The 57147-nt window shown below is 70.9% G+C and carries 51 protein-coding genes (2 of these 51 running past the window's edge); 25 read left to right on the top strand and 26 right to left on the bottom strand.

Features of this window, described 5'->3' with window-relative positions; genetic code table 11:
* Positions 1–89 carry the final stretch of a 30S ribosomal protein S4 gene (gene rpsD, locus AW273_RS14530; RefSeq protein ID WP_062348835.1) on the top strand. The gene continues 526 nt to the left of window position 1, outside the view, so 89 of the gene's 615 nt are visible here — the last part of the coding sequence; its start codon lies off the left edge, out of view; the stop codon is at positions 87–89.
* 104 nt (positions 90–193) lie between these two features.
* The gene (locus AW273_RS14525; RefSeq protein ID WP_083949767.1) at positions 194–952 is read left to right on the top strand and encodes an ion transporter; all 759 of its coding nucleotides are present in this window, start codon (positions 194–196) and stop codon (positions 950–952) included.
* A gap of 178 nt (positions 953–1130) precedes the next feature.
* Here AW273_RS14525 and AW273_RS14520 read toward each other — a convergent pair whose 3' ends face one another.
* The 5 genes from AW273_RS14520 to AW273_RS14500 all read right to left on the bottom strand — a co-directional run bounded on the left by AW273_RS14520 (position 1131) and on the right by AW273_RS14500 (position 6335).
* Positions 1131–1688 carry a P-loop nucleotide/nucleoside kinase family protein gene (locus tag AW273_RS14520; RefSeq protein ID WP_062348833.1) on the bottom strand — a complete coding sequence of 186 codons (558 nt, stop codon included), beginning with the start codon at positions 1686–1688 and terminating at the stop codon, positions 1131–1133.
* A complete protein-coding gene (locus AW273_RS14515; protein ID WP_439648629.1) occupies positions 1685–1936 on the bottom strand; it encodes a hypothetical protein in 252 nt (83 codons plus the stop codon). The genes AW273_RS14520 and AW273_RS14515 overlap by 4 nt, the downstream gene beginning before the upstream one ends.
* Positions 1937–1965: 29 nt before the next feature.
* Entirely contained in the window at positions 1966–3354 is a 1389-nt protein-coding gene (locus tag AW273_RS14510) for a S8 family serine peptidase (protein WP_062348831.1), read from the bottom strand.
* 128 nt (positions 3355–3482) lie between these two features.
* Complete coding sequence (locus AW273_RS14505) at positions 3483–4916, bottom strand: DUF2079 domain-containing protein (protein ID WP_062348830.1); 1434 nt, start codon at positions 4914–4916, stop codon at positions 3483–3485.
* A gap of 135 nt (positions 4917–5051) precedes the next feature.
* Positions 5052–6335 (bottom strand): ROK family transcriptional regulator, encoded by a 1284-nt coding sequence (locus tag AW273_RS14500; protein ID WP_198168144.1) that lies wholly within the window; start codon positions 6333–6335, stop codon positions 5052–5054.
* A gap of 374 nt (positions 6336–6709) precedes the next feature.
* Here AW273_RS14500 and AW273_RS14495 point away from each other — a divergent pair, with 374 nt between their 5' ends.
* Positions 6710–9925, top strand: a complete 3216-nt coding sequence (locus AW273_RS14495; RefSeq protein ID WP_062348829.1) for a carbohydrate-binding protein — start codon at positions 6710–6712, stop codon at positions 9923–9925.
* Between the two features lie 8 nt (positions 9926–9933).
* Positions 9934–12024: a ThuA domain-containing protein gene (locus AW273_RS36230; RefSeq protein WP_083949766.1), complete on the top strand. Its 2091-nt coding sequence runs from the start codon at positions 9934–9936 to the stop codon at positions 12022–12024.
* A gap of 110 nt (positions 12025–12134) precedes the next feature.
* On the opposite strand, the gene AW273_RS14485 is transcribed toward AW273_RS36230, so the two are convergent.
* A complete protein-coding gene (locus AW273_RS14485) occupies positions 12135–13952 on the bottom strand; it encodes an LCP family protein (protein ID WP_232327411.1) in 1818 nt (605 codons plus the stop codon).
* Positions 13953–14171: 219 nt separating this feature from the next.
* Positions 14172–15173, bottom strand: a complete 1002-nt coding sequence (locus AW273_RS14480) for a neutral zinc metallopeptidase (protein ID WP_062348827.1) — start codon at positions 15171–15173, stop codon at positions 14172–14174.
* Between the two features lie 537 nt (positions 15174–15710).
* On the opposite strand from AW273_RS14480, the gene AW273_RS14475 reads away from it, so the two are divergent.
* Positions 15711–16580 carry a LysR family transcriptional regulator gene (locus tag AW273_RS14475; RefSeq protein WP_062348826.1) on the top strand — a complete coding sequence of 290 codons (870 nt, stop codon included), beginning with the start codon at positions 15711–15713 and terminating at the stop codon, positions 16578–16580.
* A 134-nt stretch (positions 16581–16714) separates the two neighbouring features.
* Entirely contained in the window at positions 16715–17542 is an 828-nt protein-coding gene (gene folP, locus AW273_RS14470; RefSeq protein WP_062348825.1) for a dihydropteroate synthase, read from the top strand.
* Positions 17543–17614: 72 nt separating this feature from the next.
* On the opposite strand, the gene AW273_RS14465 is transcribed toward folP, so the two are convergent.
* Positions 17615–19036: a pyridoxal phosphate-dependent decarboxylase family protein gene (locus AW273_RS14465; protein WP_232327409.1), complete on the bottom strand. Its 1422-nt coding sequence runs from the start codon at positions 19034–19036 to the stop codon at positions 17615–17617.
* Between the two features lie 99 nt (positions 19037–19135).
* On the opposite strand from AW273_RS14465, the gene AW273_RS14460 reads away from it, so the two are divergent.
* Genes AW273_RS14460 through AW273_RS14450 form a run of 3 tightly spaced genes read left to right on the top strand, consistent with a single transcriptional unit; the run spans position 19136 to position 21850 of the window.
* On the top strand, positions 19136–20047 hold the full coding sequence (locus AW273_RS14460; RefSeq protein WP_062348823.1) for an SMP-30/gluconolactonase/LRE family protein: 912 nt from the start codon (positions 19136–19138) through the stop codon (positions 20045–20047).
* Between the two features lie 4 nt (positions 20048–20051).
* Positions 20052–21218, top strand: a complete 1167-nt coding sequence (locus tag AW273_RS14455; RefSeq protein WP_062348822.1) for a sensor histidine kinase — start codon at positions 20052–20054, stop codon at positions 21216–21218.
* The gene (locus AW273_RS14450; protein WP_157555809.1) at positions 21215–21850 is read left to right on the top strand and encodes a response regulator transcription factor; all 636 of its coding nucleotides are present in this window, start codon (positions 21215–21217) and stop codon (positions 21848–21850) included. The genes AW273_RS14455 and AW273_RS14450 overlap by 4 nt, the downstream gene beginning before the upstream one ends.
* A 14-nt stretch (positions 21851–21864) precedes the next feature.
* On the opposite strand, the gene AW273_RS37185 is transcribed toward AW273_RS14450, so the two are convergent.
* Complete coding sequence (locus AW273_RS37185) at positions 21865–22056, bottom strand: hypothetical protein (RefSeq protein ID WP_157555807.1); 192 nt, start codon at positions 22054–22056, stop codon at positions 21865–21867.
* 124 nt (positions 22057–22180) lie between these two features.
* Between AW273_RS37185 and AW273_RS14440 the strand changes: the two genes are divergently transcribed.
* Positions 22181–23728, top strand: coding sequence for a NaeI family type II restriction endonuclease (locus tag AW273_RS14440; RefSeq protein ID WP_157555805.1), 1548 nt, complete (start codon positions 22181–22183; stop codon positions 23726–23728).
* A 52-nt stretch (positions 23729–23780) separates the two neighbouring features.
* Here the strand turns inward: AW273_RS14440 and AW273_RS14435 are convergent, their stop codons facing one another.
* Positions 23781–25124 (bottom strand): sensor histidine kinase, encoded by a 1344-nt coding sequence (locus AW273_RS14435; RefSeq protein WP_062348818.1) that lies wholly within the window; start codon positions 25122–25124, stop codon positions 23781–23783.
* Entirely contained in the window at positions 25114–25788 is a 675-nt protein-coding gene (locus AW273_RS14430; RefSeq protein ID WP_030453225.1) for a response regulator transcription factor, read from the bottom strand. Before AW273_RS14430 ends, AW273_RS14435 begins: the two co-directional genes overlap by 11 nt.
* Positions 25789–25908: 120 nt before the next feature.
* On the opposite strand from AW273_RS14430, the gene AW273_RS14425 reads away from it, so the two are divergent.
* The 3 genes from AW273_RS14425 to AW273_RS14415 are packed head-to-tail and all read left to right on the top strand — an operon-like array spanning position 25909 to position 28872.
* The gene (locus AW273_RS14425; protein ID WP_063909958.1) at positions 25909–26952 is read left to right on the top strand and encodes a LolA family protein; all 1044 of its coding nucleotides are present in this window, start codon (positions 25909–25911) and stop codon (positions 26950–26952) included.
* On the top strand, positions 26949–27872 hold the full coding sequence (locus tag AW273_RS14420; RefSeq protein WP_062348816.1) for an ABC transporter ATP-binding protein: 924 nt from the start codon (positions 26949–26951) through the stop codon (positions 27870–27872). The genes AW273_RS14425 and AW273_RS14420 overlap by 4 nt, the downstream gene beginning before the upstream one ends.
* A 34-nt stretch (positions 27873–27906) precedes the next feature.
* Positions 27907–28872, top strand: a complete 966-nt coding sequence (locus tag AW273_RS14415) for an ABC transporter permease (protein WP_232327407.1) — start codon at positions 27907–27909, stop codon at positions 28870–28872.
* Here AW273_RS14415 and AW273_RS14410 read toward each other — a convergent pair.
* Together AW273_RS14410 and AW273_RS14405 are read right to left on the bottom strand one after the other, a co-directional pair.
* Positions 28869–29606, bottom strand: coding sequence for a YcnI family copper-binding membrane protein (locus tag AW273_RS14410; RefSeq protein ID WP_062348815.1), 738 nt, complete (start codon positions 29604–29606; stop codon positions 28869–28871). The two genes, AW273_RS14415 and AW273_RS14410, sit on opposite strands and share 4 nt — an antisense overlap.
* Before the next feature lie 44 nt (positions 29607–29650).
* Positions 29651–30013, bottom strand: coding sequence for a hypothetical protein (locus tag AW273_RS14405; RefSeq protein WP_232327405.1), 363 nt, complete (start codon positions 30011–30013; stop codon positions 29651–29653).
* On the opposite strand from AW273_RS14405, the gene AW273_RS38605 reads away from it, so the two are divergent.
* Both AW273_RS38605 and AW273_RS14400 read left to right on the top strand, forming a co-directional pair.
* Positions 29984–30373, top strand: a complete 390-nt coding sequence (locus AW273_RS38605; protein WP_232327404.1) for a hypothetical protein — start codon at positions 29984–29986, stop codon at positions 30371–30373. The genes AW273_RS14405 and AW273_RS38605 overlap by 30 nt on opposite strands.
* 233 nt (positions 30374–30606) lie before the next feature.
* Complete coding sequence (locus AW273_RS14400) at positions 30607–31080, top strand: hypothetical protein (protein ID WP_062348957.1); 474 nt, start codon at positions 30607–30609, stop codon at positions 31078–31080.
* On the opposite strand, the gene AW273_RS14395 is transcribed toward AW273_RS14400, so the two are convergent.
* From AW273_RS14395 to AW273_RS14385, 3 genes are read right to left on the bottom strand one after another with little or no spacing between them, the layout of a single operon-like run.
* Entirely contained in the window at positions 31007–31810 is an 804-nt protein-coding gene (locus AW273_RS14395; protein ID WP_062348813.1) for an ABC transporter ATP-binding protein, read from the bottom strand. The two genes, AW273_RS14400 and AW273_RS14395, sit on opposite strands and share 74 nt — an antisense overlap.
* Positions 31810–32589 (bottom strand): ABC transporter permease, encoded by a 780-nt coding sequence (locus tag AW273_RS14390; RefSeq protein ID WP_062348812.1) that lies wholly within the window; start codon positions 32587–32589, stop codon positions 31810–31812. The genes AW273_RS14395 and AW273_RS14390 overlap by 1 nt, the downstream gene beginning before the upstream one ends.
* Positions 32582–33364 (bottom strand): ABC transporter permease, encoded by a 783-nt coding sequence (locus AW273_RS14385; protein ID WP_232327402.1) that lies wholly within the window; start codon positions 33362–33364, stop codon positions 32582–32584. Before AW273_RS14385 ends, AW273_RS14390 begins: the two co-directional genes overlap by 8 nt.
* Before the next feature lie 117 nt (positions 33365–33481).
* On the opposite strand from AW273_RS14385, the gene AW273_RS14380 reads away from it, so the two are divergent.
* A complete protein-coding gene (locus AW273_RS14380; protein ID WP_062348811.1) occupies positions 33482–34486 on the top strand; it encodes an alpha/beta hydrolase in 1005 nt (334 codons plus the stop codon).
* Positions 34487–34647: 161 nt separating this feature from the next.
* The gene (locus AW273_RS14375; protein ID WP_083949762.1) at positions 34648–36162 is read left to right on the top strand and encodes a serine/threonine-protein kinase; all 1515 of its coding nucleotides are present in this window, start codon (positions 34648–34650) and stop codon (positions 36160–36162) included.
* Here AW273_RS14375 and AW273_RS14370 read toward each other — a convergent pair whose 3' ends face one another.
* Entirely contained in the window at positions 36163–36888 is a 726-nt protein-coding gene (locus tag AW273_RS14370) for a S1 family peptidase (protein WP_157555803.1), read from the bottom strand. It lies immediately after the preceding gene.
* Between the two features lie 98 nt (positions 36889–36986).
* A complete protein-coding gene (gene aceA / locus AW273_RS14365) occupies positions 36987–38270 on the bottom strand; it encodes an isocitrate lyase (RefSeq protein WP_083949778.1) in 1284 nt (427 codons plus the stop codon).
* Positions 38271–38518: 248 nt separating this feature from the next.
* On the opposite strand from aceA, the gene AW273_RS14360 reads away from it, so the two are divergent.
* From AW273_RS14360 to AW273_RS14350, 3 genes are read left to right on the top strand one after another with little or no spacing between them, the layout of a single operon-like run.
* Positions 38519–39988, top strand: coding sequence for a helix-turn-helix domain-containing protein (locus AW273_RS14360; RefSeq protein ID WP_062348808.1), 1470 nt, complete (start codon positions 38519–38521; stop codon positions 39986–39988).
* 55 nt (positions 39989–40043) lie between these two features.
* On the top strand, positions 40044–40958 hold the full coding sequence (locus tag AW273_RS14355) for a glucosyl-3-phosphoglycerate synthase (protein WP_062348807.1): 915 nt from the start codon (positions 40044–40046) through the stop codon (positions 40956–40958).
* A gap of 4 nt (positions 40959–40962) precedes the next feature.
* A complete protein-coding gene (locus tag AW273_RS14350) occupies positions 40963–41562 on the top strand; it encodes a Uma2 family endonuclease (RefSeq protein WP_062348806.1) in 600 nt (199 codons plus the stop codon).
* Here the strand turns inward: AW273_RS14350 and AW273_RS14345 are convergent.
* On the bottom strand, positions 41534–42553 hold the full coding sequence (locus AW273_RS14345) for an ion channel (RefSeq protein ID WP_062348805.1): 1020 nt from the start codon (positions 42551–42553) through the stop codon (positions 41534–41536). The two genes, AW273_RS14350 and AW273_RS14345, sit on opposite strands and share 29 nt — an antisense overlap.
* Before the next feature lie 135 nt (positions 42554–42688).
* Positions 42689–45262: a discoidin domain-containing protein gene (locus tag AW273_RS14340; protein ID WP_062348804.1), complete on the bottom strand. Its 2574-nt coding sequence runs from the start codon at positions 45260–45262 to the stop codon at positions 42689–42691.
* A gap of 108 nt (positions 45263–45370) precedes the next feature.
* Here AW273_RS14340 and AW273_RS14335 point away from each other — a divergent pair, with 108 nt between their 5' ends.
* Both AW273_RS14335 and AW273_RS14330 read left to right on the top strand, forming a co-directional pair.
* On the top strand, positions 45371–46582 hold the full coding sequence (locus AW273_RS14335) for an acyl-CoA dehydrogenase family protein (RefSeq protein ID WP_083949777.1): 1212 nt from the start codon (positions 45371–45373) through the stop codon (positions 46580–46582).
* Between the two features lie 130 nt (positions 46583–46712).
* The gene (locus AW273_RS14330) at positions 46713–47975 is read left to right on the top strand and encodes a hypothetical protein (RefSeq protein WP_062348802.1); all 1263 of its coding nucleotides are present in this window, start codon (positions 46713–46715) and stop codon (positions 47973–47975) included.
* Here the strand turns inward: AW273_RS14330 and AW273_RS14325 are convergent.
* Positions 47968–48336: a DNA-binding protein gene (locus AW273_RS14325; protein ID WP_439648631.1), complete on the bottom strand. Its 369-nt coding sequence runs from the start codon at positions 48334–48336 to the stop codon at positions 47968–47970. The two genes, AW273_RS14330 and AW273_RS14325, sit on opposite strands and share 8 nt — an antisense overlap.
* A 170-nt stretch (positions 48337–48506) precedes the next feature.
* On the opposite strand from AW273_RS14325, the gene AW273_RS14320 reads away from it, so the two are divergent.
* Positions 48507–48692, top strand: coding sequence for a hypothetical protein (locus tag AW273_RS14320; protein WP_062348800.1), 186 nt, complete (start codon positions 48507–48509; stop codon positions 48690–48692).
* Between the two features lie 3 nt (positions 48693–48695).
* Here the strand turns inward: AW273_RS14320 and AW273_RS14315 are convergent, their stop codons facing one another.
* The 3 genes from AW273_RS14315 to AW273_RS14305 are packed head-to-tail and all read right to left on the bottom strand — an operon-like array spanning position 48696 to position 52579.
* A complete protein-coding gene (locus tag AW273_RS14315) occupies positions 48696–49511 on the bottom strand; it encodes a maleylpyruvate isomerase family mycothiol-dependent enzyme (protein ID WP_062348799.1) in 816 nt (271 codons plus the stop codon).
* Positions 49508–51070 (bottom strand): CocE/NonD family hydrolase, encoded by a 1563-nt coding sequence (locus AW273_RS14310; protein WP_062348798.1) that lies wholly within the window; start codon positions 51068–51070, stop codon positions 49508–49510. Before AW273_RS14310 ends, AW273_RS14315 begins: the two co-directional genes overlap by 4 nt.
* A gap of 30 nt (positions 51071–51100) precedes the next feature.
* Positions 51101–52579: a carboxylesterase/lipase family protein gene (locus AW273_RS14305; RefSeq protein ID WP_062348797.1), complete on the bottom strand. Its 1479-nt coding sequence runs from the start codon at positions 52577–52579 to the stop codon at positions 51101–51103.
* A gap of 290 nt (positions 52580–52869) precedes the next feature.
* Between AW273_RS14305 and AW273_RS14300 the strand changes: the two genes are divergently transcribed.
* Positions 52870–53286 (top strand): cellulose binding domain-containing protein, encoded by a 417-nt coding sequence (locus tag AW273_RS14300; protein ID WP_062348796.1) that lies wholly within the window; start codon positions 52870–52872, stop codon positions 53284–53286.
* Positions 53287–53340: 54 nt separating this feature from the next.
* On the opposite strand, the gene AW273_RS14295 is transcribed toward AW273_RS14300, so the two are convergent.
* On the bottom strand, positions 53341–54072 hold the full coding sequence (locus tag AW273_RS14295; protein ID WP_062348795.1) for a hypothetical protein: 732 nt from the start codon (positions 54070–54072) through the stop codon (positions 53341–53343).
* Between AW273_RS14295 and AW273_RS14290 the strand changes: the two genes are divergently transcribed.
* A complete protein-coding gene (locus AW273_RS14290; protein WP_062348794.1) occupies positions 54071–54286 on the top strand; it encodes a hypothetical protein in 216 nt (71 codons plus the stop codon). The two genes, AW273_RS14295 and AW273_RS14290, sit on opposite strands and share 2 nt — an antisense overlap.
* A 276-nt stretch (positions 54287–54562) precedes the next feature.
* Here the strand turns inward: AW273_RS14290 and AW273_RS14285 are convergent, their stop codons facing one another.
* Positions 54563–57147: the 3' portion of a TIM-barrel domain-containing protein gene (locus tag AW273_RS14285; protein ID WP_062348793.1), read on the bottom strand. 244 nt of this gene lie beyond the right edge of the window; only the last 2585 of its 2829 coding nucleotides appear in the window; its start codon lies off the right edge, out of view; its stop codon occupies positions 54563–54565.

Below are 57147 nucleotides of genomic sequence, written 5' to 3'. Positions count from 1 at the left end.
TCACGGTCACCCTGCTGCAGAAGCCGGTCCGCGAGCAGATCGCCATCCCGGTCGACGAGCAGCTCGTGGTGGAACACTACTCTCGGTAGTCTTTGGCCGGGGATCGCCGTATTTCCCGGGGTCCCCGGGCATTCGTTCGACCCCGATTACGCTCGCCTGCTGTTCCTGTTCGCTTCCCCCGGGGGCAAAAACGGTGCGCGAGCGTGTCCGGCACATCATCGAGTCCAAGCGGTTCCAGCAGGCGATCATCGCCATCATCCTGATCAACTCAGCCGCCCTCGGCGTGGAGACCTCCGCCGACGCGACGGCCCGCTACGGCGACCTCCTCCACATGATCGACCGGGTCTCCCTGGCCATCTTCGCCGTGGAACTGGCCGCGCGGCTCTACGTCCAGCGCGGCCGGTTCCTCCGCGACCCGTGGAACGTCTTCGACTCCATCGTCGTCGTGGTCTCGCTCATGCCGGCCGCCGGCGGCCTGACCGTCCTGCGCTCGCTGCGGGTGCTGCGGGCGCTCCGGCTCGTCTCGGCGGTGCCGAGCCTGCGCCGGGTGGTGTCCGCGCTGCTCACCGCCGTTCCCGGCGTCGCCTCGATCGCGGCCCTGCTCGGTCTGGTCCTGTACGTCGCCGCGGTGATGGGCACCCGCATGTACGGCCACGTCGCCCCCGACTACTTCGGGAACCTGCAGACGTCGCTGTTCACCCTGTTCCAGATCATGACCGGCGACGGCTGGTCCGACATCACCCGCCAGGTCATGACGGTCTACCCGTCGGCCTGGATCTTCTTCGTCTGCTTCGTCCTCATCTGCACGTTCGTGGTGGTCAACCTCTTCATCGCGGTCGTGGTGAGCGCCATGGACGAGGAGGAGGTCGAGGTCAGCGAGCGCATCCTGGCCGAACTGGCCGAGCTCAGAGAAGAGGTCAGGTCGCTCCGCGAGCCCGCGGGGGCCCCGTGAACCCGGGGAAGGCGCCCTGCCGTCCGGCGACGGCGGGCGGCGTCCACCCGAGCGGCCGGCCGATCCCGGCCTTCGAGGCGGCCGCGATGATTCCCGACGTGAGGAAGTAGACGATCGTCCCGCCGCAGAGGGTCCACCTCGCCGCCTCCTCCAGGTGGCCCTCCGGGCGGGCGACGGTTCACGCGATTCCCAGCCGCGCCAGCTGCCGTTCCATCGGTTCGGCCCCCGGGCGGTTGTCGATCTCCATGTGGTCCACGACGGGCGGCTCGTCGACCTTGATCGCCTTCAGGTAGGCCGTGAAGGCGGCCAGCTTGCCGCGGTCGCGCTCCAGGCCCCGGGCGACGATGCGCTCACGCAGGGTCGCCGCGTCGGACCGGACCCAGAACAACCGGATGTCGCCGCCCCCGAGTTCCTCGGCCCATTCGTCCCAGCGGGACTTCGAGTGGACCTGGCCCGTGAAGGGGCCGCTCAGCAGGACGGGAGCGCCATGGCGCCGGATCTCCCGGGCGGTGGCGGTCATGCCCGCGTACTCGTACCTCTTGATGTGCTCGTCGTACCAGGGACCCTCGCGCTCGCCCTCGTCTCGCCCGGCGGCGGCCAGGATCGCGCTGACCATGCCGCCGTACATGGTGTCCTTGTCGAGCAGGGCGGGCGCCGGGTCGAGGCGGGCCAGCAGAAGCGCGGACAACGTGGTCTTGCCGCTTCCCGGTGGGCCCGCCACGATCCAGCAGGTCATCGGTCCTTCCTGGGCGGCCCCATCGGCTCGATCTTCGGGTCGGCCCACGGGCCGTCCATCGCCTCCGGGGTCGCGGTCAGCCGGTGGGCGGCCATGGCGCTGACCCGCAGGCCGTAGAGGCCGTGGTCGGGGTCGATCGCCACGACGCCGTAGGCGACGTCGACTTCTTCCTTCTTCAGCCGCAGTTCGCGCAGCGCCATGTCCAGGGTGGCGCCGCGCGGCAGCCGTACCGTGATCAGAACCATCACGCAACAACTCCGGTTTGTTGGGGCGGGGTTCACACCGCGAGCCACGGCCGGCCTTCGGCCGTCCGCGTCTCGCCTGCCCTCGCCCGCAGGGCCTCGACGATGCCGGGCACGTTCACGACTCCGTATCCGTAGTCGTAGTCATACCCCAGCACACCACGATCATCGGCACTTCTCATCAGCAAAGTCCGCAAATCGGACGGCGAGAGGATCGTGGACGGCACCCGCGACCGGATCGCCGCCACGACCCCGGCCGCGACCGGGCAGGCCGCGCTGGTGCCCGAGTCGGGCTCGCCCGGCCCGAACGCCCCCGAGCCGGCGAAATGGGTGTAGGCCGCCAGGTCGGGCTTGCGGTCGGCCAGGCGGCCGGGGCCCTGGGAGGAGTAGCCGACCCGTTCGCCGGTCACGTCGACACCGGCCACCGACAACACCGCCGGGTGGGAGTTGGCCCCGGTGATCGGCCGGTCGGGGTAGGCGCAGCGGCCGTCGGGGCACTCCCGCCCGCAGTTCCCGGCCGCGAACAGGATGTCGGCCCCGGCGGCGGCCAGCGAGCCGACGATCAGGTTGAACGGGTGGGCGGGGTTGTCGGAGTAGTTGCCGGGGTGGCCGGGCGGGAAGTCCCAGTCGGGGGAGAAGGAGCCCCAGCTATTGGTGACCACGAGGGCCCGCGACTCGGCGGGCTGGGCGTCGAGGACGGTGCGCAGGTGGGCGAAGGCGGCCATGGCGTCGGACAGCAGGCCGTCGAGCGCCGATCCGCCGGGGCGGCGCGAGAGCAGCACCGGGATGTCGATCACCGACGCCTTCGGGGCGGCGAGGAGGGCGTCGAAGGCGCACATCGTGCCGTGGTCGACGTCGAACTCGCCGGGCCGCCCCACGACGCCGTCGGGCGACCAGCTCCGCTCGCGGTCGAGGACGAAGCCGCTGCCCAGGGCGGCCGCCACATGGCGCTCGTTCACCCCGGTGTCGGTGACGGCCAGGGCGACCCCGGAGCCGTCGTACCCCTCGGCGTGGAGCCTGTCGACGGCGAGCAGCCGCCGCACGTCGCGCCAGTCGCCGACGGGGCCGTCGCCGCCGCAGGTGAGGGAGGTCTGGATGACCGGGTCGGCGTAGACGCCGACCACGCCGGCCCGGCCCGGCAGCAGGGCCAGGCGGGTCGACAGCTCGTCGTCGGCGATCTCGCCCCGGACCAGCACGGAGGCGTCGCGGGGCGCCATCGAGAAGATCAGCGGCTGGTTCAGCGACAGCGGGTCGCCGCCCGTGCGGGCGGGCAGCGGCCGGGGCACCGCGACGGGGGTGAACGTGGGGTCGAGCAGCACGCCCGGCAGCCCGTTGACGACGTCGGCCGCGGTGGCGGTCACCGCCGGGTCGGCGACCGCGGCGACCACGTCGGGGGCGGGGCGGAGCTGGACGAGCACGCGCATGCGGAGATCCATCCGGTCACGGGGATACGACGCCCACCAATCTGGCGCACGCCCGCCACCCGGTCCACCGGGCCAACTCCCGCCAATTGCCTCCGTACCCGCCGATACCCCCGGGCCGGTACGACGTTCTAACCTCCCGGCTTGTGCAGCACGACGAAGCCGTCGCGCTCGAAGACCACCAGGTAGCCCATCGCCCGGCGCTCCTCCACCGACTTCCTCGCGTCGTCGACCGACCCCCACGGCCACGCCCACTGCCCGAGGTCGGCCAGCACCCACGGCGCGTCGCGCGGGGTCGGCTCCCAGACCAGCACGGTCGTCCGGTGGGTCAGCATCGGGCCGACGTGGTTGGGCGCCTCGACCACCACGCCGTCGGGGATCACGGCCATCGCCTGGTAGGCCGCCGCCGTGCGGTCGTGCGGCCGGTAGAAATCAGGGTCGGCGAGCTGGTCGAGGGCGAAGCGGGGGACCTGGGTCAGCCCGGCGACCGCCACCGCGACCGCCCAGGCGATCACCGCGGTCTGCTTCGCCTCCACGCGTTTCAGCAGCCGGCTCGCGCCGTCGACGCCGGCGCAGAAGAGGATCGCGACGACGAAGGCGTTGTAGTGGTATTCGGTCGACCACCACAGGCTGTTCTCGGAGACCAGCCGCTCCAGCACCATCGGCGCCGCCGCCAGGACCAGCGGGGAGAACAGGCACAGGAACAGCGTCAGCCAGCAGAGCAGCACCAGCGTGTCGATCTTGCCGGCGTCGCCGAACACCAGATGAAGGGTGTTGAGGGGGTCGCTGACCAGCTTCACCACCGCCGCCGGGAGCGAGTCGCCGAGGTGGGTGTAGCGCCAGTGGTTGTCGTTGGAGCCGCCCGCCCACGGGATCAGCACACCCCTGATCAGCGCCAGCGCGCCCAGGCCCATGGCGGCGACGATCGCGCCGTCGAGCCGCCGCCGGGTCAGCGCCAGCGCCGCGCCGAAGCCGATCAGCATCAGCCCCATGTCCTCTTTGACCAGCAGCAGCCCGAACGCCGCCAGATAGGCGGGCAGCCGCCGGCCCCGGTCGAAGCGCTCGATCATGATCGCGCTCAGCACCGGGACGAACATGACCTCGTGGACGTCGAAGTTGACCGCCTGCGCCACCGGGAACGACACCGCGTACGCCACGGACACGAGGTAGGCGGCGACGACCCCGAGCCGCCGGCGGGCGTACGACCACAGGAACGGGATGGCGGCGGCGAACAGGGCGGCCTGGCAGATGATCAGCGTGCGGGGGCCGTCGTGGATCGCGTAGAAAGGTGCGAGCAGCGCGTAGATCGGGGAGAAGTGGTCGGCGAGCTGGAGGAAGTCGAGCCCGTAGCCCTTCTGCACGCCGACCGAGGGGGCGTAGGGCGGCCCGAGGGTGGCGTAGCCGCGCACCGCCTGGTCGACGATCACGAGGTCGAAAATGGTGGCCCGGAATGTCCCGAACCTCACCAGGCCCAGCACCGCGTAGGTCACCGCCGACACCCAGGCCAGTGACCAGACGCCGACGCGGTGTGGGGTCAGATGGCGGGTGATCGGGGGAAACACCATCACATCGTGCCAGAAGTCCAGATGTGAAAAGCCCGTCCGCCTGGCCTCCGGGTGGCACATCCCCGTGGCGCCGAGGTCGGCGAGGTCGGCGCCACGAAGAACCGGAAAGCCAGGCGGACGGGAGTCTGGGTCGCGTCAGGCCAGGGTGCTCAGAGTGGTGGGCGGGATCTCCACAGTGGTCGGGTTGGCCAGGACGCGGTCGACCACGACCCCGGCCGCGCCGCGCGAGGCGGCGCCGAAGCCCAGGTCGGAGGCGACGAAGGTGCAGCGGGCGACGGAGCCGGTGACCCCCAGGCGGGCGAGTTCCGCCTGGGCGCGCGGGAGGATGTGCCCTTCCAGCCGCGCGAAGAAGCCGCCGACGACGATGACCCGGGGGTTGAAGAGCCGGACGAGGGTGGCGGAGCCGCGGCCCAGCCAGCGGCCGACCTCCGCCAGGGCGTGGTCGACCTGGGGATCGCCCGCCGCCAGGCGGCGTTCGATCTCGCTCAGGCGTTCCTCGGGGTCGCGGACGATGCCGTCGCGTGCCCCGTAGGCGTGGTCGGGGGTGACCATGCGGACCAGCGCGGCCAGGCCGACCTTGGTCTCCCAGCAGCCGATGCGGCCGCAGCCGCAGCGCTCGCCGGAGGAGTCGACCATGACGTGGCCCACTTCACCGGCGAAGCCGTCGGCGCCGCCGAGGAGGCGTCCGCCGGCGATGATGCCGCCGCCGACGCCGACCTCACCGGTCAGGTAGACCATGTCGGTCGATCCGGCGGCCACGCCGTTGGTGAACTCGGCCAGCGCCGCCAGGTTGGCGTCGTTGGCGACGGTGACCGGGACGCCGGGGGCGACCTCCCAGAGGCGCTCGGCGACGGGGACGCCGTACCAGCCGAGGTTCGGGGCGACGTGGACGACGCCGTTGGTGCCGTCTATGAGGCCGGGCACGGCGACCGTTATCCCGGCGACCCGGACGCCGAGCATGTGGAGCTCGGCGATCGCGTCGCGGGCCACCCGGGCCAGTTCGTCGAGCGAGGCCTCGGGCTCGCAGCCCATGGCGTCGAACCCGACGCGGCGGTCGACCAGGACGCGGCCCGACAGGTCGGTGGCGAAGGCGGCGATGTAGTCGACGTTGATCTCAAGGCCGAGGGCGCCGACGCCCGCGCCGTCGAGGGCCAGGGCGAGGCCGGGGCGGCCGACGGAGCCGGCGTGCTGCGGGCCGATCTCGCGGATCAGGCCACGTGCTCGTAACTCGCCGACGAGGCTCGTGACGGTCGCCTTGTTCAGCCCGGTCTCGGCGGCGACCGCCGAACGCGAGCGGGGGCCGTGCTCCTGGAGGTGACGGAGGACGAGCGACAGGTTGGACCGGCGGATCATCGTCTGATCGACGGGCACGCCCATCGAGCCGTTCCTGCCCAGCGCGGGCCCTGAGGTTAGTCGCACGTCTCGCTTCCCGTCGGTCTGCTTGCGGCCGTTCGTCTCGAATTAATTTGCATGCCTTGCCGAATTAAATGTCCCTGACGCATGTGCCACAAGTGTCGAACCGCTTCGCCTTGCATTACAGTTTCGTAACACGGAACTCTGGCCCGTTCCCCAGGGCCTCGGGTCTGTACACGGGGATGACAGGTGTGTTAGAAATCGGTAAATTCCGCCTGCTGTCACGCAAAAGTTAGACGGAATGACGCACGTCGATGACGTGGCACCGTCGTGATTTGCGTCAGCATGACCCCGCTTTACACGCTGTAACCCGGGCACAAGCGCGGCGGCGCGCGCCTTGCCTGACTGAATCCCCAGGTCAGGAAAGGATCACCCCCCACATGTCTCGACCTCACCGGTTACGGGCGTTAGCCGCCCTGACCACGCTCCTGGTGACGATGGGCGTCGTCGTGGCGCCCCCCAGTGCCCACGCGGCCGACATCCCGGCCTCGGACTATCAGCAGATCGCGCTTGCCACCGGACCTGGCGAGCTCGGTGAGGCGATGTCCCTGGCCGTCCTGCCGAACCGCTCCGTGCTGCACACCGCGCGCGGCGGCCAGGTCCGGATCACGGACGTCAACGGCAACACCTCCCTCGCGGGCACGCTCAACGTGTACACGCACGACGAGGAGGGCCTCCAGGGTGTGGCGGTCGACCCCGGCTTCGCCACCAACCGGCACATCTGGCTCTACTACTCGCCCCGGCTGAGCACCCCCAGCGGGGACGCCCCGACGACGGGCACCCAGACCGACTGGAACACCTGGAAGGGGCAGTTCTACCTGTCCCGCTTCACGCTCACCACGAGCAACACCATCGACATGGCCAGCGAAGTGATCGTGCTCCGGGTCGACAACGACCGCGGCCAGTGTTGCCACGCCGGCGGTGACATCGACTTCGACGCCCAGGGCAACCTCTACCTGACCACGGGTGACGACACCAACCCGTTCGAGTCGAACAGCTACACCCCGATCGACGAGCGCACCAACCGCAACCCGCAGTTCGACGCGCAGCGCTCCGCCGGCAACACCAACGACCTGCGCGGCAAGGTGCTCCGCATCAAGCCGCAGGCCAACGGGACCTACACGATCCCCTCGGGCAACCTGTTCGCGCCGGGCACGGCCGGCACCCGTCCCGAGATCTACGCGATGGGCCTGCGCAACCCGTTCCGGATGAGCGTCGACAAGGCCACCGGCATCGTCTACCTGGGCGACTACGGCCCCGACGCCGGTTCCAGCGACGCCAACCGCGGCCCGAACGGCCAGGTCGAGTTCAACCGCATCACCTCGGCGGGCAACTACGGCTGGCCCTACTGCACGGGCGCCAACACCACGGCCGAGACCTACAACGAGTTCACGTTCCCGAGCGGCCCGTCGCTGGCCAAGTACAACTGCACGGGCGGCCCGACGAACAACTCCTTCCGCAACACCGGCCTGCAGACCCTGCCCCCGGCCAAGCCGGCCTGGATCCGCTACGGCGGCGACGCGGGCAGCCCGCCGGAGTTCGGCGGCGGTTCCGAGTCCCCGATGGGCGGCCCCGTCTACCGGTACGACCCGAACAACACCTCCCCGGTCAAGTTCCCGCAGTCGCTCGACGGCCGCTTCTTCGCCGGCGAGTACGGCCGCCGCTGGATCAAGGCCATCGAGGTGACCTCCTCGGGCGGCGTCGGCGAGATCAGCGGCTTCCCGTGGACCGGCACCCAGGTCATGGACATGGCCTTCGGCCCCGACGGCGCGCTCTACGTGCTCGACTACGGCACCGGCTCGGGCAACCAGGCCCTCTACCGCATCGAGTACATCGGCGGCGCGAACCGCAACCCGATCGCCAAGGCCGCGGGCACCCCGACCTCCGGCGTGGCCCCGCTCGCGGTGACCTTCTCCTCGGCCGGCTCCGCCGACCCCGAGGGCTCGGCGCTGACCTACTCGTGGAACTTCGGCGACGGCACCACCTCCACGGCCGCCAACCCGTCGAAGACCTACACGGCCAACGGCACCTACAACGTGACCCTGACGGTCCGCGACTCCGGCGGCCTGACCGGTTCGGCGAACGTGACGATCACCGTCGGCAACACCGCCCCCACGGTCAACCTGCAGACCCCGCTGAGCGGCGCGTTGTTCGACTTCGGCGACACGATCCCGTACACGATCTCCGTCAGCGATCCGCAGGACGGCACGATCAACTGCGCCCGGGTGAAGTTCACCTACTTCCTCGGCCACGACAGCCACTCCCACCAGATCACCTCCAAGGACGGCTGCTCCGGCACCATCACCGTGCCGACCGACGGTGAGCACGACGCCGCCGCCAACATCTACGGCGTCTTCACGGCCGAGTACACCGACAACGGCGGCCTGACCACCACGGTCACCCGCACCCTCCAGCCCCGGCACCGCCAGGGCGAGCACTGGGGCGCCCAGAACGGCGTCCAGACCGCCCAGCACGCCGCCGCCGAAGGCGGCACCACGGTCGGGTTCGTCGACAACGACGACTGGATCTCCTTCACCCCGTACAACCTGACCGGCGCGACCTCGCTGACGGCCCGGGTCTCCTCCGGCGGCGTCGGCGGCACCCTGGAGGTGCGCGCGGGCTCGGCGACCGGCACCCTGCTCGGCACCGCCACGGTGGCCAACACCGGGAGCTGGGACACCTTCACCAACGTCACCGCCAACCTGAGCAACGTGCCGGCCGCGACGACGACGGTGTTCTTCGTCTTCAAGGGCGTCACCGGCCAGGGCAACCTGTTCGACCTCGACGCGTTCACCTTCAACGGCGGCACCACCAACCCGCCCGCCGGGACGATCGAGGGCGAGGCGTTCACCTCGCAGTCCGGCGTGCAGACCGCCTCGCACGCCACCGCCAGCGGCGGCCTCACGGTCGGCTACATCGACAACGGCGACTGGGCCGGCTACTCGAACGTGAGCACCTCGGGCAAGACCTCGTTCACCGCCCGGGTGTCCTCCGGCGGGCCGGGCGGCACGATCACCATCCGCTCCGGATCGCAGACCGGCGCCGTCCTCGGCACGGTCAACGTCGCCAACACCGGGAGCTGGGACACCTTCGCCAACGTGTCCACGTCGCTGACCGGCACCGGCACCGGCGCCCTGTTCCTCACCTTCACCGGCGGGACCGGCGCGCTGTTCGACATCGACACCTTCTCGCTCGGCAGCACCCCGCCGCCGGCCACGACGGTCGAGGGCGAGGCCTTCACCTCCACCTCGGGCGTGCAGATCGCCACCCACAGCCCGGCGACCGGCGGCCTGACCGCCGGGCACATCGAGAACGGCGACTGGGCCGCCTACAACCAGGTCACCGTGAACGGCGCCACCCGCATCACGGTCCGCCACTCCTCGGCCGGTCCCGGCGGGACCATCGAGGTGCGGGCCGGATCGGCGACCGGGACGCTCCTCGGCACCCTCGCCATCCCGAACACCGGCGGCTGGGAGACCTTCGCCACGGCCTCGGCGAACCTGACGGCCGGCTCGGCCACCGGCCAGGTCGTCCTCCGGTTCACCGGCGGCTCGGGCGCCCTCTTCGACGTCGACAACTTCACCATCGAGAAGTGAGGCGGGACATGAAGCGCAGACTCCTCGGCGCGATCGCCGCGGCGGCCGTCGCCGCGACGACGCTGGCGCCGACGGCGGCACACGCCGCCGACCCGGCCTACCAGGTGCTCGTCTTCTCCAAGACGGCGGGCTTCCGGCACGACTCGATCCCGCAGGGCATCGCGGCGATCCAGGCCATCGGCTCGGCCGGCAACTTCACGGTCACCGCGACGGAGGACGCCGGCGCGTTCACCGCCGGGAACCTCGCCAACTACAAGGCCGTGGTCTTCCTCAGCACCACGGGCGACGTGCTGAACGCCACCCAGCAGACCGCCTTCGAGAACTACGTCAACGGCGGCGGCGGCTACGTGGGCGTGCACGCGGCGGCCGACACCGAGTACGACTGGCCGTTCTACGGCAACCTGGTCGGCGCCTGGTTCCAGAGCCACCCGGCCATCCAGACGGCCACGATCCGCACCGAGGACCGCGCCCACGCGGCCACCGCCCACCTGGGCGGCACCTGGTCGCGGTCTGACGAGTGGTATTCGTACCGCACGAACCCGAGAAACAGCGCGAAGATCCTGCAAAATCTCGACGAATCGAGTTACTCGGGCGGCGGGATGGGCGACCATCCCATCACCTGGTGCAAGAACGTCAGCAACGGCCGCAGCTTCTACACCGGCCTCGGTCACACGCAGGCAACATACGGTGAGGCCGCCTTCCGCACCCTGCTGCTCGGCGGCATCCGGTACGCGGCCGGCTGGGCCAAGCAGGACTGCCGCGCCGAGACCGGCTACACGCCGATCTACAACGGCTCCACCACCGGCTGGTCGCAGGCCGGACCGGGCAGCTTCACCAACTCCGACGCGACCCTGAAGTCGACCGGCGGCATGGGCATGCTCTGGTACTCGGCCAAGGAGTACGGCTCGTACTCGCTGAAGCTCGACTGGAAGATGGACGGCGACGACAACTCCGGCGTGTTCGTCGGGTTCCCGTCGTCCAGCGACCCGAACTCGGCGATCGACAACGGCTACGAGATCCAGATCGACGCCACGGACACCGCCGACAAGACGACGGGTTCCGTGTACGGCTTCAAGTCGGCCGACACCGCCGCCCGCGACGCCGCGCTCAACCCCCCGGGCGAGTGGAACGGCTACGAGATCCTCGTCGAGGGCGAGCGGCTGCGCGTCTACCTGAACGGCCGCCTCATCAACGACTTCACCAACACCGTGGCCAACCGGTCGCTCGCCCAGGGCCACATCGGCATCCAGAACCACGGCACCGGTGACGACGTGTCGTTCCGCAACATCCGCATCAAGGAGCTGAACGGCAACCCGCCGCAGCAGCCGGCCACGATCGAGGCGGAGTCGTACACCTCCAACTTCGGGGTCCAGCCCGCCGGGCACGCCGCCGCCAGCGGCGGCACGACCGTCGGTTACATCGACAACGGCGACTGGGTGGGCTACGCAGGATTCTCGACCGCCGGGAAGAACAGCTTCTCCGCCCGCGTCTCCTCGGGCGGCCCCGGCGGCACCATCACGATCCGGGCGGGCTCCCAGACCGGCACGGTGCTGGGCACGGTCAACGTGCCGAACACCGGGAGCTGGGACACCTTCCAGACCGTGTCCACCTCGTTGAACGGCAACGCCTCCGGCCCGCTGTTCCTCACCTTCAGCGGCGGCTCCGGATCCCTGCTCGACGTCGACACCGTCACCCTGACCACCGGCACCACGCCGACGCAGACCACGGTCCAGGGCGAGGCGTTCACGTCGCAGTCGGGCGTCCAGGTCGCCAGTCACGGCCCCGCCGTCGGCGGGCAGACCCTCGGCTTCATCGACAACGGCGACTGGGCCGGTTACAACCAGGTCACCGCCAACGGCGCCACCCGCATCACGGTGCGCTACTCGTCGGGCGGCCCGGGCGGCCAGATCCAGGTCCGCGCGGGCTCCGCGACCGGAACCCAGATCGGCACGCTGACCATCCCGAACACCGGTGGCTGGGACACCTTCCAGACCGTGTCGGCGAACCTCACGAGCTCGGCCTCCGGGGCGATCTTCCTGAGCTTCACGGGTGGATCCGGGTCCCTCTTCGACGTGGACCAGTTCACGATCGAGAAGTGAACTCTCTCATCCGGGAGGGGTGCCCGCGAGTTCTCCACTCGCGGTGAGGACGCCTGGTAGCAAAACGAAGGCCCCCCGGGGGAATCCCCCGGGGGGCCTTCCGCGTCACGCTAGAACCCGCAGAGTTCCGCGAGCGACTGGTCCTCCGTCGCCTGGGAGTTCGGGGTCGGGGTGAGGGTCGGCTTCGCCGCCTTCGGGGTCGGGCTGGGGCCCGAGGCGACCGGGCTGCCGCCGCTCGGGGAGGCCGTCACGCCCGCCTGGACGGGGGCGGCGGTGCCGTTGGACTTGCGGATGGCCGTGGCGACCATTCTCTTGATCTTGTCCCAGTCGGCGCTGCCGGGCCAGATCTGCGGCGGCACGAACTGGGTGCTGGTGATCTTGGCGTCCTTCACCTTGACGCCGAGGTTCACCAGGTGCTCCAGCAGCGGGCGGGGGATGTCGGTGCGGAAGAGCCGCTTGGCCGCCGCGACGATCCTGTTGAAGTTGAGCAGGACCTTGTCGGGCGAGGCCTGCTGGGCCAGCGCGCCGATCACGCAGCGCTGGCGGCCCATGCGGGAGAAGTCGTCGCTGCCGACGCGGGAGCGGCCGTACCAGAGGACCTGCTCGCCGTTCAGGACGCGCTTGCCGGCCTTGATGGTGCCGGCGGTGCCGTAGACGCCGCCGTACTTGATGTCGGTCTGTACGTTGATCTCCAGGCCGCCGATGGCGTCGACGAGGGCGGCGAAGCCGTACATGTCGACCATGGCGTAGTAGTCGACGTGGAGGCCGAGCGTGGTGCTGATGGCGTCCTTCAGGGCGGTGGGGCCGCGCACGCCCAGGTCGGGGTAGTCCTCGGCGTACTGCCAGACCTCGTTCAGCAGGCCGCCGTTGGGCAGTTCGGCGCGGAAGCCGCTCGGGAACTGCTTGTTGAGCGGGCTGTTCCTGCTGAAGTGCACGTGCTGGAGGTTGCGCGGCAGCGCGAACAGGACCGTGTTCCCCGTCTGCACGTTGACGCTGGCCACCTGCATCGAGTCGGTGCGCACGCCGGTCCGGTTGCCGGCCGCGTCGCCGCCGATGAGCAGGAAGTTGACCCGTTTCTTGCCGTTCCACGGGTCCTCGGCCTTGATGGGCACGGCCTGCGGGTTGGTGCCGTCGTGGTCGCTGGGGAAGTTGTCGAAGAGGCTCTGCGTCTGGTTCACGAAGTTCGCCGCGTACGCGAACGGCGCCATGACGCCCACGCACAACGCGCCCACCACGACCCCCGAGATGATCTGCCCCCGCTGGGGCAGCCGGTCGGGCGTCAGCGAGATGTACGACATGAGGATCAGCGCGAACCACGCCAGCGCGAGCGTGGCCGACCCGATCAGGACGGCCGTCAGCGTGCTCTCGCGGACGGCCGAGCCGAGGTTGCCCAGGATCCCGATGCCGAACACCACGGCCGCCACCAGGACGACGCCGAACGTGCCGAGGAAGACGTAGCCCATCTTCCGGCGTCCGGCACGCAGGTGCGCGGCCCCCGGCACGATCGCCGACAGGGCGGTCCACGCGATGACGCCGCCGGTGGTGAGCGGACGGCCGAACTGCGGCGCCCGGCCCTTGGGGCCGCCGCCCTTCGCGGGACCGCGCGGCGGCAGGGGAGCGGGCTTGCGGGGCGGACCCGGCCGGGTGATCTCGTCGTCGGCGATCCGCTGCTCGCCCGGAGGGCCCTGCACGGAGGGGGGAGGCATGAACTGCGGCCCGGAGTTGGGCGGGCCGCCCACGTGCCCCTCGCCGGGAGCGGCGGCCGGAGCGCCCGAGTGGCCTGAGTGGACGATGGTGTCGGGCCGGACCGAGGCCTGCGGGCCGGCGTTCTTGGGGACCGGGTCAGGCTGGGGGCCGGCGGTCTTCGGGATGGCGGCGAAGGAACCGGTCTGCGGGGGTTCCGACGGGCCGGAGGACTCTGCAGGCATATGTTGTTCTTCGTAGGTTTCGTCGGCTACCGCGCCGGGGAAGTCCTCGGACGGCTTCGGGGGGCGTTTTCGAGTGCGTCTCTGGCGTGACTCGTCACCCGCGGCTCCCCCACGACGCATGGTCAACCGCTCCTCTGCTCGTTATTGCCCGTGCGATGCCCAGGGATTCTAGCCCTCAAATCTGGACAACACTGAACACATCCGGAAAGAAGGCTCTGTCTAGGAGACGGCCTTCGACGGCATCACCCACGTGTTGCACTGATACGCCTGCTGCTTCTGCCATCCCTGCCGGAACCACACGCCGTTGTTCGGCGGAGATCCGTGGTCACGCGGCCATCCGGGGTGGTCGCCGAGGCTGCCCCAGAAGGCGAACAGGTCGTCGCGGCGCGCTGCCGGGACGGGGTAGCTCCCCGCGACGGACCGCATGAACATGCCCGCGAAACAGTTGGCCTGGAGTTCGAGCCGCCGGCTCAGCGCCAGCCGCCGGCTCTCCGACCCGGAGGCCAGGTTCTGCTCCCAGCGGGCCTGTGACAGGCCGGTGAGCTGCTGGACGTGGTGGCCGTACTCGTGGCCCATCATGGCCGTGTAGGAGCCGTGCCACGACGACATCCGCGCGTAGCCGACCGACTCGCCGTTCCCGTTCGCCATGGCCTTGGTCGAGGCGTAGACCGACATGGTGCGCGGGCAGTAGTAGGGGGCCGCGCTGTTCGCCTGCGGGAAGTCGCCGCACGGTCCCCGGCCCTTCCCCGACGCGATGACCCACTTCGGCGGCTCGAACGGGATGCCGACCTTCTCCAGGGTCGTCTTCCAGGCCCGGTCCATGCACTTGGCCGTCTTCAGGACGTGCGCCTTGATCTGCGCGTGGTCGAACACGTTCGCCCGCCCGCCCGGACAGCGGGTGCGCGGCAGCGCGCCGGCCGAGTAGACCGTGTTCTCCTTCAGCGACGTGTTGAGCGGCGCCCGCTGCTCCCGTACGGGTTGCCGCTCGCCCCGCCGCGCGTCGCGCACCGGCCGGTCCCCCTCGCGTAACGAGCTCACGACCGGCTCCGTCGCGGCCGGCCGGTCGCCGATCGACGCCCCGAGCACGACCACCACGAACCCGACGGCCGTCAGCCCGAGGATCCCCCCGATGATCGGCCCCGCGCTCGACTTGCGCCGGGGCTGCCAGTGGACGGGCATCTGCCGGGGCGGCCCGTAGGGCCCCGCGGGGGCCGGGCGCATACCGGGAGGGAAGTGCGGCTGATGCCGCGCCGGGCCGGGCGGACCGGAACGCCCGGGCGGTCCCGGGTGTGCGGGCGGTCCCGGGTGTGCGGGCGGTCCCGGGTGTGCGGGCGGTCCCGGGTGTCCCGGGTGCCCGGCGGCGCCTTGGTGTCCTCTCTGTCCGGAGCCACCCCGAGGCGCCGGGAAGCCGGGGCCACCAGGAGGTGCCGGATGTCCCGGGCCGCCTTGGGCGCCCGGGTACGGCGGCGACGGCGGGCGGGCGGGTCCCGGCGGGGTGGGCCGGGGGGCCGCGGGAGGGGGTGCAGGGTACCCCTGCGAGGGCTGTCGCGGGCCGCCTGGACCGTATGGGTGACGCCCGGGAGGTGGCGGATGCGGCTGCCCCATCTCTTTGACCCCCTTGGTTGGAGATTGGGCAGAACAATACTGATTTCACACTCGTCACGGATGTAGCACTGATCGCGCACGGGCCGTAATCGTCCGAGGTGATCTCTGCGATGTTCCGGATTCGGACGGCTCGTCTGCCCTAGCGTCTTTGGCATGAATCTGCAACAGCTCCGCTATGTGGTAGCCACCGCAGAGCACCGCACCATGACCGACGCCGCACGGTCCCTCTACATCGCGCAGCCCGCGTTATCCCGCGCGATCCGGGACCTCGAACGGGAACTCGGCATGACCCTCTTCGCGCGTTCCGGGCGGGGAGTGGTCGTGACCGCGCAGGGGCGGCGGGTCGTCAAGCTCGCCCGGGAGGCACTGGACGCCGTCCGGGAGATCGAGGCGCTGGCGACCCAGTCGCACACGGCGGGAGCCGAACTGCGCATCGCGTCGACGCCGAGCCTCGAACCGGGGCTCGCGGGTCGCCTGCTGCCCGCCTACGTGGCGGAGCATCCGGGGATCCGCGTGCACATCGTCCGCTGCGACGGGCGGGACAGCGTCGTCACCGCCGTCCGCGAGCAGCGGGCCGACCTCGGGCTGACCGACCTGCCGGTGCCCACCGACCTGGTCAGTCATCCGCTGGAGCGGCAGGAGATCGTGCTGATCTCGCCGCCCGGTCTCGACCTGCCCGACCCGGTGCCGATGAGCAGGCTCAACGGCATGCGGCTGGTGCTGCCCGGTCAGGGCAGTCCGCGCCGCCGGGAGTTCGACCAGATCTTCGCCTCGTACGGTGTCCGCCCCATCCCCGCGCTGGAGTCGGACGAACGGGCCAAGTGGCTCCCCGCCGTACGCGAAGGCCGGGCCTCGCTCCTGTGGTATCGCGGCATGGCCGAGCAGGCGGCCCGCGCCGGCCTGGTCGTGCGGTCGCTCGACCCGGCTCCCAGGAAGATCATCGCGATCGTGCACGCCCGCAAACGGCTGCCCGCGACCGCGCAGGACTTCGTGACCTTGGCAGAAGGAGGATCCGCCGCTTAAACGCTTGGACCGTTCCAAACCCGACTTGTCGGATTCGGGGCCGGATCGGTGGGGGCACTTCTGGATCGGCCATTTCCCGAAGCACTCCCTCGTCCCGGCGGTCGCCGAGAGGGCGCGGAGTAGGCTCGCTGACGATGTCTACTCTGCGCCTTCGTGGCCGTACGTTCGGCCCCGGCGACCACGCGATCATGGCCGTGGTCAACCGCACGCCCGACTCCTTCTACGACCGGGGCGCGACCTACGGCTTCGCCGCCGCCCTCGACGCCGCCTCCCGCCAGATCGACGCGGGCGCCGACATCGTCGACATCGGCGGCGTGAAGGCCGGACCGGGCGACGACGTCGACGTGGCGGAGGAGATCCGCCGGGTCGCCGACCTCGTGACGGCGGTCCGCGACCGGCACCCCTCGGTGATCATCAGCGTCGACACCTGGCGCGCCGAGGTCGGCGAGGTCGTCGCGGCGGCCGGAGCCGACCTGCTCAACGACACGTGGGGCGGCGTCGACCCCCGGCTGGCCGACGTGGCCGCCGAACACGGCATCGGCCTGGTCTGCGCCCACGCCGGGCGCGTCGAGCCACGCACCCGCCCCCACCGGATCGCCTACGACGACGTGGTGGGCGACGTGGTGGCGTACACGACCGAGCTGGCGGGCAAGGCGCTCGCCGCGGGGGTCGCGCGGGACCGGATCCTGATCGACCCCGCCCACGACTTCGGCAAGAACACCTACCACTCCCTGGAGCTCAGCCGCCGCCTCGACGAGATGGTCGCGACCGGCTGGCCGGTCCTGGTGGCCGTCTCGAACAAGGACTTCGTCGGCGAGACCCTCGGCGGCCTGCCCGTCGACCGGCGCCACGCGGGCACTCTCGCCACCCTGGCCGTCTCGGCGCTGCAGGGCGCGCGGGTGTTCCGCGTCCACGACGCCGCGTCGGCCCGCAAGGTCCTCGACGTGGTCGGCCGCATGTGACCGCTCGCCGGGGCCGCCAAGCCGGTCGTCTCCGCCCGGGCGCGGTCTGGTCCGGGCCGGTGCGCCCCCCGCTCAGCCGTAGATCACCGAGAGGAACCTGACCAGGATCGCCTCGCGGGTCTTCGCGGGCAGCGCGTCGAGCACCGCGTTGACGGCGGCCATCTCCGGCTGGTCGCGGGAGGTCAGGTCGATGCCGACCGAGGCGGCCAGTTCGACGAACGTCGGGTCGTCGAGTTCGTCGAGGTTCAGGGAGGCGATCAGCTCCGGCAGTCCCTCCGGGACCGTCGCCGGGCCGCGTTCGCGGGCGGCCTCGGCCGATTCGGCGATGACGGCGAGCATCGCGTCGACCCGCTCCAGGGTCACTCCGGTGACGGTGATGTGGACGTTGGCGGGGATGCCGGCATAGGAGAGCTGCGGCTGGAGGAACCAGCCCCGCTTGCGCGCCTCGTCGGCCAGGACGAACACGTCGACCTCGGGGGAGCCCGCGATGGCGACCAGCGCGGCCCGGGGGTCGCCCAGCACCCGGAGGCCGGGGATCTTCGCGGCGCCCTCGGCGATCCGCCGGGTGGCCTCCAGGGTGGTGCGGCCCAGTTCGAGGTAGCCCTCGCGGCCCAGCGCGTGCAGGGTGCCCCACGCCCCGCCGAGCGGGCCGGCCGACCGGGAGCTCTGCACGGTCGCGTTGATGATCGTGTAGCCGGGCCAGGCGGCCGAGGCGAAGTAGGCGGCGCGGCGCAGCGCGGCGTCCCGGAACAGCAGCACGGAGGCGCCCTTGGGGGCGTACCCGAACTTGTGCAGGTCGCAGGAGATCGACGTGACGCCCGGCACCGACAGGTCGAAGGGCGGCACCTCGGCTCCCGCCTCCCGCAACCACGGCAACAACCAGCCGCCGACGCAGGCGTCGACGTGGCAGGGGACGCCCCGGGCCGCCGCGAGGGCCGCGACCTCCTCCACGGGGTCGATCACGCCCTGCGGGTAGGAGGGCGCCGACACCACCACGAGCACGGTCCGTTCGGTGATCGCCGCCTCGACGCTCGCCGGGTCGACGGTGAAGGTGCCGAGGTCGACGGGCACGGCGACCACCTCGACCCCGAGGTAGTGCCCGGCCTTGTGGAAGGCCGGGTGGGCGGTGACCGGCACGACCATCTGCGGCCGGTCGGTCGTCGCGGCGTCGCGGGCGGCCTTGACCGCCAGCATGATCGACTCGGTGCCGCCGCTGGTGAAGATCCCGGGCGCGCCCGGCCGTCCCAGTTCGGCGGCGACGGCGCGGACGACGTCCTTCTCCAGGGCGACCATGCTGGGGAAGGCGGTGGGGTCGAGCATGTTGACCTCCAGCATGCCCGCGTAGGCGGCGGCGCCCGCCTCGTGCACCTCGGGGCGGCCGGTGTCGTACACGTAGGCGGTGACCCTGCCGCCCCGGACCGGGAGATCGGCCTGCTGCGCCTCGGCCAGGCGGGCGAGCAGTTCCTCGGCGGTCGCGCCGTGGTGGGGGAGCACCGTGACATCTCCTGACATACGTTGACGACTCGGATCACTTTACGGAAACCTCTCATGTCCCGCGTTAGACCCGCTCCTACGACAGATGGGATCTTCTTCATGCGCGTGGCAGCCCTCGTTGCCGGACTCCTGGCCGTGCTGGTGGCGGCTCCGCCCGCCGCCGCGTCGGCGGCGGCGCCGAAATATCCGACCTCGTTCTCCCTGCCCGACGGCTTCCCGCCCGAGGGCGTCGCCGTCGACGAGGGCCGCTCGGCCTACTTCGGCTCCCGCACCTCCGGGGCGATCTACAAGGTCGACCTGCGCAGCGGGCAGGGCAGGATCATCAACCAGGGCCCCGGCACCCCCTCCCTCGGCCTGAAGGTCAAGCGCAACCGCCTGTTCGTCGCGGGCGGCACCGCCGGGAACGCCCGGGTGCTCGACGCGCGGACCGGGAAGGTGCTGAAGAGCTACACCCTGGCCACCGGCGCCTCGTTCGTGAACGACGTCGTGCTGACCAGGGACGCCGCCTACTTCACCGACTCCACCAACCCCGTCCTCTACAAGCTCGACCTGCGCCGGTGGGGCCGTCTGCCCGCCGAGGCCCAGAAGATCCCGCTGACCGGCGACCTCGCGTACACGACCGGCGTCAACGTCAACGGCATCGCCCAGACGCCCGACGGGAAGGCGCTGCTGCTGGTCCAGTCGAACACCGGCAAGTTGTTCCGGGTCGACAAGAAGACCGGCGCGACCAAGCAGGTCGACCTCGGGACCGAACTGCTCACCAACGGCGACGGGCTGCTCCTCGACGGACGCCGGCTGGTCGTCGTCCAGAACTTCCTGAACACCGTGACCTGGGTCAAGCTCGACCGGCGCGCGACGAAGGGCGTGATCGAGAAGAAGGTGACCGACCCCCGGTTCGACGTGCCGACCACCGTGGCCGCCTTCAAGGACCGTCTCTACCTGCCCAACGGCCGCTTCAACACCACTCCGACGCCGACCACGCCCTACGACGTGGTGGCCATAGCACGATAGGGACATGTCCGACTACGCGGCCGCGGCCGTCTGCGACTGGGAGGACGACCTCCGCCGCGCGGGCCGCGCCGCCCCCGCCCAGCTCTCGGTGATGTTCCGCGTGGGCGCGCCCGCGCTCGCCCTGGCCTTCACGGCCGGGGCGGTGCCGGCCGCCGCCCTCGCCGACCGGCCGTCCGTCGTGGGCGTCGTCCTGGTGCTCGTCTCGGCGATCCCGTGGGGGCGGTGGATCCTCAAGGGCGACGACGGGCCGTCGTGGTGGTTCGCGCTGGCGGTCCTCGTCCCGCTGGGGGCGGCGGTCCTGCTCGGGCTGGGCAGCCCGGTGGCCGCGTTGACGGCGCTGGCGGTCGCGCTGCTGCTGGTGGCGCTGAACGTCGGCTTCGCGCCCGTGCCCTTGGCGGCCGGGGTCGCCGGGCTGACCTATCTCGTGGCGCTCGCCGCCCTGGTCGGCGCCCCGCCCGTGGTGTGGGTGGCCGTGCACCTCGGGTTCGCGCTCACCCTCGCCGCCGCCTACGCGGTGCGGGTCAGCCACACCTCCAGCCGCCTGGTGGCCCAGGCCCTTGAGGCGCTGGCCCTCCAGCGGGCCGCCGACCAGCGGCGGATCATGGCGCAGGACGTCCACGACGTGGTCGGGCACACCCTCGCGGTGACCATGCTGCACCTCACCGCCGCGCGGATGGCGATCAAACGGGACGCCGGCGCGGAGGCGCTCGAAGCCCTCGAAGAGGCCGAGAGGCACGGGCGGGCGAGCCTGGCCGACCTGCGGCGGCTGGTGAAGGTGCTGCGTTCCGGCGAGGAGTCGTCCACCGCCCCGCAGCCGGGCCTCGCCGACGTGGCGGCGCTGGTGGAGGGTTTCCGGGGCGCCGTCGACCTCACGTTCTCCGTGGACGGGGTGACGGCGGTCAACCCGGGGGCGGAGCTGGCGGCGTACCGGATCATCCAGGAGGCCCTCGCCAACGCGGTCCGGCACGGGACCGGCACGGCCCGGGTGGCGCTGACCCTGGCGGGTGGCGAACTGCTCGTGGAGGTCGCCAACCCGGTCGGGAGCGTGCGGGACGACGGTCCGGGGAGCGGGCTCGCGGGCATGCGGGAACGCGCCGCCGCCGCCGGGGGCGAGTGCGCCGCCGGAGCGCGCGACGGGGAGTGGCTCGTGTCGGCGAGGATTCCGGCGTGATCACCGTCCTGCTGGTCGACGACCAGCCTCTCGTGCGCGCCGGTCTGCGGCGCATCCTCGAACCCGAGGGCACCTTCACCATCGCCGGGGAGTGCGACGACGGCGACCAGGTCGCCGAGGCCGTCGCCCGCTGGAGGCCCGACGTGGTCGTGATGGACGTCCGCATGCGGCGGGTCGACGGCGCGGAGGCCACCCGCCGCCTGGCGGGAGCCGTGCCGGTGCTGATCCTGACGACCTTCGACGACGACGACACCGTGGCGGCGGCGCTGGGCGCGGGCGCGGCCGGGTTCATCCTGAAGGACGCGCCGGGGGAGGACATCGTCCGGGCCGTCACGATGGTGGCCGAGGGCGGGTCGTGGCTCGACCCCCAGGTGGCCGGGCCGGTGCTGACGGCCTTCCGCCGGGTGGCCCTCAAAGAGCGGAAGGGGCGCTCGGCGGCGGCGCGGCTCACCCGGCGGGAACGCGACGTCCTGGCCCAGATCGCCCGGGGCGCCACGAACGCGGAGACGGCCTCGGCCCTGCACATCTCCGAGGCGACGGTGAAGACCCACCTGGGCAACGTCCTGACCAAGCTGGACCTCAGGGACCGGCCCGCCGCCATCGTGTACGCCCACGAGCACGGCCTGGCCTGAGATCCACCGCATAATCAGCGCTGGCGTGGGTCCTGGCCCTCGTTCCCGGACCTGCCAGAACGCCACGCCCCGAACAGCGCCGACATGGCCACCGTGACGCCGACGAGCGATTCGGCGGGGAGCCCGATCGCGATGAGGATCACACCCGTCGTGAGGATGGCGAGTAGTGCCATGAGGTCGTGGTTCACAGGTCGGCGCTTGTTCATCGTGGCTCCATGCCGGTCGAGGGGTCGGTCTCGACCAAGTCTGGAGTTCCGGCTCCAACCCGAGATCGTTCTCCGTATTGTCCACTGGACAACCGAATAATCCATTGGACAACCGGAGGCGCGAGTGGCAAAGAAGTCATCGGGTGTCGGCAGGCCGCGATCGCCGCTTCGAGGTGCCTCCGAAGAGGTCAACCAGGTCGCCCTTCTCCTGCAACGGCAACTTCGCGACGCGGGCATGACTGTCCGCGGCCTGTGTGCCCTCTTCACTCCGGAGCACTTCAGACATCGGCCTGTTCCGCGTCACTCGACGGTCACCCAGCGTCTCAATGGCGTTGACCTCGAAAAGGACTGGCTCCTTATCGAGGCGATAATTTCGATCTGTACGCCACCGGCCCAGGCGAAGGACGTCACCAAGCAAGTCAAGGTCCTCCTGGAAATGCATCGTCAAGCGCCCACCCTGCCCGTCCCGGATGTGGTTGGTGGGGCCGTCAATTCTGACCAGCAGATCGTCGACCTGCAGAACGAGGTCAGGCACCTTGGGGCGTTGCACGCGGGCTTGGCCGACGAATTTCGGCAGATGCGAAAACTCCTGGAGGGTTTTCTTCGGAATGCGGGAAATCCGGCGGCGGGTGACAGTGAACCGCCGGGTAGCCCCGGCTCGGTGGGATCTACCCCCGATCATGCGCCGCGACCGATGGAGCCTCCGGAACTGAAGATGGGTAAGTCGCCGCCCTCTCCTGGTTCGCCCGACGATGTCGAGAGGGTGGTTGCGGCGTTTACCCGCATGGATCTTGACGGGCGGCGCGTGGGGCGGGTGCTTCGAGGCACTGTCGAGCAACTCCTGGACGGAATGCACACCGGTCGTTATCGCTGGGAGCAGTTGATGCGCAGCGAGAAGATGGTTTTCCGTGATCTGGTGCACGTGTCGCTTGCCCGGGAGTTCGCGCTCGCAGAGGGGGTGGACCAGGATTTTCGCGTTGACGACGTGGAATTCGTTCTCCGTGTCAGTGCGTCCCATGGATGGATGATCGGGGCTGATGACGTCGGCCGAGTCGGCGTGCTGTTGTCGTTCGATCACGGGAAGTCGCTCTGGTCGATGGGGGTGACAAGGTTCCGCAGGAATTTCCTGTCGGGGTCCATGAATCGAGACGGTAAAACACGCCTCAGCCGGGAGGGAATGGAAAGTGTCAGATGGCTTCATCTGAACGCCCCGCTACCTGCCAATGTGCTGACCATGCTCCGCCAAGACGAGGTGGACGCCATCTTCTCCCTCCAGAGCGGCCAACAGCGCATAAACGATCTCTTTCGCCGCACGCAAAGAATCCCGGTGACCAGAGATGTGCTCGCCACGGTTGCGATGCAGGGTGATTACATGAAACGACTGCGCGGCAACGGGGGGGCGCGTTCGGCGCTTCGTTCCGAGGGCATAGTCATCCTCGGCGCGGGTGCGAACCATGCCCGGATAGCGGCCGCGTTGCTTCTTCCGGTGCTCGACAGGGGGGAATTCCTCGCCGTGCGCCTCGCACGTCATGGGGCACGTCACAGCGGTGTTCCGAGCGTGGAGCTCGACGGCGAGCGGTGGGTGGTCGCATCGGACGAAGATCCGGCCGAGCTTGCGCCTCTGGTGCCCGATGACCTTCCGAGCCCGGGTTCGACCGGCTACCCCGCATAACAGCAATCGGCCAAGGGGCTGGTCACCGTCGGCAGATCTACCTCCGACCCACCTATACGGGCAGCCGGACCGTCGCCCTGAGCCCCGGCTCCGCGTCGTCGAGCGTGATCGTGCCGCCGTGGGCCTCGACGACCTCCCGCGCGATGGCCAGTCCCAGCCCCGTGCCGCCGTCGTCGCGCGAGCGTGAGGTGTCGAGCCGGGTGAACCGGTCGAACACCCGCTCGCGGTCCTCCGGGGGAATGCCGGGCCCGTCGTCGGTGACGGTGACGACCGCCCACGGCCCCGCCTTCCACAACCCCACGCGGACCTTGTCGTGGGCGTGCCGGACGGCGTTGTCGATCAGGTTGACGAGCACCCGGCCCAGGTCCATCTCGGCCCCGATCACGACCACGGCCTCGGCCGGGATGTCGGCGTCGAGGCCGTACCGGGAGGCGGTGCGGGTCACCAGCCGGCCGAGTTCGACCGGTTCGTGGCGCAGGGTCCGCCCCTCGTCGAGCCGGGCGAGGGCCAGCAGGTCCTCGGCCAGTTTCGACAACCGCAGGGTGTCCTCCAGGACGCCTTCGGCCGTCTCGCGCCAGTCCTGGCCGTCCGGGTGGCTCAGCGCCACCTCCAACTGGAGGCGCATGCTGGCCAGCGGGCTCCGCAGCTCGTGGGCGGCGTCGCTGACCAGGGCCCGCTGCCGGGAGCCGGCCTCCTCCAGGCGGGCCAGCATGTCGTTGAGGGTCATCGCCAGCGAGTGGACCTCGTCGTTGGCCTCCGGGACCGGCAGGCGCCGGGACGGCGACGAACCGGTGATCTCCGTCGCGCCCCGGCGCAGCGCGCCGATCGGGCTGAGCGTCCGGCCGATGATCACCCAGGACGCCCCGGCGAGCACGACCAGCAGCAGCGGGGTGCCGAGCAGCAGGACGTGGCCGGTCGCCTTCAGGGCCCGTTCGATCTCGCTGAAGGAGCGGGCCGTCAGGACCGTCACCCCGTTGTCGGCGCTCAGCACCGTGATCCGCAGCACGGCCGGGATGCCGTAGGGGCGGCCGTCGAGGAACTGCGGCTTCCCCGAGTCGGCCGCGGCGGCGCGCGCGCCGCGCGGCAGCAGCGGCACCAGGCGGTCGGTCGACGGCGTCGCCGCGGTGATCCGCCCGTCCCGGTCGATGACCTGCACGATCGTCGCCTTCGTCGGCACGATCTCGCCGTCGAGCCGCCCGGCGTCCGACAGGGCCACGATCTCCCGCGCCCGCGAGGTCACCTCGTCGTCGATGGTGGCGATGAGCGAGCGGCCCAGGACGTTCACGAACACCCACGCCGCCATCGCCAGGCCGACGCCGAGCACGGCGGTGGCGACCACGGTCAGCCGGACCCGCAGGCTGCGCCGCCGCCACCACCGGAACGGGTTAGCCGCCATCGCTGGCCAGCCGGTATCCCGCGCCCCGCACGGTCTGCACCGCGCCCCGGCCGAACGGCGCGTCGATCTTGCGGCGGAGATAGCCGACGTACACCTCGACCACGTTGGGGTCGGTGTCGTAGGTGTCCCAGACGTGCTCCAGGATCTCCGCCTTGGAGACGACCTCGTCGGGGTGCCGCATCAGGAACTCCAGCAGCGCGAACTCCCGGGGCGTGAGGTCGATCGTCTTCTCCTGGCGCCGCACGAGCCGCCGCGCCGGGTCGAGCGTCAGGTCGCCGGCCCGCAGCACCGACGGGCGGCGTCCGCCGCCGCGCCGCAGCAGGGCCCGCAGCCGGGCGACCAGGACCACGTACGAGAACGGCTTGGTGAGGTAGTCGTCGGCGCCCAGGTCGAGGCCGTCGGCCATGTCGTACTCGCCGTCCTTGGCCGACAACATCAGGACCGGCACCCAGTTCTCCGCCTCGCGCAGGCGCTTGCACACGTTGTAGCCCGACAACCGGGGCAACATGATGTCGAGCACGACGATGTCGTACTCCCCGGTCGAGGCCAGATGGAGGCCCTCCTCGCCGTCGTGGGCCAGGTCCACGGCGAAGCCCTCGGCGCGCAGGCCCCGTTGCAGGGCCGCGGCCATCCGTCGTTCGTCCTCCACCACCAACACGCGCATTTCCCCATTTTGCGGGTTCTGCGCTGTGACCCGGCTGAGAGGAGTCTCAGCACGTCTCAGCCTCACCACAGGGCCGGGCGCGCATGGTGTGGGCACGTCCATCAGATTGGAGTGCATGAGATGTCCACGAGAGCACGCGCCGTGAGGTGGGGGGTTCCGGCCGCCGCCGTCCTGGTGGTGGCGGGCGCCATCGGAGCGGGCCCCGTCATCGCGGCGGTCCAGGGGGAGCCGCAGTTGCCCGAGCTGACCGCCGAGCAGCTGATCGGCGAGGTCGGCGCCAAGTGGAGCGGGCCGGGCACCCTGCCGCCGATGTCGGGCACGATCGTCGAGACCGCCTCCCTCGGCATCCCCGGCCTCCCGGCCGCGCCGGTCGGCACCAGCCCGCTCGCGTTGTTGTCGGGTTCCCACGAGCTCAAGGTCTGGTACGGCTCCGCCGACCGGTTCCGCCTCGCGATCCCCGGCGCGATGAGCGAGCAGAACGTGATCTACAACAACGGCCAGGCGTGGTGGTGGGACAGCGCCGCCAACACCGCCACGAAGATCAAGCTGCCGTCGGAGGCCCCGGCCCCCGCGCCCCTGCCCACCGCCGTGACCCCGCCCGACGCCGCCCGCCAGGCGCTCGCGATGGCCGAGACCGACACGGCGGTCAGCGTGGGCAACGACGCGACGGTGGCCGGGAGGGCGGCGTACGAGCTGGTGCTCGCGCCGAAGGCGGCCGAGTCCCTGGTCCGGGACGTGCGGCTGGCGATCGACGGCGAGACGCTGGTGCCGCTGCGGGTCCAGGTCTTCGCCAAGGGCGCGGCCGAACCCGCCTTCGAGGTCGGTTTCGACTCGATCACCTTCGCCGAGCCCGCCGCGGAGAACTTCACCTTCACCCCGCCGCCCGGCGCGAAGGTGACCGAGGGCGAGCTGCCCGCGTTGTCCCGGCAGCGGCCCCAGATGCCCGCCGGCGACGTCGCGGTCACCGGCGACGGCTGGACCTCCGTCGTGACGCTGCCCTTCGACGCGGCCGCGCTGAAGGACAACCCGATCCTGGCCTCGGCCAGGCCCGTCGAGGGCGGCAGGGTGATCACCACCAAGCTGGTCTCGGCCCTCCTCACCGACGACGGCCGCCTCCTGGTCGGCGCGGTGACCCCCGAGACCCTGGAGAAGGCCGCCGGATGAACGTTCCCGCGATCGCCACGCGGGGCCTGACGAAGCGCTTCCCGGGAGGTCAGGTCGCCGTCGACGGCGTCGACCTGACCGTCCCGGGCGGTTCCGTGTACGGCTTCCTGGGCCCCAACGGATCGGGCAAGACCACCACGATCCGCATGCTGCTCGGCCTGATCACCCCGACCGCCGGCACCAGCACCCTGTTCGGCGACCCCGCCCGCGCGGCCCTGACGAGGGTGGGCGCGCTGGTGGAGGGCCCCGCCTTCTACCCGTGGTTGTCCGGCGCCGCCAACCTCCTGCGCCTGGACGCCGCCAACCCGGCCGCCGACCCGGCCTCGGCCCGGCGGCGGGCGGCCGAGGCCCTCGACCGCGTCGGCCTCACGGCGGCGGCCGGGAAACGCTACAAGGCCTACTCGCTGGGCATGCGCCAGCGCCTGGCCATCGCGAGCACGCTGCTGAGCCGCCGCGACCTGCTGGTCCTCGACGAGCCCACCAACGGCCTCGACCCCCAGGGCACCCGCGAGGTCCGCAACCTGATCAAGGACATCGCGGCCGACGGCACGACCGTCTTCGTCTCCTCCCACCTGCTGGCCGAGGTCGAGCAGATGTGCACCCACATCGGCGTCATGCGGGCCGGCCGCCTGGTCGCCCAGAGCCCGACGGCCGACCTCGGGTCGGGCGCGCCGGCCCGCGTCGAGGTCGAGACGGCCGACGTGACCGCCGCGGCGCGGGTCCTGACCGACCTCGGCCTGCGCGACGTGCGCCAGACCCCCGGCCGGGCCGGCGCGGAGATCGGCCGCACGGCCCCCGAACACGTCAGCGACCTGCTGTTCAAAGCGGGGGTGCCGATCCGCGGCTTCCAGGTGATCAGGCCCAGCCTGGAGGACGTCTTCGTGGGCCTGACGGGGGAGGGCTTCGATGTCGGCTCATGAGCGGACGGCGGCGCCCCGCGAGAAGGGACCGCTCGTGTCATCCGAGACCTCCGTCCGGCCCGGTGCACACGTCCCGGATGCCGCGACACCGGCCGGCGAGCGGCCGGGCGGTCGTGCGGGCTCGCCCGGCGCCGGCGCCGGTGCCGTCGCGGCGGCCGGCGTGCCGTTCGCGGCCCGGCCCAGGCGGGCCACGGCGCGGTCGGCCCTCCGGCTCTTCCGGTCGGAGGTCGGGCTGGTCTTCCGGCGGCCGAGGACCGTCGCGATGCTCTCCGTCGTCGCGGTCGTGCCCGTGCTCTGCGGGGTCGCCATCCGGGTCTTCGGGGGCGAGGGCACGGCGTTGCTGACGCAGGTGGCCGGGAACGGGCTCGCGCTCGGGTTCGTCGCGTTCTCGTTCATGGTGCCGCTGATCCTGCCGCTGGTCGTCGCGGTCGTGGCCGGCGACGCCGTCGCGGGGGAGGCCGGGCTCGGCACGCTGCGGTACCTGCTCACCGCCCCGGCCGGGCGGGCCCGGCTGCTGGGGGTGAAGTTCGCCGGGATGGCCGTGTTCGCGCTGGTCACGTGCCTGATCATCATGGTCGCGGGGCTGGTCACCGGGCTGGTGCTGTTCCCGGTCGGGCCGGTCACCCTGCTGTCGGGCACGACCGTGCCGCTCGCGGAGGGGCTGCTCAGGATCGGCCTGATCGCGCTCTACGTCACGCTCGGCATGATCGCGCTCGGCACGCTCGCGCTGGCCGTGTCGGTGTTCACCGACACCTCGATCGGCGCGGTCGTCACCACGGTCGTGCTGGTGCTGGTCAGCCAGATCCTCACGGTCATCCCGCAGCTCGACGCGGTCTCGCCCTATCTGCTCACCTCGTGGTTCCAGCGGTTCGACGGGGCGCTCCGCGAACCGCTGGCCACGGCTGACATGGGTCAGGGGGTGCTGGCGTTCGCCGCGTACATCGCGATCTTCGGTTCGGTCGCGTGGGCGCGGTTCACCTCCAGAGACATCACGTCCTAGGCGGTCGGCCTGCGGCGCAGGGCCGCGATGGCGACGCCCACGCCGGCGAGGCCGACGACCACGCCGGCGCCGCCGATGAGGCGGGCGGTGCCGTCGGTGGAGCCCGGGTCGTGGGCGTCGGCGGCGACCGGGGCGGCGGTCATGGTCACGGCCGGGGCGGCGCTGGGGGCGGCCGAGGCGGCGGCGCCGTGGTGGTCGTCACCGGTGGGCGGGGTGAGCTTCAGGGCCGGGACGGGGTGCTCGGCCTCGCCGCCGTCGGCCTTCGGCTCGTCCTTCCAGTCGACGACCTCGCCGCTGCTGTAGGTCTGCTTCGTCGGGAAGTAGAGGTGGTCGGCCGTGGTGGGCAGGCCGCCGAGGGAGACCTCGAACTCCTGGAACTCGCCCGGCTTCACCTCGCCGCCCGACCAGGTGATCTTGGTGACGGCCTCGGTGATCTCGCCGTACTGCGACTGGACCGGGGTGGGCAGCTTGCCCTCGGTGACCTCGGCCTTCCAGCCGGGGACCGGCTTGACCGACACGAACGGCAGCGGGTGGTCGACCGGGAAGGTGACCTCGATCTTGGTGGTCGAGGCGTCGTCGCGCTCGTTGGGGACGCGGAAGGCGACCTTGCTGAAGCTGCCCTGCTCGACCGAGCCGGGCTGGATGGAGACGTGGGCCAGCGCCGGGAGGGCGAAGCCGAGGGTGAGGGCGGTGGCGGTCGCGGTGACGGTCAGGGCGCGGCGGAAGACGGACATGACGAAGACTCCACTGGTCGTACAGAAGGGAAAAAGGGGACGGGTCAGAACCCGGCCAGTGGAGGACCTCTTCTGACGACGGCGTGTCGGAGGGGGCGTGCCGGAGCGGGCAGGACGAACGCGGCGCGGACCCGCACCTGACGCGGCAGCGCCGGGACCGGCGGCGCCTTGAGCACCCGCCAGGCGCCGACGCCGAGGCGGCGCAGCACCGCCCACAGGGCGGCCTCGCCCCGGGCGAGCCACCAGGCGGTGACCAGCGAGGCGGTCAGGTGGGCGAGCACCATGCCGGCCGAGACGCCGAGCCCGCCGTGGTCGTGGCCGGGATCGGTCAGCGGGCCGATCAGCACCCGGGCGGTCTGCCCTTCGGTGAACAACTCGTGGAGCAGGACCTGCGCCGCGACCTGCACCCCGCCGATGACACCGGCGGACCGCTCCCGGCCCGCGAGCGCGAAGGCGGCACCGAAGGCCCCGAGCATCCCGACGGCGAGCGCCGCGACGGTGGGCCCGTCACCTCCGGCCGCCTGGTGGCCGAGGGCGGCGAGGACGACGCAGACGGCGGCGAACGAGACGGACCGGGCAAGCCTCAGGCCGTGACCAGCGCACCTGGTCCGGCTGTCGTCACCCGAGAACCCGGATGGGCCGTGGTCACCCGGTTGCGTGGCCGGGCGACTGGACCGGCCGCGATCGGCAGAAGAGCCGGCCCTGCCGCCGGACGAGTCGCGAGCGCCCGGTGGCAGACGGTCTCCGGTGTGGTCACGCGAGGGTGAGGCGGTCGAGTGACGGCCACTCCGATCATCGAAGGCCGCTCCCGCGACCCCATGCGACACCGCGGCGTCTCGGGGGGTCGGGTGGCTCTTCCGCATGGCGCGCACATCTTCTCACGCTTCGACCGGATGTCACCCGCCGCGTGCAAAGCGATCCCGTCAGGAGCAGTGCGATTTTTTGGTTTTTGTCGCTAATGTGGCCGCGCCGGACCAAGAACGTTTTCGAGGTGGGTGACATGCGGCACTTCATGGGGCTGCTCGTCGGGATCGTCGTCGCCGCCGCTCTGCTGTTCGGAGGGGGCTGGGCCTCGCGGGAGTCGCTGCGGGGGTCCGTCGGAGACGTCGACCCCATCCGCGACAACCGGATGCTGATCGCGCTGGGCATCATGGCCGCCGTCGGCCTCCTCCTCGGGCTGGTGATCGCGGGCCGGATCTCGCCGATCGCCACGTTCGTGCCGTCGATGGTGCTGCTGGCCTGGACGGTCGTGTACGCCATCGACGTCTCCCGCGCCACGAGCCTGGCCCCCGTCGGCGCCACCGTCCAGAAGGAGATCGCCGAGGCCGGCCAGGGGATGCTGGCGCTGTTGTCGTCGGGCGTCTACGGCCTGGTGGGGATCGCCCTGTTCGTGCCGGTGCTCATGCCGTCACGGTGGGCGGGTCCGCATCGGGAGTACGACGAGGAGTACGAGGAGCAGCCGGAGTACTACTGAGGTAGAGGTGCGCCACCACGTCCTCGATCGACTCCTGCCCGGGGACCAGCGCGCGCAGCTCCGCCACGCTCCCGTCGAAGGCCAGCCGCCCGTGGTCGATCAGGAGCACCCGCCGGCAGAGCCGCTCGACGTCGCCCAGGTCGTGGGTGGTCAGCAGCACCGTCGTGCCGCGCTCGGCGTTGAGCCGGGCCAGGAACGACCGGACCTCGGCCTTGGCGACCACGTCGAGCCCGATCGTGGGCTCGTCGAGCACCAGCACCTCGGGGTCGTGCAGCAGGGCGGCGGTGATGTCGCCGCGCATGCGCTGGCCCAGGCTGAGCTGCCGGACGGGCGTCTTCAGGAACGGGCCCAGGTCCAGCACCTCGGTCAGCTCGGCCAGCCGCGTCCGGAACCGGTCACGATCTACTTTGTAAAGGAGTCGGACCAGTTCGAAGCTGTCGCGCAGCGGCAGATCCCACCACAACGTCGTCCGCTGCCCGAAGACCACCCCGATCCGCCGCGCCAGCGCCTTCCGCTGCCGCGCCGGGTCGAGCCCGGCCACCAGCGCCCGGCCGCGCGTGGGGGCCAGGATCCCGGTCAGCATCTTGATCGTCGTGGACTTCCCGGCGCCGTTCGGGCCCAGGCAGCCGACGAACTCCCCGGCCTCCACCCGGAAGGTCAGGTCGTGTACGGCCGCGACGACCACCCCGCGCACCTTGAAGTCGCGGCCCAGTGACATGGTCTCGATCATCAGTTCCCCGTCGATCGGTAACGTCGGAGGCCCGCCCGCCAGGCGAGGGCCGCCGCGGCGGACAGCAGCAGGGCGGCCGCCGGCGAGGCGAAGCGCAGCCAGTCGGCCAGCCCGAGGGGGTCGGGCCGCCCGAGCACGTAGAGGGCCGGCTGCCAGTTCACGAAGGCCAGCGGGACGACGTAGGTCACCCCTCGGACGAGCTGGTCGCCGTAGACCGACAGCGGATACTGCGTCAGCGTGACCCCGCCGTAGGTGAAGGCGTTGGCCAGCTCGGGGGCGTCGACCAGGACGAACTGGAGCGCCGCCCCGAGCGTGAACACCGCCGTGAAGATCACCACGCCGCAGACGATCATCACCGGCACCATCCAGGCCCGCGACCACGGCACCACCGGCAGCGACAGGCCCAGCACGATCGCCGCTTGGGCCAGCCGCCCGATCCGGTGGGCGCCGAAGCCGTCGGCGGCCATCTGGACGAAGGGCGAGACCGGCCGGATCAGCATCGTGTCGAAGGTGCCGGCCCTGATGTGCTGGCTGAGGCGTTCGATGTTGCCGAAGAGCATGTCGGCGAGGGCGAAGGAGAGGCCGCCGGTGCCGTACAGGAACATGACCTCGCGGAGCGAGAACCCGCCCAGGGTGGTGACGTGGGTGAAGACGATGCCGATGGCGACGGCGTCGAGGGCGTTGATCGCGAACGAGCTGACGATCGAGACGGCGAACGAGGCGCGGTACTGCGCGGAGGCGCGGGCCCACGTCCAGGCCAGCAGGAGGTAGTCACCCACCCTGCACCACCACCTTGCGCCGGGCCGCCGCGGTCAGCAGCGCGCCGAGGCCGAGCAGGGCGAGGGCCCAGAGAAGCTGGAACCCCAGGGTGCTCCACGCGGCTTCGGCGCCGAGCCACACGTCGGCGGGGACCTGCACCATCGCCGCGAACGGCGAGGACTCCGCGACCGTGCGCAGCCAGCCCGGGAACAGCCCGAGCGGGAGCACCATCCCGCTGAAGAACATGGTCAGCAGGGCCGAGAGGGTGTGCGTGCCCCGGTCGTCGGTGGTCCAGCACGCCGCCAGCGTGACGAGATAGCGCCAGCCGAAGCTGACCACGATCCCCAGCACGAACGACAGTACGAACCAGGGCGAGGCCGGACCGGCCAGGGTGAACATGACCGCCCCGGCGATCGCGGGCGGCAGGCTGCGCGCGATGGTCAGGTAGGCGGCCCTGCCGAGGTCCTCCGAGAGGCTCCAGAGCAGCAGGGGAGCGGGTCTGACCAGGTCGAACGCGATGTCGCCCGACCGGATGCGGTCACCGAACGACAGGCCCCGGCCGAACACCTGCATGGGCCCGATGAAGCCCTGGGTGAGGAAGCAGAAGGTCACCGCCTCGGTGAGGGTGTATCCGGCGAGGCCGGGCCGGGCCTGCCACAAGGCGATCAGGACGTAGGCCCGCAGAACGCCGAAAACCGTGTTGGTGAAGGCCCCGGCGAGGGCCGCGGCGAGGTAGGTGCTGTGACGGCGGAAGCCGTATTGGAACAGGCGCAGGTAGAGGACGAAGTCGGCCACCTCCCGGCGAGGATCGTAACCCGGGATTTGACCCCTGCCGATCTGCGTAACCCCTGTGTAACATCCAGGGTTACCTAACTAGGCATAAGGGAACGAATCGGACAAGGAGGGATCCGCATGAACGCTGACATCGACGTGGACGTTCGCCCGGAGCACCCTTTGAGCTGGCAGGCCATAGCGGCCAACTCGCTGTTGCGTGGCACCATGAAGCCCATATCGGCCGTCCTTCTCCGTACGACGACCAGCCTGGTCGTCGCCAACCGGATCATCGAGCTGGGCGGGCGCCTGCCCGGCCTGGTCCCGGCGACCGTCTCGATCGAACAGGAGTCGTTCGGCGCCTGCTCGGGGGAGTGGGTACGCGGGTCCGGCGACCCCGACTCCGATCTCCAGGAGCTCGATGAGAGCAAGGTCGTCCTCTACCTCCACGGGGGCGGCTATTTCATCTGCTCTCCAGTGACGCACCGGCCGATCACGTGGCGGTTGTCCGCCGTGACACGGCGGCCGGTGCTGGCGCTCGACTACCGGCAGGGACCCCAGCACAAACTGGCCGAGTCGCTCGCCGACGCCCTGGACGCCTATCGGGCCCTCCTCGACCGGGGCTTCGCCCCCGAGGGCATCGTGCTGGCAGGTGATTCAGCCGGCGGACATCTGGCCCTGGCCATGCTGCTCTCCCTGCGGGACAACGGGCTGCCGCTTCCGGCGGCGGCCATCTGTCTGTCTCCCTGGGCCGACCTCAGCGACGAGCGCAAGACCGCCAACCGCTGGGCCGACCCGCTGCTCCCCGCCGGGCGGGTCGAGTGGATGGCCCGCCGCTGGACCGAGGGCCTGGACAACCGCGACCCCCTCGTCTCCCCGGTCTTCGGCGACTACACGGGCCTGCCGCCGCTGATGATCGTCACCAGCACCACCGAGGTGCTCCGGGAGGACGCCCACCGGGTGGCCGAACGGGCGCGTGCGGACGGCGTTCCGGTGCGGTATGAAGAATGGCGGAAGATGCCCCACGTCTTCGCGCTCATGGCCGACATACTCCCCGAGGCCCGGCTCGTCTTCCCCAACATGGGCCGGTTCGTCGAGGCGGTCGAAGCCGCGGCCAAGGCGGCCGACGGCGAGGTGGCGGCCTAGCGGCGTGTGGCTGCTGATGCGGCTGTGACCAGGCGTTTGTTACCCCCAGGTCGTAGTGACCTAACCCGTTATGCCGCTTCTGCCTAGTAGCGGGCGCGGACCGTTCCATCCGGCCACAGTGTGCCTTGCGTACTTCTTTGGATCGGAGAGGTAACTTCCGGATGGCACGAGGCGGAACGGGCCCCCAGAACGGCATGCCGCCCGGCGTGCGGCCACTCACCGTGGGAGACCCGGTCATCATCGGCCGGTATCTGCTGCTCGGCCGCCTGGGCACCGGCGGCATGGGCGTGGTCTACCTCGCGGAACATCCCCAGGGCGGCCTGGTGGCGTTGAAGACCCCCCACCCGATGCACCTGTCCGACCCGACCCTGCGCGCCCGGTTCACCGAGGAGGTCGAGTTCTCCCGCCGCGTGGCGCCGTTCTGCACCGCCGCCGTGATCGAGGACGGCCACGACCGCGACCGCCCCTACCTGGTCACCGAGTACATCGCCGGGCCCGGCCTGTCGCAGGTCGTGGCCGCGCGCGGCCCGCTGACCCCCGACCTCGCCTACGGCGTCGCCCTCGGCACTGCCGCCGCCCTGGTGGCCACCCACGACGCCGGGCTGGTCCACCGCGACCTGAAGCCCGGCAACGTGCTGCTGTCGCCGAGCGGCCCGTTCGTGATCGACTTCGGCATCGCCCGCGACCTCGACACCCTGGCCGCCCACACCCAGGCCGGGCAGATCATGGGCAGCCCCGGCTGGGTGGCCCCCGAGCGGCTGACCGGCGGCCCGGCGATCCCCGCCTCCGACGTCTTCTCCTGGGGCTGCCTGGTCGCCTTCGCCTCGACCGGCTACCACCCGTTCGGCGCGGGCGAGCCCGAGGTCGTGATGCGCCGCATCCTGCTGGAGGAGCCCCGGATCGCGGCCGTGCCCAAGCTGCTCTGGGACACCGTGAACGCCGCCCTCCGCAAGGAGCCCGCCGAACGCCCCGACGCCGCCGAACTGCTGTCGGCCCTGCTGGCCGCCGGAGGCGTGGGCCTGCCGCCCGACCTGCGGGTGGCCGTGGCGGGGGTCATGGAGCAGATCTGGCAGCCGGTGCCCTACCCGCGCGGCGGCGAACGGAAGGCCGTGGCCGCGGCCCCCGTGACCGGCGTGCGCGGCCGCCGCCGCCGGACCGGCTCGGCCACCCAGCACGCCGGATACGCCGCCCTCGCGACGGTGACCATCGCGGCGATCACGGTCGTCGCGGCCACCGGCTCCCCGGCGGGCGGCGTGCAGACCGCCGAGCCGCCCCCGGCGGTGCCGATGATCGTGCTGCCCAACGAGGCCGCGGCCTCTCCGGAGGTGCTCGGCACGTCCCGGCCGCCCGCGCCGGGTGAGGTCCCGCCGGCGGGTCAGGAGGGCGCGGAGGTCACCGTGACCGCGACCCGCACGATCACCCCGTCGTGGCCGCCGGGCGAGGACCCGTGGAACACGTCGATCCCGTCACCGCCTCCCGCGGAGGGAGGCTGGACCCAGGGACCGCCGGACAACCCGGGGCCCACGGGCAACCCGACGCCGACCCGCCCGGTCCCGACGGGCGGGATCACGACGGAGCCCCAGTGGGGCGACGAGGAGTCCCCGCAGCCCTCGCCCTCGCCGTCTCCCAGCCCGTCGCCTTCACCGAGCCCGTCGCCGTCACCCTCGGGTGCGTGATCAGTCGCAGTCCCGGGTGGACACGGTCTCGGTGGCGGTCCGGCCCTTCTTCGCCGGGCGGCCGAGTTCCTTGGCGCTGAGCGCGTAACCGCTGATGGGGTTCTCGGTGTCGGCGGCGAAGACCATGCCGGCGACCGTTCCGGCGGACCCGAGCATCGGTGCTCCCGCGAGGCCCGGCTCGACCTTGGCCAGGATGACGAGCACCTCGCGCTCCACCTCGTGCTCGTTGTAGATGTCGTAGCTCACCGCCGGAGTGACACGATCGATCTTGCCCGGCCTCTCGGTGAAGTGCCCGCCCTTTCCGTAACCGGCGAAGGTGAACTCCTCTCCGTCGTCGGCGGGAGCGAACTCCAGCGGCCGCGCCGACAACCCCGGCACCCGTAGCACGGCGACGTCACGGTCGGGGTCGAAGACGACCACGGTGCCTTCGCGGCGCCTGCCGTCGGAGCCGGTCACCGTGATCGGGGCGGTGCTTCCCGCCACTGTGTGGGCGGTGGTCATGACCCGTTCGGGCGCGTAGGCGAAGCCCGTCCCCTCCGACCTCTTGTGGCATGCATCGGCTTGGGCGACGAGGTGCACCACGTTCGGCCACTGGGCCGCGCCGGAAGCGGCCACCGGAATCGACGCCTGTGGGGTCGCCAGGCGGGTGTCGGCCGAATCGGCGGCGCCCTGGGCGCAGCCCGTCGTGGCGAGGACGGCCAGGACCACTCCGAGCTTTGTGATCACCCGTCGGAGCCTAGCGCCCGGTGGTGCGACCCCGCCGCCGCTGATACGTCAGATCCTTCGAGGGTGACCTGCGGCGTCGCGGCGGCGGGGCCGGGCTTCTAGTGGAACTGGTCCTCCTCGGTCGAGCCACGGTAGGCGGTCGTCGAGGAGTCGGGTGAGATGGCGGTGCTGACCAGGTCGAAGTAGCCGGTGCCGACCTCGCGCTGGTGCTTGGTGGCGGTGTAGCCGCGTTTCTCGGCCGCGAACTCGGCCTCCTGGAGGCCGACGTAGGCCGTCATGCCCTCTTCGGCGTAGCCCCGGGCCAGGTCGAACATCGAGTAGTTGAGCGAGTGGAAGCCGGCCAGGGTGATGAACTGGAACTTGTATCCCATGTGGCCGAGCTCGCGCTGGAACTTGGCGATCGAGGAGTCGTCCAGGTGCTTGCGCCAGTTGAACGACGGCGAGCAGTTGTAGGCGAGCATCTGGTCGGGGTAGCGGTCCTTGATCGCCTCGGCGAACCGGCGGGCGACGTCGAGGTCGGGCGTGCCGGTCTCCATCCACAGCAGGTCGCTGTACGGCGCGTAGGCGAGCCCCCGCGCGATGCAGGGCTCGATCCCGTTGCGGACCCGGTAGAAGCCCTCGGCGGAGCGGTCGCCGGTGCAGAACTGCCGGTCGATCGGGTCGACGTCGCTGGTCAGCAGGGTCGCGGCCTGGGCGTCGGTCCGCGCGATGATCAGAGTGGAGACGCCGCAGACGTCGGCCGCGAGGCGGGCCGCGTTGAGGGTCTTGACGTGCTGGGAGGTCGGGATGAGGACCTTCCCGCCGAGGTGGCCGCACTTCTTCTCGGACGCGAGCTGGTCTTCCCAGTGCACGCCCGCCGCGCCGGCCGCGATCATGCCCTTCATGAGCTCGAAGGCGTTGAGCACGCCGCCGAATCCGGCTTCGGCGTCGGCGACGATGGGCGCCAGCCAGTGGGGCGCGTCCTCGACGCCCTCGGCCCAGGTGATCTGGTCGGCCCGCAGCAGCGCGTTGTTGACGCGCCGGACCACGGCGGGCACCGAGTTGGCCGGGTAGAGGCTCTGGTCGGGGTAGGTGTGGCCGCCGAGGTTGGCGTCGGCCGCGACCTGCCAGCCCGACAGGTAGATGGCCTTGAGGCCGGCCTTCACCTGCTGGACGGCCTGGTTGCCGGTGAGGGCGCCCAGGGCGTTGACGTAGTCCTCGGTGTGCAGGAGGTCCCACAGCCGCTTGGCGCCGAGGCGGGCCAGGGTGTACTGCTCCTGGACGGACCCGCGCAGCCGCACGACGTCGTCCGGGGTGTAGGTGCGGTCGATGCTGGACCACCGGGGATTGGTGTCCCAGTCATGTCGCAGCTCGGCGGCGGCTGACCTGAGGCGTTCCGACATCATCTTCTCGGTCACTCCCTTGTTGCGCTGGGCGGTCACCTGGGGTGCTTGGTTCGAGTTTGTGTTGATGTCAAGAGACCGAACAAGCCGATATGTCTAGAAATATGGCCAAATATTCGCAGGGCAGAAATTCGTTCCCAGGTTACGGTGAGAAGAAACATCGAATTTTCTTTATGGACTAGACCAATCAATGTGAGCTGAGTCACTCGCCCTGGAAGATGTCACGAAATTTCGCCTATCCTGAAGGAATGCCCTCCGTGCTCGGCGAAGAACAGCTGTCTTTGACGCAGGAGATCGACCTGCTCGCGTTCGGGCAGCGCCTCAAACACCTCCGCAGGCAGCGTGGCCTCACCCTCTCGGAGCTCGGTGAGCGGGTCGGCCGGGCGCCCAGCCAGCTCTCCCTGCTGGAGAACGGCAAGCGCGAGCCCAAGTTGTCGCTGCTGAAGTCGCTCGCCGCCGCGCTCGGCGTCCCGGTCGAGGAACTGCTGCGCCGGCAGGCCCCCAACCGCCGCGCCCAGCTGGAGATCGCCCTGGAGGAGGCCCAGCGCGACCCCCTCTACACCTCGCTCGGCCTCGGCAGGCTGAAGGTCTCCGCGCGGGTCCCCAACGACGTGCTGGAACACCTTCTCGGTCTGTACGACGAACTGAAGGCCCGCCAGGCCAAGGGCACCGCCACCCCCGAGGAGGCGCGGGCCGCCAACGCCGAGTTGCGGCAGAAGCAGAAAGAGGCCGGGAACTACTTCCAGGAGATCGAGAGCGCCGCCGCCGAGGCCCTGCTGTCGGTCGGCTACCGCACCGGCGCCCTGTCGCAGAGCACGATCCAGGCCCTGGTCGCCCACTACGGCTTCACCGTGCACACCGCCCCCGACCTGCCGCGTTCGGCCCGTTCGGTGACCGACCTGCGCAACCACCGCATCTACCTCAAGCGCGAGCAGCTCGGCATGCACACCCCGCGCACGATCCTGCTCCAGACCATCGGCCACATCGCCCTGGGCCACCACAAACCCCGCGACTTCGCCGACTTCCTCCGCCAGCGCGTCGAGGCCAACTACTTCGCCGCGGCCGTGCTGGTCCCCGAGGCCGCCGCCGCCCCCTACCTGCTGGAGGCCAAGCGCGACCGCGCGCTCTCCGTCGAGGACCTGCGGGACGTGTTCGCCGTCTCCTACGAGATGGCCGCCCACCGTTTCACCAACCTGGCCACCCACCACCTCGACCTGGTCTGCCACTTCGTCCGCAACGACGCCGGGGGGATCATCTACAAGGCGTACGAGAACGACGGCATCGTCTTCCCGGCCGACGAGCAGGGCGCGATCGAGGGCCAGCGGTTGTGCCAGCAGTGGTCGGGCCGCCAGGTGTTCCGCTCGCCCGACCGCTACTCGGTCTACCACCAGTACAGCGACGGCCCCACCGGCACCCACTTCTGCGTCGCCCACGTCGACCCGTCCCACGAGAAGGACTTCGCGATCACGCTCGGCGTGCCGTTCCGCGAGTCGCGCTGGTTCCGGGGCCGCGAGACCACCCGGCGGACCAGGTCGAACTGCCCGAACGGCGACTGCTGCCGCCGCCCGCCGGCCGAGCTGGCCCAGCGCTGGGAGGGGTACGCCTTCCCGTCGGCCCGCGCCAACTCCCACGTGCTGGCCGCGCTGCCACCCGGTTCGTTCCCGGGCGTCGACGAGGCCGACGTGTACGCGTTCCTCGAACGCCACGCCGCAGATTAGAACGGTCACGCCACCCCATAAGGTGTGTGCGTGACGTTCAGGGGGGAGTGGGGGCGTGCTGCCTGAGGTGCTGGCGTGGTCGGGCAGGCGATCGTCGTCGGCGTCCGACTGGCCCCTTCCGGCGCTGCTCGACGCCAAGGGACCCACGACGATCAGCGTCGTCCTCCCGGCCCGGAACGAGCGCGAGACCGTCGGCGAGATCGTCGGGGCCATCCGGCGTGATCTCCCCGGCCTGGTCGACGAGCTGGTGGTGATCGACTCCCGGTCGACCGACGACACCGCGGCCGTGGCCGCGCGGGCGGGCGCGACGGTGATCGCCCAGGACGAGATCCTGCCCGACCTCAAGCCGCTCGACGGCAAGGGCGAGGCGCTCTGGAAGTCCCTCGCCGTCACCCGCGGCGACCTGCTGGTCTTCATCGACTCCGATCTGCGCGAGTTCGAGACCTCGTTCGTCACGGGGCTGCTGGGGCCGCTGCTGACCGACCCGACGGTGGCGTACGTGAAGGGCTGCTACGACCGCCCGTTCGGCGCCGAGCAGACCGGCGGCGGCCGGGTGACCGAGCTGGTGGCCCGACCGCTGATCAATCTGCACTGGCCCGAGCTGGCCGGGTTCGTCCAGCCGCTCGCGGGCGAGTACGCCGGCCGCCGGACCGCCCTGGAGCGGGTGCCCTTCGTGACCGGCTACGGCGTGGAACTCGGCCTGCTGATCGACCTGCTCGGCCTGTGCGGCCTCGACGCGCTGGCGCAGGTCGACCTCGGCCGCCGCGTCCACTCCCACCAGTCGACCGAGGCCCTCGGCGGGATGGCCGCGCAGATCATGCAGACCGCCTGGTCGCGGCTGACCGGGGTGCCGCTCGGCAGCGGGCAGATGCGGCTCACCCAGTTCCGGCGGGGTCCGGAGAAGCACGAGGCGGTGGAGCACGATGTCTCCGTAGCGGAGAGACCTCCCATGGCGGGGGTTCTATCCTGAGACGGTGCCAGACGACTGGTTCCGCACGCTCAGTTCCCAGCCCCACCCGCTGACGGTGGAGGAGTACGCGCTGCTGCCCGACGACCTGCTGATCGAGGTCGTCGACGGTTATGTGGTGCACCGCCCGGCCAACGGCCGCGGGCACCAGATCGTGGCCCGGCGGCTCGCCGACCTCCTGGAGAAGCACGCCCGCGAGGCGATGGCCCGGGGCTACGGCTGCCTGACCGTCGCGAACGCGGCCGACGTCCGGCTCCGGGACGTGCCGCTGCACGTGCGGCGGCCCGACGTGGTGCTCTTCCGGTGCCTCGACGACGACCACGTGCTGCGCCCCGACGACGTCGTGCTGGCCGTGGAGATCGTCGAGACCGGGACCGAGACCACCGACACGTGCGGCAAACCCAGTGAGTACGGGCGGGCCGGGATTCTGTACTACTGGATCGTCCGGCTCGACCGGACGGGCGCCTCCGCCGTCGAGCGTTACCATCTCGACCAGGCGACCATGACGTACAAGCACATCGGCACCCTCATGCGCGACGAGGGCGGCTCGCCCGAGGTCGGCACCCCGATCCCGATGATCATCGACTGGCCGGAGCTCCAAGACTGACGGCGAGCCGGGCGGCGTCGAGCCGGGCCGAGCCCATGTAGTACAGGACCGTTCCCGCGCTCAGTTCGGTCCGCCACGGCGGGTTGACCAGCAGCCGCGCGCCGTCGCGGGCGGCCAGCAGGGTCGCGCCGTGGTGGCGGCCCAGCACCGTCTGGCAGTGCTCGACCGTCACCGGCCCGACCATGAGCGGGACCGAATAGGTGTCGGCGCCGCCATGGGTCATGAGCTGGGCGTAGATCTCGCTGATCCCGGGGTCCCTCAGCTCCTCGGTGATCATGTGCGGGGTGTGCCACTGCACGCAGCGGACCTTCTCGCCGACGTACCGGACCTGCCTGACCCGCGCGAGATCGCGCAGCGCCACCACCAGATGCGCGGTGGTGATCACGTGGTCGGCGGTCAGCGCGACGGCGAGGGCCTCGTTGTCGTCGCGGGCGTCGACCAGCACGCTGTGCGCTCTGTCGACACCCGCTCTGACCAGCGTCTTCTCGTCGGCCAGGTCGCCGCGGACGAACTCGACGTCCTTCTCGGGCATGGGATGGCTCTGGACCTCGTCCCAGGCGCAGACGACCACTCTCGTGCCGTCGGCGCACAGTTCGTCCACCATCGTCTCGGTGCGCCCCGGGCTGTAGCCCAGCAGCACGATGTGCCCGGACAGGCGCACAGTGATCGAGCCGTGCATGCGGCGTCCCCTCGTCCGTTCGATCCGGGTGGCGAGGCGGGTGAACAGCGTCGTCAGTGCGGCGATGCCGCCGACGATCACGTATACGCCCACGACATGGCCCGCCGGAGACTTGGGGAACAGGTCGCCATAGCCCACGGTCGAGGACGTCACCACGAACCACCACCAGAAGTTGCCCGGCGAGGTGATGTCGGCGCCCGGTTCGGCCAGCGTCATCAAGGGCCAGCTCGTCACGAACACCACGGCCAGCACGAGCACGGGCGTCCACCAGGTGCTGATCCGGGCCAGCAGCCGCGCGAGGAAGATCGGCATCTTAAACCCCATTCCGGTGCAGGTCACCTTATAGGCGACAAGCCGGAAAAGGTCCTCACGAATCGCACTCGCCCGCACATGGAGGGGCCGTGAGCCTCCCGGCGGCGCCCGGGAGACCCACGGCCCAGCTTTCAGTTAGGGATACGAGACCACCTTGGCGGGGATGGTCGCCGTGCCCTGGGCGGGTCCGCCCGTCGTGTTGATCACATGGTTGATGATCCCGTTGCCGCCCAGCGAGACCGCCAGCAGGCTGTGGAACCGCACCGTGGACCTGATCGGCACCTCGAAGACCCGGTCGACCTGGATGGTCGGGTCGACGTTGAAGTAGCAGTAGGAGCCCATGCCCCAGCCCTCGTGGACCTGGACGTTGTCGCCCACCTTGTAGGCGGCCCAGCCCTTGACCGAGCCGTTCATGTAGGCGGCCTGGTTCGGCGGGTCGTAGGCCTTCTCGTTCTGGAAGAAGATCGTCCGGCCGCGCTCGCCGTACCACTCGACGTCGTACTTGCGGTAGTGCTCGACGAACAGGCCGGTGGCCAGCACGTCGTCACCGTTCACGATCAGGCCGGTCTCGGCCGTGTTGACGTTCCAGCCGATGCCCTCGCCGTGGTCGCCGCGCCACAACCAGGTGTGGTCGATGATCACGTCGTCGCTGTTGACGATGACGCTGACCTCGGCGTTGCCGGCGAAGGCGCCGCCGATGCGGACGAACACGTCCGACAGAGTGGTGGGGTTGGCGCTGTGGTCGGCCGAGGAGCCGGGCGGGCCGACCTCGATGAGCACGGGCGACTTCTGCGGTCCGGCGTCGATCAGGAAGCCCGCGAGGCGGACGCCGTCCACGTCGGCGACCTTCATCGCCACAGACGCGTTCTCGGGGATGATCGTCGCCAGGCCGAGGCCCAGGACGACGGTGTTGGCCCGGTCGATGTTGATCGGGGCGCTGGTGCGGTAGATGCCCGGGGTCAGCAGCAGGTGCAGGCCCTGGGCGAGCGCCGCGTTGATGCGGGCGGCCGAGTCGCCGGGCTTGGCGACGTAGAACTGCGACAGCGGGAGCGAGGTGCCGGGGGTGGCGCCGTTCGCCCAGCTCTGGCCGCGCGCGTTGGTGCGGAGCGAGGGCACGAAGACGCGGTAGGCGCCGGAGCCGTCGACGTACAGGTACGGCTTCTCCCGCGAGAGCGGGGTGTTCTGCAGCGTGGTGTAGACGGGCTCGGGGAAACCGGTGGCCGGGGCACCGTTGACGCCCGAGAACACCATGTTCCACACGCCGTTCAGCCAGCCGCCGATCGTGGAGTCACGGGTGTACCACTGCTGCTGCGAGTAGGGGCCCACGGTCCCGTCGACGCGCGAGTCGGCGATGTAGCCGCCCGACGCCCAGCCGTAGCCGGTCGGCGCGAGGTTCAGGTTGCCCTTGATCCACATGCGGCGGAACGGCGCGGCCTGCGACACGGCCCACTGGTTGGTGCCGCCGGTCGGCTGGACCGACAGGTTCTCGGTGGAGCGCCAGAAGTTCTGCGTCGCGTTGCCGTTGAACCAGCCGGCGTCGACGGTGATGCCGCCGTTGATGGTGACGTCGCCGGGGTTCTGGCCGAGGCCGTAGATCGAGGTGTAGAACCCGACCTTCGCGTTGACGTTGTAGGTGCCCGGCTTGAACATGAACGCGTGCCGTCCGGTGCCGAACTGCGCCGACTCCTGCTGCGTGAACACCGAGTCGAGCTGGCTCTGGATGGTCGCGGCCGGGGTCGAGGGGTCGTAGACGTGGACGTTCGGGCCGAGGTCGCCGCCGCCCGTGATCGGGCCGCCCGGGTCGCCCGGGTCGACGGGCCCGCTGCCGGTGTAAACCGCGACCTCCCAGAGCGAGTAGCCGTAGCCGGTGCCCCGGGCCGTGCCGTTCACCCTGATGTAGCGGCCGTTGCCGGTCACCGTGTGGGACTGCACGCCGCCGGTCGCACCGGTCACCGACTTGAGTGTCGTCCAGGTGGTGCCGTTGGTCGACGACTGGAGCTGGAAGCTGGACGCGTACGCGGCCTCCCAGCGCAGGTCGATCTTGCAGATGTCCACGGCGGAGCCGAGGTCGACCTGCACCCACTGCGGGTCGGCCGCGAGACTGGACCAGCGGGTGCCGGTGTTGCCGTCGAACGCGGCCGAGGCCGGGAAGCCGGCGCCCTGGAGCGAGGAGGCGGTGGCGGGCTTGTTCAGCGCCGCGTTGGTGGTGCCACAGGTCCCGCCGGCGGCGTCCGGCCCGAAGACCTGGAACTCCCAGAGCGAGTAGCCCCACCCGGTGGCCCGGGTCACGCCCTGCATGCGGACATACCGATAGGTACCGCTCACAGTCAGGGTGTCGGTGCCGCCGTCACCTCCGGTGACGCTCTGCAGATCCGTCCAGGAGGTGCCGTCGGCCGAGCCCTGGATCTTGTACGCGCTCCCGTAGGCCCCCTCCCAGAGAAGGGTCACCTTGTTGATCGCCTGGGCCGAGCCGAGGTCGACCTGCAGCCACTGGTCGTTGGTGTAGAGGCTCGACCAGCGGGTGCCGGTGTTGCCGTCGACGGCCGCCGAGGCGGGCGTGCCGCCGCCTTCGACGGAGGATGACGTCGCCGTCTTGCCCTGCGACAGCAGGACGTCGGCGAAGGCGGGGCTCGCCGGTAAGGCGATCAGCGCGGCGGCCACGACCGCCGACGCGGTGCCCAAGGCGGCGAGCCTGGACAGACCTCTCATGCGTGTTCTCCACAGTGAAGGGGGGTGTGAAGGGTCTTTCTCAATGCCTTATTTCGATCCTTGATTTAACTTAACGGGAACATGAACGTCAAGGGGTAGCCTGTGGCGGTGACGACCTTCAACCCGGAATTGCCCGACGACGTCCGTGAGGTCCGCGAGTGGGTGCACGCGTTCGCCCGAGACGTCGTCCGCCCCGCCGGCGCCCTGTGGGACGACCGCGAGGAGACCCCGTGGCCGGTGCTCCAGGAGGCGGCCAAGATCGGCCTCTATTCGATGGACTTCTTCGCCACGCAGTGGTTCGAGAGCAGCGGCCTCGGGTTGCCGGTCGCCTTCGAGGAACTGTTCTGGGGCGACGCCGGCATCGGCCTGTCACTGACCGCGACGGGCCTGGCCGCCGCCGCGTTGTCGGCCAACGGGACCGACGAACAGGTGGGCACGTGGTTGCCGGTCATGTTCGGCACACCAGACGACGTGGCGGTGGGCGCCTTCTGCGCCTCGGAGCCCGACGCGGGCTCCGACGTGGGCGCCATCAGGACGCATGCCACCCGGTTGCCCTCCGGCGACTTCCGCCTGAACGGGACCAAGACCTGGGTGTCGAACGGCGGCATCGCCGCCGTCCACATCGTCGTGGCGACCGTCGACCCGTCGCTGGGCGCGCGCGGGCAGGTGACGTTCGTCGTCCCGCCCGGCACCCCGGGCTTCTCCCAGGGCCAGAAGTTCCGCAAGCACGGCATCCGGGCCTCCCACACCGCCGAGGTGGTCCTGGACGACGTGGTGCTGCCGGCCTCGTGCCTGCTGGGCGGGGTGGAGAAGATGGAGGAGCGGCTGGCGCGGGCGCGGTCCGGGCAGAAGTCGGGCGGGCAGGCCGCGCTGCGGACCTTCGAGGCGACCCGCCCCGTCGTGGCGTCGATGGCGGTGGGGATCGCGCGAGCGGCGTTCGAGTACGCGCGGGACTACGCGGGGGAGCGGCGGCAGTTCGGGCGGGCCATCGGCGAGAACCAGGCCATCGCCTTCCTGCTGGCCGACATGGCGACCCGGATCGAGGTGGCGCGGCTGCTGACATGGAAGGCGGCCTGGATGGGGCGTCAGGGGGCCGGGTTCTCCCAGGCCGAGGGGTCGATGTCGAAGCTGGTGGCGGGGGAGACGGCGGTGTGGGTGACGGAGCAGGCGATCCAGGTGCTGGGCGGGGCGGGCTACACGCGCGACCACCCGGTGGAGCGCTTCCACCGCGACGCGAAGATCTTCACCATCTTCGAGGGCACGTCGGAGATCCAGCGACTGATCATCTCCCGGGCGGTCACCGGCCTGGCGGTCCGCTGACGCGGTCGAGGATGGGGTGCGGCAGTCGCCTGGTGAGGGCTGGGCGCTGACCATCCGCAGCGACGGGCAGTCCGGCTGATGCGTCACTGAACGGGTCGAATGGCCGCTGCCGGAGCTGCGACCATCTCGTATGCAGATCAGCGTGTACGACCTGTTCGACGGCGCCGTCCCGGAGAGCCGGCTCTGGGAGCTGACCCCCGGCACGTGGATCGCCTTGGACGAGTCGATCCGCTCCGGCCACTACCTCCAGGCGCCGCGGGACGTCACGCTGATGCGGCGGCCGGTCCACGTGCTGCTGATGGCGTGCAGCAGCCGGGGAGAGTTCCGGGAGCGGGCGATCCCGCAGCTCGCGCGCCACCCGGTGTTGTGGCCGCTGCTCGTCATCCGGGCCCTCGACTGGGCCGGGCCGGTGCGCGAGTACGCCCGGCACATCCTCGTCAACGTCGCGACGCGGCCCGAGGCGGCGCGGCTCATGATCCCGACCGCCATGCGGCTGCGCGGCAGGATCGGCGGGCCGGGCCTGCTCGACCTGCTCCGCCCGGTGATCGCCCTCGACGCGCACGCCGACTTCGACGGGCCGACGATGCGTCTCGTCGTCGAGGAACTGATCCGGCGGGACGACGTCGAGGCCGTGCGCGGTCTGCACGAGCGGATGACCGCGCCGGGTGCGCTGCTCCGTGCGGCGATGTACCTGATCGAGCGGAGCGACCCGGAGCCGTTCCTCCGGTCGCCGTTCGCCCAGGTCAGAGCCCGTGCGCTGGTCTTGGCTCCGCATCGGGGCGGCGAGTTCCTCGGCGACCGCTCGAAGGTCGTTCGTCTGACGGCCCAGGGACTCGTCAGGCGGGCGGGGGGCGACCCCGCGCCCTGGTATCGCGCCGGTCTGGGGAGTGCCGTCTCGCTCCTGGGGCTGGGGGAGAGCGGCGGGCCCGCCGACGCCGATCGGGTCGTCCCGTTCCTGCGGGATACGCGGGCGCGGGTACGGGCCGCCGCGGTCACCGCCCTGCGGGTGTGGGGACGGCATGACGACGTGGCCCCGCTGGTCCGCGACCCGTCGGCGCGGGTGGTTCGGGAGGTGGCCAAGAGCCTGCGGGACGCCGGGGCCGCGCCGGATTTCGGGCTGCTCGATCGGGCCAATCCGCCGCACGTGCGGCGGGCCGGGCATCGCCTGCTGGTCGCCGCCGATCCGTGGACGCGGCTGAAGGCAGACCTGCTGCTGCTCGACGACCCCGACCTGGCGGCCGTCGCGTCGACGGACCTGCGGGTGTGGTGTGACCGGGTGCCGGTCGCGCTCCACCGGTCGTGCCCCGACGAGGCCTTGCGGGAGGAACTGGCCGGGCTCCTCCCGAAGGCGCCGGAGAAGTTGCGGGCGCGGGTGGAATGGGTGCTCAGGTAGCGACGCGGCCGGCCAGGCGTTCGTAGCGCTGTTTGGCTGCCTGGGGCGAGCCGAGGCCCAGGGCGTTCGCGATCTCCTGCCACGTCAGCCCGCGCCCCCGGGCGATCAGCAGCAGGCTCGCCTCCAGTTGGTCGATCTCGCCTCTGACCAGGGGCATCAGCGTCAGGGCCGCGGTCAGGTCGGAGGCGTCGACCTCCGGTTCGCCGGGGTCGGGGGCGGCGGAGCCGGCGGCCAGCATGGTGACGAGGCGGACCGCCTCGTGGGCGCCGAGCACCGTCGGGTGGACCTGGCGGGAGCGCTGGGTCTCGGTCGTGGCGTGGCGGGTGGCGATGTGGGTCAGTGATGCGTACACGCCCGCCATCATGGCGCTTTCAACGAAATGTTGTCAACAGAATGTTGAAAGGATCGGCATCGAGCCGTTATCCGGCCCGGGGGTGCATGATCCTCTGAGCCCGTGTCACAACATCCCGGCCGTCTGACCGCCCGGCCCCCTTCACGTGTACGACCCGGTGTGCCGGGCACGGGTCACCCATGGTCGAAAACCGTGGCATAGACGGCGAGAGCCAGATCGTCGCCCAACGGTCGGGCGCCGAGACCGAGACCCCCGACCACCCCGTCCCCCGCGACCCTGAGCCGCTGGAGGAGGCCGACGACGTGGTGGACTTCGAAGAATCCGACATGCCCGAACCCGATCCCGACGTCGGCCCCGCCTCCTGACCGTCAGGCCACCACGGCCAGCAGTGTGGTGGCCGCCCGCGTCAGCTCCGGGTCGCCGCTCACCACGGCCCTCCGGCGGCCCTCCTCGACGGTGATCCCCCTGCCGCCCAGCCGCCAGAACGTGTCGAAGTCCATGGCCACCTCGGCGGCCGGATCCCCGGCGCCCATACGCCACCGGCCCGCCCGCCACACCGCCGACCACTCGCGCCCGTCCACCTTCAGCACGACGGACGTGCCCTCGTCGCGTGCCAGGCCCCGCAGCGCGAACGGCAGCGCCCGCGCGAACGTGTCGGCGACCGGACCGGCGAGGTCGTCGCCGAGCGCACCCGGGCGGGACACCGCGTCACGGATCTGCTGCTGGTGCACCCAGCACTCGGTGTACTCCCGCGCCACGTCGAGCCACGCCGGGCTCGGCACGTCGGTCGCCGCCCACGAGACGTCCAGGTCGGCGGGGCCGTCGAGGTCCGTGGCCCCCCAGTACGCGTCCAGTTGGACGCCCAGATGCCGGATCTGGTCGAGCAGGACCGCCGGGGAGAAGGCCCGCGCCGCCCGCACGAACTCGTCGTTGACCCGCGCGAGGAACACGGGCAGCGTCTCGCCGTCGCGGAAGCCGTCGCCCCGATGCCCGTCACGGCTGCCGGACAACCGCCGGGCGTAGTCGTGGAGGAGGTGGGCGGCGACGTCGTGGACGTCCCAGCCGGGGCAGACGGTCGGCCGGGTCCAGTCGTCCGGCGAGAGCCCGTCGAGCACCTCCAGCAGGGCCCGCCGCTCGGCGGGAAAGAGGCGGCGCACGTCGATCGGGTCCCCGAAGATCGTCATCTTTCCAGCGTAGGACCGGCGGCCCGGACCGGCAGGACGAGGGCCGACGGACGGCCCGGGTCGTGGAACACCTCCTGGTCGGCGACGCGCAGCGTGGTGGCGGTGGCGCGCGGTTCGCCGGTGCCGGGGTTGCGGTTGTAGCGGGGGAACGCCCCGCTGGAGACCTGGACGCGGATGCGGTGGCCCGGCCCGAACACGTGGGCGGTCGGCCAGAGGCGCACGTCGACGGCCGTGACCTCGTCGGCCCCTGCGACGCCGGTCAGGCCGTCGCACACGTTGGTCGAACGGCCGTCGGGACCGACGTCGCACAGCCGGACGAACACGTCGGCGTGCGGCAGGCTGGAGCGGAAGAAGACCTCGGCCCGCACCTCGCCGACGACCTCGACGGCCTCCTCCAGCGGGGGCGTGGTGAAGGTGAGGACGTCGGCCCGGCTTTCGAGGGCGGTGTTGTCGACGGGGCCCGCCGCCACGCCGAAGGCCATCCGGACGCCGCCCACGGCGGGGGTGGGGTCGGCGGGGTCGTAGCGGAAGCGGCTCGGCTCCGACTCGTCCGGCGTGCCGGTCGCGAGCACGCCGCCGGGGTGGAGGTGGAAGCGCCGGGCCGGGTAGCCGGGCGGCGGCCACGACGGGAAGTCGCGCCACTTCTCCTCGCCCATGACGTACAGGCGGACCGGCGCGCGCTCCGCCGGCGTCCCGCCCCGGGCCAGCGGCAGGGCGAACTCCAGGGCCTCGGCGACCTGGGCGTCCATGACCCCGGGGGAGACGTGGGTCCACGGGCCGACCGTGAGGCGCGCGTCCGGCGACGCCTGGAAGTCGCGGAGCTGGCCGGGGAGGAAGATGTCGAACCAGCCGCCGACCAGGCTCACCGGCACCCGGACGCCGCCCACCCGGTGCCGGTGGTCGGCTTCCCGCCAGAACGGGCTGCCGGTGTCGTGCCGCAGGATGTCCTGGATGTAGTCGCTGCGCCGCCCCAGCGCGGCGGTGTCGGCGCGGTTCAGGGGCAGGGTGCGCAGGGCCCGCTGGAGTCGTCGGCCGCCGAGCAGCATCCGCAGCAGGAAGAACGGCCGTTCCTGTACGCCGACCATGACGCCCCACGAGAACGGCGTCTCCAGCGAGAACCCGTCGGCCCGCAGGAACTCCAGGGTGAGCGCCGATTCGGAAACCCCCGGCACGAGTGCCTTGACCTGCGGCGGCAGCGCGTCGGCCACGGCCCACTGGGCGAATCCGAGGTAACTCATGCCGTACAGGACCATCGCCTCGCCGAACCACGGTTGCGCGGTGACCCACTCGACCGTGTCGAGGCCGTCGTCGCGCTCGCGCCGCAGGGGGTCGAACCCGCCGCCCGACCCGAACGTTCCGCGCGTGCTCTGCACCACCGCCTGGAAACCGCCCTCGACCAGCGGCCCGACGATCTGCCGGACGGCCCGCCGCCGGCCGTAGGGCGTGCGCACCAGCACGACCGGCAGCCCGTCGCCGTCCGGCGGCGACCACCGGTCGGCCAGCAGGACGGTCCCGTCGCGCATCGGCACGCGCAGGTCACGCTCGACTCTGAGCTTCATCGGGCACCCCCGTGTTCTTCGAAGTCTGTCCTAGAGGAGCGGCAGTGCCGAGAAGGCGTGGTCTTTCCAGAGCAGCCGCGAGGTCTCCTCCGGGTAGGGGGCGACCGTCGAGGGGGTGTCGAAGATCCGGGTGAGGCGTTCGCCGGTCGTGTAGGCGGGCCAGCCCGGGTCGCCGTGCGCGGCGAAGGCCGTCCACGATCCTCTCATCCGCCCGGACAACTCCGCCGCCTCCGGTGACGGTTCGCCGACCAGCACGGCGGTCTGGCCGCCGGTCAGGTTGCCGAAGACGAGCGGCACGTCGAGGCCGTGACACGCGCCGAAGTTCGGGGCGGGCCAGGTCAGCTCGAACAGATGCGCCCGGCCACCACCCGCGACCTGCGCCTCGGCCAGACGGACACTCGGCATCCGGAACAACCAGTCGGCGTTGACCAGCTCGTAGACCTCCTCGTCGGACGCCGCCGGGAACGCCTCGCGGTAGGACCCCGGCGCGAGCACGCGCAGGGCGGCCTCGGCCCGCTCGTGGGTGACCTGGCCGAGCGTGCCGTCGATCAGGCTGAACAGCCGGTGCTCGTCACGGGTGTGGCCGACGACCAGCGCGACGTCCCGGGCCGCACCGCTCTGGAGCGCCTGCCATGGCGTGACGGGCAGGACGTCGCCGTCGACGACCGGCGCGAACGGGATCGGCCGATGGGTGATCACGCCCCACCGCTCCCGCCACGCGGCCATCTTGGCGAACACCGCGTCGCCGACCTCGGGCATCAGGCCGGGAGGCACCTCCGACATCCCGGCGACCGTGGGTTCGACCCCCGCCTCGGCGGCGAACGCGGCGGCGATGTCGGCGGCGAGCTCGGGGGAGAAGAACGTCCCGGGGACGCTCTGCGCGATCGCCCGGTGGAAGAGGCCGGCGGCTCCGGGCATGGCGAGGAGCGCGGCGACCGAACCGCCGCCCGCCGACTGGCCGAAGACCGTGACCCGGCCGGGGTCGCCGCCGAAGACCCGGATGTCGTCCCGGACCCATTCCAGGGCGGCGACCTGGTCGAGCAGCCCTCGGTTGGCCGGAGCTCCGTCGATGTGCGCGAAGCCCTCGATGCCGTGACGGTAGTTGATCGTGACGACGACCGTTCCGGTTGAGGCGATGTGCCCGGCGTCGTATTCGGGCAGGCCGGAGTGGCCCATGGCGTAACCCCCGCCGGGGATCCAGACCATGACCGGGAGCGCCGCGCCGGGGTCGGGGGTCCAGACGTTGAGCGTCAGCCAGTCGTCGCCCGCCTTCCCCGACGCCCCGAGCACGCCGGACTGGGGCGGCGGCGGGCCGTGTTCGAGAGCGGGCCGGACCCCGTCCCAGCTCCGCGCGGGCCGCGGCGCCCGGAACCGCAGAGCTCCGACGGGCGGTTCGGCGAACGGGACACCGCGGAACACGGCCAGGCCCGCCTCCCTGGTGCCCCGCAGCACACCGGCGGCGGTGCGGACTTCGGGTTCGGTCGTGGACGGAGTGCTGGAAGCGGCCATGTCGCGGGTTCCTCTCACGATTGCTCGGCCCGGCCGACACTTCCATCGGGCGGGGAACCCGGGCAATTCATTTAGGGCCACTACGGGCGTTCTCGGCGGCGGTGTCGAGATGCGCAGGTCACGCCCGATCCCGGGGATTCGCCACGTCAATTCACGCATTCCGGTGTTCGCGAAAATCCGGAATAAACTGTAACTTTCATTGACAATTGACGGTGGTCTAAGCCGATCGTAACGTTCGGTCATCGCCGTGCGCGTTTTTGGAAATGCGCGCTTCCTGACAGGAGAGGCCCATGACAGAACGACGTGCCCGTCGGCGCCTGACCGCGTTTCTGCTGGCCGCCCTATTCGGCGCGCTCGCCTTCGTGACTCCCGCCCATGCCGCCACCACCTGCGCGCTGACGTTCACGGCGAACTGGCGAGGCATGGTCGGCACGCAGCACCTGTGGCAGGTCGACGCGAAGTTCGGTAACACCGGAACGGTCGCGTCGACCAACTGGGACGCGATCATCGGCTTCGCCTATTCCCAGGGCGCGGTCGTCCAGCGCTACTGGAACATCACGAGGCCGTCGACCTATCAGTGGAGCCCCGCGGCGTGGAACAAAATCATCCCCGCGGGCCAGAGTGCGTACTTCGGGTTCGAAATCCTGGTGCCCAATGCGACGCTGTCGCCGTTGCCCACCGCCGTCGGGTGCTCCATCACCTATTAGTTTCGCCGCGCTTTCCGCCAGGCGGCGCAGAACTCGGGCAGCGAGGCGTGGCGGTCAGCCGGGCCGGCTTGTGTCGCGCGGGTGACAATCTCGTGCAGAGGGCCGTGGAGGTGGTCGCCGAGGAAGAGCCGGGCGGCCCATGGTGAAGACGCCGGCGCGCTGGTCGATGAGGGCGCCCGGGGTGAACTCCTCCGATGCCATGAAGCGGGAGGAGCCGAATATGCGGCCCATGTCGTTGCGGTAGGGCTCGGGACGGTAGTCGTCCAGGTCGATCAGGGACAGGCGGTGGGGCGTGAAGTCGTAAAGGAGACAACCGTCGTAGAAGTCCCCGGCGACCTCGCCGGCCCGGTCGAGCAGGTCGTGGACGTCGACGACCGTGTCGAGGGCGGTGAGGACGCGGACGGGCGGCAGGGCGAGGAAGCGCCGGTAGGCGGAGGCGGGGTCGTCGCGGTGCTCGCGTGGCACGCCGACCAGTTCGCCGTCGGCCCAGTCGTAGACGAGCATCGGGCCGTGCGCCGAGTCGATGACCGCGCGGAGAGCCGGTAGCGCGGGGTGCCGGTAGGCCCGGGCGAGCCGGACCGCGTTGCGCAGCAGGTCGACGCGCTGGGCGTGGGTGAGAAAGGGAGTGTCGTCGGGGTGGCCCGCGGTCTTCACGAAGTGGCGGTGGCCGTCGGCGGCGACGCCGTAGGAGACGTTGCCGGAGTCCTGCCGGTCGAACCGGGCGAAGACCGTTCCCAGCCGCGCGAGGTGGCGCTCGGGATGTTCATCGGAGATCGTGATCGGCATGACCGGTTCCCTCTCGGACGAAGAGTTCCAAGATCTGCTCGGCCTGTTGCGGCGACTGTCCGAACACGACGTGGACCAGTTCCTGCTGTGGAAGACGCAGACCACCTATGGCAAGGTCTACATCACCATCACGCGTGGCCTCCTACCGGGAATGTCGGATGAGTCCTACCACGACTTACCTCCGGCCGGTGGTCAGGGGCCGAAGAAGGCATGAAGAGTAACAAAGGCGATCTGTGAATCCCCGCCGGCAAGATGGCTACGAGGCCGCTCTCCCTGCGGTACGGGAGCATGTGGACAAGTAGGCGTGGGCGCCCGAACACGTACGCGCTCATCATGAAGGTGGGCCGGTCGAGGAAGCTCAAGATGGCTTGCGATGCCGAAGGTGTCACAGTATGTCCAGAAAGATCTCCACGCGGTCAAATGTGATGGTCGAATACGAAATGTGCCCGGATCCGAGAATCCGGGCACATTTCCTAATCGTGTGGCGATGTCAGAATGAGCCTGAGGTCGTCCCTCCCGATCCGCTCGCCGGTGCCGTGAACACCGTGTTCCCGCCCGGTTCCCAAGCGTCAGCCGTGTCCGGGAACCCGGCCTCCTGCCGTTTCACGCACTTCCACTCGACCGAAGCCCCAGGCGGCAGCTTCGAGATGGTCCCCGTCCACGTCGGATAAGAGGTAGGCGAAAGTTTGACCGCGCTGGCCACCGACCACGCCCCGAGCTGCGGCACGTTCCCCACCGCGTAAACCGACTGTCCGGAAACCGTCGTCCCCGCTGCGCAACTGAACGTCATCGACGACGGCGTCTGCCCGGTGGTGAACGCGAACGTCTTCGCCGTCCCGACCGCCACCGATGCCGACTTGGCGACGATCACGCCGCCACCCGCGTTGTACCACCCGCTGGAGGCCGCGTCGAAAGCGGTCTTGGAGGAGTACTGCGTGAGTGCCGACCCGTTCAGGGTCACCGCGCTGGCCTGCGTGTCCGCCACCAGTTCCACCACGTTCGAGCGCGAGGAAGGCGCTCCGGTGTACGTCCCGGAAGAGGCCGCGACCGTCACGGTCGCCACCGACCCCGAGACAGACTGGCTCAACGCGGTGGTCCGCACCGAGCCGGTCTTGTAGCCGGTGGAGGACCCGTCGTCCTCGTAGAGGGTGAAGGAGCTCGCGGTCGGCGACGCGTAGACCCGTGCGACGAGCTCGTTCCGCGTGGAGGCGTCGGTGCGCTTTCCGACGACGTTCATGGTCTTGTCGTCCACGAACATCTTGGGAATGATCGCCCCGGCCCGTGCGAACGTCGGCAGCCGGAACTCGCCGTTCACCCACAGCGGTCGGTCGTTGAACCACTGGCCGGTGGAGACGAGCTTCTCGTTGGTCGCGTAGTCATACCAGGTCCCCGCGGGCAGGTACATGTTCCGCGACCGCTCGTTCGCCCCGGCCACGACCCCGACCAGCAGGTCCTTGCCGATCAGTTTCTCGTTGCCCATCTCCCGGACGTTCGTGTCGTTCTGGTACTGGTACACCAGCGGCGGCACCACCGGCTCGCCCGTGAGGTAGGCCCGGTGCGCCAGCGAGTAGTAGTACGGCGTCAGCTCATACCGCCGCCGCAGGTTCCCCAGGTTGCTGGCCACGTGCCCGATCGAGTCCGGCGAGGTCGCCGCGCAGTTGCACAGGTTCTCGGTGTGCGGGCGCAGCGGCACGTCGAACCAGGCGCCGTTGGCGAACCACTGCGTGTAGAGCTCGTTCAGGTCGCTGTCGAGCATCTCGCGCCGGAATCCGCCGATGTCGGAGCCGTAGTAGTCGATCCCGGACATCGACATGTGCATCTGGGCGTTCTGCTGCTGGGCCAGCGCGGTCAGCTTCGACCCGATGTCGGCCGACCACATCGCCACACCGTGCCGCTGCATGCCGCCCGCGCCCGACCGCGCGAGCATGAACGGCCGCTTCGTGCCCGAAGCGTAGTTCCGCGCGATGCTCTCGGCCCACTTCAGGTTGTAGACGTTGTGGTAGTCGGCGTGCGCGTGCTTGCCCGGCATGACCCCGGAGACCCAGTCGGCGGGGTCGTACATCTCCGGTTCGCCCAGGTCGAGCCAGTGCCCCAGAATGCCCTGATTACTAAGAGCCTGACGTTTCAGACCATGCCAATAGTCGCCGGCCGCGTTCTGCGTCCAGTCGATCATCCCGCCGCGGCCCCACCAGTCGTTGGTGGTCAGGTAGGTCGGCGCGCACGACGAGCAGCCCGCCCGCACCAGATAGCCGCGTGAGGCCATGTCGGCGTGTTCGGGGCGGTTCTTGCCGATGTACGACTCCTCGATCGTCATCAGCCCGACACCCTGGTTCGTCGAATAGTCGGCGATCTTCGTGGCCGGAGCCGGGAAGTCGGTCGTGTCCCACGTCAGCGAGCCCATCAGCGTGTTGTCCGACCCGGCCGTCACCCCGCCGAACCACGGCAGGTCGAGCACGAACCCGTCCACGGGGAACTTGGCCGTGCGCAGCCCGGCCAGCCGGTTGTCGATCTCGGTCCAGTCGTCGTAGCCGAACTCCGACACCCACAGGCCGAACGCCTTCTTCGGCGGCACCGGCGGGCGGCCGGTCAGCTCCAGGTAGTCCTTGCGCAGGTCGGGCAGGTCGGGGCCGGTCATCGTGTACCACCGGAGCTGGTCGCCCCAGGTGTCGATGGTCCACGGGTCGCCGTTGAGGTTCCACTCCTGCTTGTAGACCTGGTCCAGGAACAGGCCGTAGTTCAGGTTGGACGCCCCCACCGCGAACAGCACCGGGATCTGGGTGTTGCCCACGGGGCCGTTGTCGGGGTCCCAGACCATGGCGTTGCCGTAGGCGCCGCCGGGCGACCGGGTCCGGCCGACCCAGTCGCCGTCGGCGCTGCCGCCGGTGAAGAACTGCTGGCCGAGGCCGTAGGCGTGCTGGATGGAGCCCTTCGTCACCGAGAGCCCCTTCCACGCCTGTGAGAGGTTGCGCGGGCAGGCCTCGTAGAGCAGCCGGGTCGGGTCGGAGACCTTGACGCAGAGCGTCCCGGCGGTGACCTCCACCTTCATGGACGCCGTCGTGATGACGTTCCCGACCT

Source organism: Herbidospora yilanensis (assembly GCF_001570565.1).
In the GTDB taxonomy this organism is placed as follows: Bacteria; Actinomycetota; Actinomycetes; order Streptosporangiales; family Streptosporangiaceae; genus Herbidospora; species Herbidospora yilanensis.
This window is presented reverse-complemented; position numbering and strand designations above follow the sequence as displayed.

Bases quoted from the DNA above. Each gene is read 5' to 3' on its own strand.
- AW273_RS14520 (WP_062348833.1), bottom strand. From the start codon at position 1,688: ATGACCTGCTGGATCGTGGCGGGCCCACCGGGAAGCGGCAAGACCACG.
- AW273_RS14510 (WP_062348831.1), bottom strand. From the start codon at position 3,354: ATGCGCGTGCTCGTCCAGCTCCGCCCCGCCCCCGACGTGGTCGCCGCG.
- AW273_RS14505 (WP_062348830.1), bottom strand. From the start codon at position 4,916: ATGGTGTTTCCCCCGATCACCCGCCATCTGACCCCACACCGCGTCGGC.
- AW273_RS14495 (WP_062348829.1), top strand. From the start codon at position 6,710: ATGTCTCGACCTCACCGGTTACGGGCGTTAGCCGCCCTGACCACGCTC.
- AW273_RS36230 (WP_083949766.1), top strand. From the start codon at position 9,934: ATGAAGCGCAGACTCCTCGGCGCGATCGCCGCGGCGGCCGTCGCCGCG.
- AW273_RS14485 (WP_232327411.1), bottom strand. From the start codon at position 13,952: ATGCCTGCAGAGTCCTCCGGCCCGTCGGAACCCCCGCAGACCGGTTCC.
- AW273_RS14480 (WP_062348827.1), bottom strand. From the start codon at position 15,173: ATGCGCCCGGCCCCCGCGGGGCCCTACGGGCCGCCCCGGCAGATGCCC.
- AW273_RS14475 (WP_062348826.1), top strand. From the start codon at position 15,711: ATGAATCTGCAACAGCTCCGCTATGTGGTAGCCACCGCAGAGCACCGC.
- folP (WP_062348825.1), top strand. From the start codon at position 16,715: ATGTCTACTCTGCGCCTTCGTGGCCGTACGTTCGGCCCCGGCGACCAC.
- AW273_RS14460 (WP_062348823.1), top strand. From the start codon at position 19,136: ATGCGCGTGGCAGCCCTCGTTGCCGGACTCCTGGCCGTGCTGGTGGCG.
- AW273_RS14455 (WP_062348822.1), top strand. From the start codon at position 20,052: ATGTCCGACTACGCGGCCGCGGCCGTCTGCGACTGGGAGGACGACCTC.
- AW273_RS37185 (WP_157555807.1), bottom strand. From the start codon at position 22,056: ATGAACAAGCGCCGACCTGTGAACCACGACCTCATGGCACTACTCGCC.
- AW273_RS14435 (WP_062348818.1), bottom strand. From the start codon at position 25,124: ATGGCGGCTAACCCGTTCCGGTGGTGGCGGCGGCGCAGCCTGCGGGTC.
- AW273_RS14430 (WP_030453225.1), bottom strand. From the start codon at position 25,788: ATGCGCGTGTTGGTGGTGGAGGACGAACGACGGATGGCCGCGGCCCTG.
- AW273_RS14425 (WP_063909958.1), top strand. From the start codon at position 25,909: ATGTCCACGAGAGCACGCGCCGTGAGGTGGGGGGTTCCGGCCGCCGCC.
- AW273_RS14420 (WP_062348816.1), top strand. From the start codon at position 26,949: ATGAACGTTCCCGCGATCGCCACGCGGGGCCTGACGAAGCGCTTCCCG.
- AW273_RS14410 (WP_062348815.1), bottom strand. From the start codon at position 29,606: ATGTCCGTCTTCCGCCGCGCCCTGACCGTCACCGCGACCGCCACCGCC.
- AW273_RS14400 (WP_062348957.1), top strand. From the start codon at position 30,607: ATGCGGCACTTCATGGGGCTGCTCGTCGGGATCGTCGTCGCCGCCGCT.
- AW273_RS14395 (WP_062348813.1), bottom strand. From the start codon at position 31,810: ATGATCGAGACCATGTCACTGGGCCGCGACTTCAAGGTGCGCGGGGTG.
- AW273_RS14380 (WP_062348811.1), top strand. From the start codon at position 33,482: ATGAACGCTGACATCGACGTGGACGTTCGCCCGGAGCACCCTTTGAGC.
- AW273_RS14375 (WP_083949762.1), top strand. From the start codon at position 34,648: ATGGCACGAGGCGGAACGGGCCCCCAGAACGGCATGCCGCCCGGCGTG.
- aceA (WP_083949778.1), bottom strand. From the start codon at position 38,270: ATGTCGGAACGCCTCAGGTCAGCCGCCGCCGAGCTGCGACATGACTGG.
- AW273_RS14360 (WP_062348808.1), top strand. From the start codon at position 38,519: ATGCCCTCCGTGCTCGGCGAAGAACAGCTGTCTTTGACGCAGGAGATC.
- AW273_RS14345 (WP_062348805.1), bottom strand. From the start codon at position 42,553: ATGCCGATCTTCCTCGCGCGGCTGCTGGCCCGGATCAGCACCTGGTGG.
- AW273_RS14340 (WP_062348804.1), bottom strand. From the start codon at position 45,262: ATGAGAGGTCTGTCCAGGCTCGCCGCCTTGGGCACCGCGTCGGCGGTC.
- AW273_RS14330 (WP_062348802.1), top strand. From the start codon at position 46,713: ATGCAGATCAGCGTGTACGACCTGTTCGACGGCGCCGTCCCGGAGAGC.
- AW273_RS14325 (WP_439648631.1), bottom strand. From the start codon at position 48,336: ATGGCGGGCGTGTACGCATCACTGACCCACATCGCCACCCGCCACGCC.
- AW273_RS14320 (WP_062348800.1), top strand. From the start codon at position 48,507: ATGGTCGAAAACCGTGGCATAGACGGCGAGAGCCAGATCGTCGCCCAA.
- AW273_RS14315 (WP_062348799.1), bottom strand. From the start codon at position 49,511: ATGACGATCTTCGGGGACCCGATCGACGTGCGCCGCCTCTTTCCCGCC.
- AW273_RS14310 (WP_062348798.1), bottom strand. From the start codon at position 51,070: ATGAAGCTCAGAGTCGAGCGTGACCTGCGCGTGCCGATGCGCGACGGG.
- AW273_RS14305 (WP_062348797.1), bottom strand. From the start codon at position 52,579: ATGGCCGCTTCCAGCACTCCGTCCACGACCGAACCCGAAGTCCGCACC.
- AW273_RS14300 (WP_062348796.1), top strand. From the start codon at position 52,870: ATGACAGAACGACGTGCCCGTCGGCGCCTGACCGCGTTTCTGCTGGCC.
- AW273_RS14290 (WP_062348794.1), top strand. From the start codon at position 54,071: ATGACCGGTTCCCTCTCGGACGAAGAGTTCCAAGATCTGCTCGGCCTG.
- AW273_RS14295 (WP_062348795.1), bottom strand. From the start codon at position 54,072: ATGCCGATCACGATCTCCGATGAACATCCCGAGCGCCACCTCGCGCGG.